Origin of the sequence: Phocicoccus schoeneichii, from assembly GCF_014635565.1 — a bacterium.
Classification (GTDB): Bacteria; Bacillota; Bacilli; order Staphylococcales; family Salinicoccaceae; genus Phocicoccus; species Phocicoccus schoeneichii.
Map to the genome: position 1 here is coordinate 1 of NZ_BMDB01000002.1, position 57,671 is coordinate 57,671.

Here is a 57,671-nt window from a genome sequence, read left to right on the forward strand (position 1 = left end):
CCGCTTTAATAATAAGTGCGATTGGTGAGAAGAGTTCGGATTGCGCGATTTCACTATCGTTTTTGATATCTGTGAAAATGTAAGGCGTAATTACATTTTTAATTTGTTCTCCTTCTAGTACCATTTTTCCTTCTCTTTTTGCCATCTCAATGAAATTCTTCGTTTTATCTAGTTGAGTCTTGTTGATAATTGGACCGACTAATGTACGTTTCTTCTCTGGGTCTCCGGATTTTATTTTCTTCGTTGCTTTCACAAATTGCTTCACGAAAGTATCATGAATGTCTTGATGCACAATAATCCTATTTACGCTCATACAAATTTGTCCTTGATGAAGGAATGATCCCATCACGGCTGCACGTACCGCTGTTTTAATGTCTGCATCTTTAAGAACCACAAAGGGACTATTTCCACCGAGTTCTAATGCTACTTGCTTCAAATGACTACCAGCAAGTCCTCCAATATGTCTTCCTACTTCTGTTGAACCTGTGAAACTCACTAAATTTACTGCATCATGTTCCACAAGCATATCACCAATCTCACTTGGCTCTGTCAAAATAGATTGAAATACACCCGTTGGCATTCCTGCATCATGAAACACTTTTGCAAATACAGAACCACTCGTAATCCCTGTTTGAATATCTGGCTTATGCACAACTGTATTTCCCAGTGCAAGGGCTGGTGCGATTGTTCTCATTGATAGATGGAATGGGAAGTTAAATGGAGAAATTGAGCTAATCACTCCTTTGGGTTTTCTATATATCTTATTCGTCTTTGTTGGAATGAGACCTGATTTTTCTTCAACAAACCCGATTTCATCAACGAGCTTAATCGACTCTTTTAATATCATCATCGACATTCTGAATTCTACTTCAGCCTTAATAAACGTACTTCCTGTTTCTTTTATTAAACAGTCGATGATGTCACTTTTATTCTTATTAAATAATTTATACGCCTGCTTCAAAACCTTTTTTCTCGTACGTGGCAGTCTGCCCCACTCTTTTTGTGCAACCCGTGCACCACTAAGCGCACGTTCTGTTTGATTTTTAGACACAAGTCGAATTGTCGTCAGTATTTCATCATTATATGGATTTAAATTCTCGAAATTACTCATACCATAACCTGAAACAAATTTTCCATCTATATAACTCTTATTCAATGTTAAAAATGGATTCACAAAAATCACCTCTATATTAATAGTACACAATACCTTTTTAAAATTCTTTTAAACCCATTTTCTAAAAATTGAATTAATATTCTTTATTATGAATTTTTATTATGTTATAGTTATAAACATAGATTTTTAACAACTTAGGAGAGTGAATTAAAATGAAGAAAAAAGTTGTACTTGCATACTCTGGTGGTTTAGATACAAGTGTTACCATTCAATGGCTTATTGACGAAGGATTTGACGTTATTGCTGTGTGTTTAGATGTTGGAGAAGGAAATGATCTTGAAGGCACATATAAAAAAGCATTAGACATGGGTGCCATCGATTGTTATATTATCGACGCAACTCTAGAATACGCGAATGAGTTTGTGAGTTATACCATCTATGGTAACTCTATGTATGAAGATAAATACCCACTTGTCAGTGCATTATCACGACCATTAATTTCTAAGAAGCTCGTAGAAATCGCACATGAAACTAATGCAGATTACGTGGCACATGGGTGTACGGGTAAAGGAAATGACCAAGTGCGTTTTGAAGTTGCAATTAAAGCACTGGACCCATCTATTAAAGTTATTGCACCAGTCCGTGAATGGACATGGAGCCGTGAAGAAGAAATCGACTATGCTATAAAACATAACATTCCAGTCCCTATTGACCATGACTCTCCTTATTCTATTGACCAAAACCTTTGGGGCAGAAGTTGTGAATGTGGGATTTTAGAAAACCCATGGGAAACACCACCAGAAGACGCATTCGAACTAACTAAAAACCCAATTGATGCAGAAGATACACCAGAAGAACTGACACTCAGTTTTAATTCCGGATTACCTGTTGCTATTAATGGTACAGAATATCCACTGGAGCAACTGATTTTATCATTAAACGACATCGCAGGAAAACATGGGATCGGGAGAATCGACCATGTGGAAAACCGCTTGATTGGAATTAAATCACGTGAAGTGTATGAAACACCAGCAGCGAAAGTAATTCTTACAGCAAAGCGTGACTTAGAAACGATCACACTCACAAAAGACATCATGCATTTTAAACCAATCATTGAACAAAAATATACAGAGCAGATTTATAATGGACTGTGGTATTCTCCATTGTCTGACGTACTACGTAACACTTTAAAAGACCTCCAACAACCCGTAACTGGAGAAGTGAAAGTTCAATTATATAAGGGAAACGTGACTGTCCTTGGGCGTAAGTCAGAAAACAGTCTATATAATGAAGCACTCGCAACTTACACAAGTGAAGATGCTTTCGATCAAGCAGCAAGTGTTGGTTTCATTGAAATCTTTGGACTCCCTACAAAAGTTAAATCAATGCTTGATAATAAAATAACAGTCGAAAAGTTAAAATAGAGGTAAAAAAGCAGGTATATGCCTGCTTTTTTTATTTTTAAATTTTTAAAACATAGTACTTTACTAGGAATTAAGATTGTCGTATAATATGAAACAGTGATTTATAAATTGAAAAGGAGCAAATCATGAATATATTTTTAGTAATCATTAACCTTCTTGTATTCTTAGGACTACTTGGTTTGGTATTTTTCATGGCAAAAAAACACATCAAGTTTTCATACAGAGTTTTAATTGCACTCGGAATTGGGATTATATTTGGTGCAGTATTACAACTCATCTATGGCACTGAGAGTACTACATTAAGCAATACTATTGATTGGATGTCCGTTGTTGGATCTGGTTTTGTTAGACTCTTACAAATGATCGTCATCCCTCTTGTATTTATCTCTATCTTAGGTGCATTTGCAAAAATGGACGTCAAAGAAAAGTTTGTTAAATCAGGAGTTAAGATTATTTCTATCTTACTTGGTACAACTGCAATCGCAGCAGTTATTGGTATTACAACAGCCGTATTATTTAACTTAGACGCATCAAATATCAACCTTGGTGATGCTGAGAACGACCGTGGTATCACAATTGAAACTACCGCAGAAGGTGTTGTAGATCAGACATTACCACAACAACTTATTTCATTATTACCAGCAAATCCTTTCCTAGATTTCACTGGTGGAAGACCAACTTCTACAATTGCAGTTGTAATATTTGCCGCATTCTTAGGATTTGCATTAATTAAATTAACGAAACACAAGCCTGAAATTGGTGAAAAAGTAAGTAACGGAATTATTGCTATTAACGAATGGGTTATGGAACTCGTAAAAATTATCTTACGACTCACTCCATACGGTATCTTAGCAATCATGTCTGTAACTGTCGCAACAAGTGACTTTAGAGCTGCCGTTGATCTCGGTATGTTCGTCCTTGCATCTTATGTTGCGCTAATCGCAATGTTCGTTGTTCAATTGATTATTATTGCACTTACTGGTCTAAATCCAGTTACGTATATTAAAAAGGCATCTGAAGCATTGCTTTTTGCATTTACATCACGTTCAAGCGCAGGGTCTTTACCATTAAACATTCAAACTCAAACTGCAAGACTAGGTGTGCCCTCATCAATCGCTAACTTTGCAGGAAGTTTTGGATTATCAATCGGACAAAATGGTTGTGCGGGAGTTTATCCGTCAATGCTTGCAATCATGGTAGCCCCACTTGCAGGGGTTGAAGTAGATGCACAGTTCATTATCACTTTAATTGCTGTAACAGTAATCGCTAGCCTTGGTATTGCTGGTGTCGGTGGTGGTGCAACATTCGCGGCTATCATTGTTTTATCTACTTTAAACTTACCAGTTGTACTTGCAGCAGTATTAATTTCTGTAGAACCTTTAATTGATATGGGACGTACCGCTTTAAACGTTAGTGGTTCTATGGTTGCTGGTACAGTTACAGCGCGTACTGATGGTACACTAGACAAAGAAATCTACGACGACCAAGATTACGATGAATTAACAGCAAGTAGTATTTAAATCGACTAAACGGATAGACTATGGCTATCCGTTTTTTTATGTTTTAAATTCTATAAATAGGGAAATAATAACTATATACGAAAGAGAGATGGAGTGATTTTAATGGTTGAAGAAAGAAAAGACGGCAAACTAGACCAAGTAAAAGGAAACGTTAAAGAGACAGTTGGTAACTTAACTGATGATAAATCCCTTGAGCACGAAGGTAAAAAAGACAAAGCTTCTGGTAAGGTAAAAGAAGCGACTGAAAAAGCTTCAGATAAAATTCATGAAACTGTAGACAAATTTAAGAAATAAGTTAGGTTTTGAGATAACTGTAATGAGGAATCATTACAGTTTTTTTATTTTGTTGCTATACTGTTATAGAAGAAAAAAGGATAGGTGATACATGCATTGAAACATATTATTTTAGATTGTGATCCAGGTCACGATGATGCAATTAATATTATTATAGCAACAGCAAAATCCGATATTTTTAATGTATTAGGAATTACAACTGTTGGTGGTAACGTTGAGGTAGAAAAAAATACACTTAATGCTCTAAAAGTTTTAGAATTGTTAAATAGCGACATACCTGTTTACAAAGGACAGTCTCGTCCACTTGTAAAGGAAATCGAAATTGCTACAGAAATCCATGGAGATTCAGGAATGGATGGACCAATTTTACCTGACCCGAATCGGAAAGAAGAAGTGTTGCACGCTGTCGATTTTATAATTGAAACAGTTAAGAATTCAAAAGAAAAAGTAACCCTGGTACCAACTGGTCCATTAACCAATATAGCTATGGCATTAATTAAAGATCCTTCTATTAAAAATAATATCGAAGAAATTGTGTTAATGGGTGGCGGGACGTTTGGTAACTGGACTCCAGCTGCTGAGTTTAATATCTTTGTCGATGCTGAAGCGGCAGAAGTCGTATTTACAAGTGGTATACCTCTAGCCGTATTCGGTCTAGACGTTACACACCAAGTTATTGCAACAGATGATATAGTTGATCGGGTAGGAGAAATTGATAACGAAGTTGCAGAATTTGTAAAAGAGCTTCTTATTTTCTTCGGACAAACGTATAAAGATTTCTTCGGAATCAATGGTGGCCCAATACATGATGCATGCACATGTATGTATCTTTTAAATCCAGACATGTTTACAATGGAAGAGGTAAATATCACGATTGAAACTAAAGGTGAAGCCACTTACGGTATGACTGTTGTAGATTTATTAAAGACAACAGGTAAGAAAGAGAATACAAAATTCGCAACTGGCGTAGATCAAGAACGTTTTTGGGATACATTTATGGATACACTCACGTTATTTAACAAATAACGAATCGCCTCGAACATTTTAAAAGTTCGAGTTGTTTTTTTGATTAATCATTTATAATCTGACGTGTAAAACATTGTGAATTTTTTTGCAAAAACATACCGAAATAAATGACATTAAAGACTTTTTATGTTATATTTAAGTTGTAAATAATCAAGTGAGGAGATGTTTATATGAAAGCTGTAGTATATTATGATACAAAAGATGTACGTATCGAAAATGTGGAAGAACCAAATGTTCAACCGGGACTAGTAAAAGTTAAAGTCGCTTGGGCTGGTATTTGTGGTACTGACTTACATGAATATCTTGGCGGACCAATTTTCATTCCTGGTGACGAACCGAACTCAATAACTGGAAAAGAACGTCCAGTTATTATGGGACATGAGTTTTCTGGGGTTGTTGAAGAAATTGGTGAAGGCGTCGAAGGGTTAAGTGTTGGTGACAAAGTATGCGTCAACCCCGCTTTAACAAATAACCTCCACCCTAATTTCTTATATGATTTCTATAAAGATGGTACATTTATTGGCTTAGGAACTGACGGTGCGTTTGCTGACTTCGTTGTGGTACCAAAGAAAAATATCGTGAAACTTAAAGACACAACTTCTTTAAAAATCGGTGCTTTGGTTGAGCCTACTGCTGTAGCTCTACAAGCAATTCGAGAATCTGAAATGGAATTTGCAGAAACAGTAGCAATATACGGTGCAGGTCCAATCGGCCTTGCTATTGTACTCGCGGCACGTGCAGCAGGTGCAAAAGACATTTTTGTATTCGACTTGTCTGATGAAAGACTCGAAAAAGCAAAAGAATTTGGTGCAACACATACACTAAACTCAGGAAAAGAGAATCCAGTTGAGTACATTCACAATTTCTACCCAGACGGAGTGGATAGAACATTCGAAGTTGCAGGAGTACCTGTCACAGTAGAACAATCCGTTCAATCTACACGTCCACGTGGTATGGTTACAATTGTATCTATTTTTGAAAAGCCAATGGACTTTAACCCAATGTCCCTTACTACGAGTGGTGTGAGAATTTCTTCTTCGCTCGGATACGAACCAGATATCTTCGAAGCAACTGTAAAAATGATTGAATCTGGTCAAATTGACCCAAGCTTAATGATTACTGGAGAAATCGAATTAGAAGAAGTAATTGACAAAGGCTTCAACCGCCTGATTGAAGATAAAAGCCAAGCAAAAATCTTAGTAAAACTCAGCGGAGATGAGTAATCTTAACGTTTAAAACCAGTCCAAGTGACTGGTTTTTTTATAAGTTTTTATATCCTTTAAAAATATTTATATAGAGTATATTATTTAAATAAGACAAATTTTAAAGGTGGAAACATACATGAAACGTATTCTTGTAATTAGTGATATACATGGAGAACTTGGACTTTTAAATCAACTTTTAGAAAAAGTGCAATATAACAATGCGAACGATCAACTTATTCTTTTGGGTGATTATATCGATCGTGGACCTCATTCTAAAGGTGTTATTGAACGCGTTATCGAGTTAAAAGAAGGCGGTGCAATAACGCTGATGGGCAATCATGAGGATATGCTCCTAGGCACTATAGATGGAATCGAGCTTGAAAAAGAACGCTACAGTAAGAATGGTGGACTACAAACCGTTCAAAGTTACGACTCCACAATTAAAAAGTTTCGATTGCCTGATACAGAAGAATTTCATGAACACGTTAAATTTATTCGCTCACTCGATCTTTTTTATGAAACCGATGATTACATCTTTGTTCATGCTGGAGTTGTTCCAGGTAAAACGCTCGTTGATTCTTCAAAAAATGATCTTTTATGGATAAGAGATCAGTTTTTTAAGGCATATGATGGACAGAAAACCGTTATATTTGGACACACACCTACTGGAAGAATACATGGAGACAAGAATTATGCACCTTACTTTGGTAAAAATAATATCATAGGTATAGATGGAGGTGCTGTCTTTGGACAGCAATTAAACTGTCTTATATTACCAGAAAAAAGTTACCAGTATGTAAAAAATAAATAAATATGAAAGTGAAATTCGTATAAAATAGACCCTTTTTTATAAAGGGTCTTTTTTTATTATAGTAACTCTTCTGCAAGTTCAACAATATAACGTAATTTATTCCATTGTTCTTCTTCTGTTAAAATATTACCGTGATGCGTAGAGGCAAAGCCACATTGAGGAGATAAACATATTTGTGATTTTGATACAAACTGAGATGCTTCTTCAATTCTTTCTTTAATTAATGCTTTGTCTTCCAATTCTCCATGCTTAGATGTAAAGAGTCCAAGAACGACTTTTGGTCCATCTTTAGGAATATGTTTTAATGGTACAAAATCACCCGATCGATCATCATCATATTCCAAGAAAAATCCATTTACTTTTTCTTTTGCAAACAAGACCGGTGCAACTTTTGCATAACTTCCTTCAAACGCATGTTTAGAACGGTAGTTTCCTCGGCAAAGATGCGTTGTGATGACTAAGTCATCTGGCTTTTCTTCTAAGACAGTGTTCACAACATATAGTGCAAGCTCAATGGCCTCTTCTCTCGTAAGATCAGGGTCTCCCCAAAGATACTCTTCTGCATTTAAACCTGCGATATACACATCGTCAAACTGTAAATAGCGGCACCCTGCATTATAAAAAGCACGTACTGCATCTTGATAAGTTTTTATGATATCATCCGCGTATTCTTTTATGTCTGAATAAATTTCTTTATCACGAATTCCGCCATTAAATAACTGGTTTGGACTTGGTATTGTTTGTTTGGCTACAGCACGGTCTCCCACAATTTCTTTAAATAACTTGAACTCTTCTATTTGTGGGTGATTTTCATTAAAAGATATTTTTCCGTTATTGCGAATACTCCACGCCTCAGTAACCTCTCCTTTGAACTGATAACCGTGTTCAGGCTCGTAACCTTCTATTCCATTTAATTGTTCTAAAAAGTCTGTATGCCAAAATCGTCTTCTAAACTCCCCGTCAGTTACTGCTTTTAAGCCTACTTCAATTTGCTTATCCACAACTCTTTTGATTTCCTCAGTCTCAATTTGGAATAGTGTTTCCTTCGATATATTTCCTTCCTTAAAATCTTTACGTGCGTTATGAATACGCTCTGGTCTAAGTAAACTTCCTACATGATCTGCTTTAAATGGTCCTTTGGTCATTTCAATCATCTCCTAAATTTTTAATATACTTTTATCTTATGCATTAGAACATTTAATTCTTTAATGAATTTCGCATGTCATTTTTGATTTTAATCGCCCCATTTGTAACTATTGACTAAAAAAATAAAACGCCCTTTGAATATAATTATTCAAAGGACGTTCAAGTAACGTGTTACCACCTTTTTTATGCATCCCTCTCGAGAATACATCTCACAGGTACGACGTGAAATACGCGTATACCTTGGCTTTGTAACGGAAGCACCCGACTAACTCTTACCGGTGGTTCGAATTAATACTTCAGAGGCCATTTTCAAAATAATATCCACTGTCTTTTTTCACCAACCAAAGACTCTCTTTACTGTTTCCTTTATTTTTACTTTCCTCGTCAATAGTTTTAGCTTATTTATTGAGAATAAATATAGCATATGGTTTCGCCTTATGTCAACAGACTATTTAAAATTATCTGAAAACACTAACTATATTTAATCTTTAACAACAATTTCAAGATTTCCTTCTAGTTTCGTCCAATGGTTCACTGGTCCATGTCCATGTCCCACGTGAATACCATTTTTTATCGCACAATAGATAAAATCTTTACTTGTAATAATTGCATCCTTTAGTGAATTCCCTTTGGCAAGTTCAGCTAAAAGACAAGAGGAAAAAGTATCTCCTGTTCCATGAGAGCGATTGGTTTGAATACGATTGGTTTTTAACCAAAATGAATCTTTTTCTAAAGAGACAAAATCCATCGCATATGAATCGTCCATATGGCCACCTTTTATGATCTGTATCAGGTTCTATGGGTATAATATCAGCAATATGCACCCCAAATGTTCTTATTTAGCATAATCACTACGTATCTATAGTTGTTCGACTTTTTTCATAAGTTTTGAATAAATGCGTGTAACAAACCAGGGTTCACTCGATTTTTTAGCAATATCCGTCACTTTAATCCATTCAACAGCACTATTTTCTTCTTGATTTACTAATAACCGCTGATTCATATCCGCTTCAAACAAATAAGACACGTTTAGATGAAGGTGTGATGGGATATATTTTTCTCTTTTTGTATGTCCATCAACAGTTAATATTTCCAAAGAAAAAATATCTTTTGATAAAGGATATACCGCTTCAATTCCACTTTCTTCTTTTGCTTCTTTTAATGCCACCTCTAAAAGGTCGGGATTTCCATCCGCATGTCCACCAAGCCAAGACCATGAGTCATAAATGTTATGATAAGCCATTAATACATAATTTCTATCTGGACTTATGACCCATGCTGAAGCAGTAATATGTGCGACAGTGTTAGTTCTCGTTAATATATCTTGTTCAGTATTTAGCCAGTTCAAAAATATTTCTCTATCTGCTGATTCCTGCTCATTAAACGGTCGTTTTATGAACTTTAAAATGTCGCATAATTTAGTTGTTACTTCATTGTAAATTTTAAAATTCAAACTTATGTTTATCATTTTTATATAAAAATTCCCTTTAAATTGAGTGGTAAAATCAACATTAAAGGGAGAATATAAACATTTCTTTTTGTGTTTTAATACTATTTATTATCTTCATCGAATAATATATATTTGTGTAAATTTTCTATTCTAGATCGATAAGGTTTGAACCCCAACTCTTTGATCCGTTTAATATCTGCTACAGAATGTTTGACATCTCCTCTCCGGGGTGATACGTAATTAAGAGGAATATCATAACCAAATTTATTTTTAAATATAAGATACATTTCATTAAGAGACATAGAAGTCCCTGTACCTAAATTATATATTTTTCCTGTTGTTTCTTCATTATATAATACAATTAAGATTCCTCGTATTAAATCGTCAATATAAATAAAATCTCTAGTTTGATGACCATCTCCAAATATTTTAAATTCAGTTTTATTAATAAAACTTCTCTTTAAAATTGACAATACTCCTGAATAATCAGAATAAGGATTTTGTAACGGTCCATACACATTAAAAAAGCGTAATGATACAGTAGGAAGATTATATAAATCATGATATAATTTCATGTACTGCTCTGAAGTGAATTTTTGAATCGCATATGGAGAACGAATATCTATTTTAGATTCAAGAGATTTTGGCAATTGATCGTTTCTTCCATATACAGCTGCTGACGAAGCAAAAATTATTTTTTTATATTATTGCTATACAAACGTATAGATTCTAAAAGATTTATAGTCGCATTTACGTTGACTTCATGAGATTTTAAAGGGTTGTCAACAGTCTCTACAACGCTCACTACTGCAGCTAAATGAATGACATAATCAAAATCATATGTTTTTATAAGTTGTTCTACAAATTGTTTATCCTCAAAATTTTCAATAAAAATTTGTTCTTTAGGTAAAAAAGATATATTAGATAATTTTCCAGTTGATAAATTGTCTAACACATATACTTTATTTCCTATTCCTGATAATTTTTTAGTCAAATGAGAACCGATAAATCCGGCTCCTCCAGTAATTAAAACCTTCATTTCTATCTCCTATTATTTGAATTTTTTTAAATCTTTTTTAATACGTGTAGTCGAAATATTAGGTGTTCTTGGAAGATATTTTACGTCGCAAAACTCTTTTAAATAATCATACGCACCCCTCCAATCGTCTCCCATTACAAATGTATGTACATTATATTTTTTAATATCATTTAACTTTTGCTCTTTATCTGATACTTCTGGAATGACTTCGTCAACAAAACGCAACGCTTCTAATAATTGCTTTCTTTGAGAATAGTTATAATAAGCTTTTTTATTTTTTACTTTATTAAATTCATCTGTGGATAAACCTACAATTAAATAATCTCCTAACTCTTTTGCTCTTCTTAACAGATTTAAATGTCCTTTGTGAAGTAGATCATACGTACCATATGTGATGATAATTTTCATTATTGTTTCCTTTCTATTTCTAATAACACTGTAATTTGATATATTGTTATTAGGAGTGATTATTATGTTTTTTCAACTTAAAAAAAATGTAAGCGATGCGAATAAATTGCTAGAAACGAACCAATTAGTTACTTTAACTTGGGGAAATGTGAGTGAGATAGATAAAGATTTAAATGTCATTGGCATTAAACCTAGCGGTATCCCCTATTCACAATTAAAACCTGAACATATTGTAATCGTAAATTTAGATGGACAAATTATCGATGGCGATTTAAATCCATCTTCCGATTTGGAGACTCATCTTTATTTGTATAATAAATTTCCTACCATTAAGGGCATTACACATACACATTCATCGTATGCAACTTCTTTCGCACAATCTGGAATAAGTATTCCTCCACTCGGAACAACTCATGCAGATCATTTTTATGGCAGTATTCCAATCACAAGAAAATTATCAGATAATGAAATTCTTTATAACTATGAAAGAAACACAGGAAGAGTTATTTACGAAATATTTTCAGATTTGAATATAATGCCTCAAGATATACCGGGTGTCCTTGTTAATCAACACGGTCCATTTACTTGGGGAAAATCTGCCTTAGATTCACTTGAAAATGCTATTGCTTTGGAAGAAGTAGCAAAAATGACATTTAATGCAAAATTACTCTCTAATAATTTTGAGGCCATTAATCAAACTTTGTTAGATAAACATTTTCTCAGAAAAAATGGAGCACGTGCAACTTATGGACAAAATAATAATTCTAATATTTGATGTAACCAATAATTATTCTTATAGTTTTAGCTTTAAAAATAATTAAAAAGAGACTATAAAATATTATTGTAATGAATACACTACTTAAAAGTTTTAACAGCAACGCAAACATAAAATATTTATAAATAATATAAGCAATAGTACTAGAAATTAAAGAAGCAACGATTATTTTAATTAATTCACTTGTGATTTCTCTCGCATGTATATTTACATATTTTTTTATTTTAAAAAAAGAATATATAAATCCAATCATCGAAGCTAAAGAAGTCGCCAAAGATAACCCAAAAACACCAAGTATGTTTATGAGAATTAAATTTAATATTATATTAGATAAAACAGTAACTATACTGATTTTCATTACCATTTTTGTATCACCATTCGAGTAAAAAACGACATCTATTATTTCTTTATAACTATAAAAACATAACCCTAGGATATATCCAGTAAAGGCTAAAGAAGTTAAAGTAACAGATTTTTGTTCAAACGCACCGCGTTCAAAAATGGTACTCACTATATCTGCACTGTAGAAAACAGAAATAAAAGTTACTGGAATCATCACAGCAGATATTAAATATATAATTTTTATTAAGTGATTTTTAAGTTCTCTTTTTTCATTTTTTGCTACTAACTCAGTTGCGGTTGGATACCATACCGTAGCAATAGCTGTAGATACTATTCCATTGAAGACATTTACTAATCTTTGTCCATAGCTTAAACTAGATACTGCTCCAATTTCTAAAGTTGAAGATAATATTCGGTCAACTAAAGTATTCAGTTGTATCACTGCAGCATTAGTAATCGCTGCTGGAAAATTTTTAAAAATTTCAATAACATTTTTATTTTTTAAATCTAAATCTATTCTAAATTTATATCCCCAATTTAAGAATGGCAATACGATCAAAAATCTTAAAATACTGCCAAATACTAATGCATAGGCAAAAACCTTTACTCCATATTCATCGTAATAAAAAAATCCAAGTATAAATAGTGGAAGATATGATACAATTTCTCTGATTTTACTCGCGAAAAATTTTTTATGAGCTTCTAACATTGCTGAATAAATAGAAGCAATAATAATAAAAACATATTGAATAGACACGATTTGTAGCAAATCTGTAGTTAATAATTTAGTTTCATGATTAAATCCAGGAGCTACCATACCCACAATAATATCTGCGAAAAAAAATAGAACTACGGAAAATACTAATGATATTAAAATAAATAAATTGAGGATTTTATTGGCTAGAATATCTGCTTCTTTCACATTAATAGTAACACTTATTTTTTTGTATACGGGCAAAAAAACTGCCCATATTCCTAGGCTAAGCATGGGATATAAAATTAAGTGAACTCCATTCAAAGTGTTGAATGCATCTGCTTTATAAGAAGTCCCTAAGTAATAACTTATAACTAACTCAGATAGAAAAGCCATAAGTTTTGCTAGTATTGTCAGTGTAAATACCACCAAGAAACTAATTGTGATTTTTTTAAATTTCATTAAAGATCCTTAACCTAACGTTTTATAATTAATTTCATTTAAAATTATATTGGTATTGTAATTTATAGAATTTAATCCATTTAGTTTAACTTTTAAAATATTCTTATTTTTATTAATAGCATTTTGCATTTTTTCTAGTTGTTTCTCATTTGACGTTAAAGCATTTAACATATCATTCGAAGATAGATGATCGAAAATACTAGTTTTGTTCAAACGCTTTTGCATCCTTTCTATTGATATTCTTTTACCCACTTTTACTTCAATATTTATAATTGTCAAATGCATAGATATTTCATTCACTAGACTATCGAAATAAGCCCTATCTATCAACTCACCGTATTTAGTAGAAGACCATAATTTATGTAATATACCTGAATCGTAGATTATATAATCGACTTTCTCATATTCATTTTTAATTAATAAACCTATATAAAAATGTTCCATAGCATTTATTAAAAAACGAAAATTATGCCATGAATATTTTTTTTGCGCAATAAAAATATGAATAAAGGGTTTTGCATGATTAGGTTCTTTAAAGATATAAATTATTAACATCAAATATTTTATTATTTTAACCTTTCTTTTAAACCCTAAAATTTTAGTGATATCATCTGAATCTACGCAAAAGTTATTTTTTTTCATTGATGTATATAATGCTTTATATAACGCTGTTTTTCCAGAACCTGGATTCCCAGTAAATTCAATTACTTTCATTTCTATTCCCTTAACCATTATTTTTTAAGTCATTAGTAATCATTTGTATAATTTGCTGTTCGCCTAATTGATCTGTATTTATTTTTTTTATATTTTTATTTTTTAAATATTTATAATCAAAAATCTTTTTCTTTCTTTTAAGTTCTATTATTGAGTATTCACTTTCAAACTCTGAAGGTTTTCTTTGGATAGAAGTATTAACATCACAATAAAAATAATAAATTAAGTGTGGCATAGGCATTAAAGAATATATAACCTTATCTAAAATCCTTTTAAATTTTCTAGCGTCTGTAGGATTATATAATGGATGTCTATCATAAATAATTACTCCTTTTTTCCTCTCATTTTTTATAACACGGTACCATCGATCATAATAGAGTGACACTCCACTTAAAATTTTGAAAAATACGTTGTCCTTTTTTTTCTGCACAATATATTTTCTAAATTTTGTTTCAGCAGACTTATTTGCGCCCATATGCTGTATTTCAATTTTTTCATCCAACTTATTTTTTAATATATTTGCGATCGTTGACTTTCCAGTGCCATCTACACCGATAAAAGCTATTTTAATTTCTTTCAAAATAAATACCTCTCTTATTTATTTATAAAATTTCTTAAAGGAATCATCATCTGGTTTTTAATCCATAAAAAATGTTCACCATAAAATTTCTCTGAGTTAAATAAATATAGCAATAATAGAAATATTATATATATACCAAATGTGAACAAAATCTCTATCATAAATAACAAATTTAAAAAACTAGTAATTTTTTCCATAATAATTATTGATAAAAAAGCCATTAATATGGCATAAAATACTGGTTTATGTGCCAGTATTAATTTTTTAATTGAAATTTTTAAATTTTTTATAGTTAATATAGTCATTAACAAATAATTAATTAAGATTCCCAATAATACGCCAATACTAACACCTTCTATTCCCCAATTTTTCCCATACCAAGCTCCTACTAATATTAAAAAAGCGTAAATTATTTTTATCACAGAATATTGGTAAACTAAACCCAGTGCTTGTATATAAGAATCACTAATTCTATAACTCGTTCTAAACATTAACCCTATAATTAATATTTTAAAAATAGGTACGATAGATATCCAATTACTCCCATATATAGCATACACAATTTCTTCTGCTAAATAATACATAAGTATGCTGCTAGGAATAGTCAAAAAGGATATTAATGATAAGTTCATTTCATATATGTATGCTATTTTTTCTTTCTGAGTTTGCATTTTAGAAATAGCTGGAAATAATACTGCATCTATAATCTTAGTAAACAAATTGGCAGGAGCGACTAACAATTGATATGCTCTATCATATTGACCTAAAGTATATGCTCCAAATGATCGACTTACAACAAGTTTATCTAATTCCTTAGCTAATTGGTTAGCAGTCTTGCTAATTGTAAATCCACCCCCAAAAAAAATAAATTCTTTAAATTCTTTTTTATTAATTTGAAATTTTAAAGGATATGGTTTATATATATATAATAATATAGCTTTTAAAACATTTTGAATTATTAATGCCAACACCAATGCCCAATAATTAAAATGTAATAGAGCAAGTAAAATAGCTGAACTTGAATATAAAATAAATGTGATAATATCGATTTTTATAATAATTTTGAAATTCATATCTCTTTGAATCAAAGATTCTGAAATTGTAGAGAAACCCTTAGCTATAAAAATGATAGTAATTAATTTTAGTACTAAACTCGTTTCTTTTATATTCAATAAATCTGCTATAAAATCAGACATGAAAAATATAATAGAAGCACATGCCACACTAAAAATCAGAGTAATAGTAAACCCTGTTTTTATATGAGATTTAGTTATATGAGGACGTTGTATTAGTACAGGGCCAACTCCTATTAAAGAAAAAAGTTTTGCTAATGATATTACAACTCCTGCTGCTGAGACAATTCCGAAATCTTCCGGTTTCAATAAACGGACCAAAAGAAATAAAGATATAAATTGTAGAATAAATTGTGCGAATTTTCCAATAGTCATCCACATGATTCCTAGAAACGTTTTTTCGGCCAAAGTATTATTCAATTATCTCACTAACTTTCGTAATAAATTTTTGCGTAAAAATCAACTTTTTTTCTTATTTCTCTATCTGCGCCACTCCAATTTTTATTTGGGTATATATAATCCAATCCATATAATTCAATTAAATGTTCGTGATAGTTTGCTGGAATTGGTAATTTTTTCTCGTACATCAAATGTTTATCTAATTCGAAATTATTTACTACATTTTCATAAACAATCAAACCACCATATTTTTTAATGCATTCGTTGGGACTCAAGTCTTTTGTAGTCATGTAGTCATAAAATATTATTTTATCGTTTTTCTTATATGCAAGAAATATATCTACCTGAGCAGTTTTATATTTAAAAGTTACTTCTATTAAAGTATTATCTAATAAGCGTGCTTCTTTTATTTTTTTAAATCCTGCATTAATTATCTTGTTTTCAATGTAATCGTCATATACCTCTCTAGGCATGGCTAAATCAATATCTGCATCATGTGATAAAATTTTATTTTCTCTAATAGCACCCAATAAAGTACCAAATTCTAACCAATATGTATAATTATTTTCTGTTAAAGTGGTTGTCATTTTTTCTAAAGCAGGCTTTGCATTACGTTTAAAAGCAGTCGATTGCATTAACAGATATGGCTTTAATAATAGTTTTTTTGCATATCTATAAACCCCTAATCGATAAAAAACATCTTTTATAAAATTTTCCACGTACTTACTCTCCTATTTTTTATTTAAAACATGTGTATAAAAATTAATTGTTTTTTTATACATCTTATCAAAAGTAAAATGTTCTAAGTATTTTTCATAAGATGAATCACCATATTTTTTTAATAATTTGTTATCATTAAGTAACATTTTAAGCGCATTTGAAATTTCTTCTACATTATTGTTTACAAGTAACCCTTGTTTTTTATTTTCTATCAACTCTTTGATTCCTCCCACATCTGAAGCGATTATTGGAAGTTTTGCTCTCATACCTTCTATAATACTAATCGGCAATCCTTCAGATTTACTAATTAATAACAAAACATCAGATTTTTCTAAATATGGAATCACATTATTTTTTTCTCCTGTAAATATGATTTTTTTATCTAAATCCAACTGTTTGGCATAGTCTTTAATAACATTCAAATTTGGTCCGTCTCCTACTAACGTTAATTCCCAATTATCAATCTCTATGTTCTTTAAAGCTGTTAGTAATAGGTGATGATCTTTAGGGTGAGCAAATCGTGAAACCATAATCAAATGTAATGTATCTCTTACGTCGTCGTTCCTGCAAAATCTCACATCTTCTATACCATTGTGGATGACTCGTGTCGCTTTTTTATTTATTATATTATGTTTTAATCCAATTAGATAATCATTGTATGAGACAGTGATAATCCCATTAGTTATTTTAGCAATATATTTCTCAAGGAATAAAAACAATTTTCTTTTAAAAAAATTGTTAAATGGAGAGAATGACCAACTATGTGCAGTGAATACCGTTGGAATATTTAAAGAATAAGCAGCTATTCTTCCTAAAATACCTGCTTTTGAAGAATGTATTGCAACCAAATCAGGAGCTAACACTCTAATTTTTTTTCTTATTTTATACAAAGAAGAAATGTCTTTAATTATATTAATGGGGGTTATTAAAGAAGAAATCGGTACATACTGAATCCCTTCTTTTTCAAGTTGAGTAACAATTTCAGAATTACCAGAACTCATAACAATCACTTCATGGCCCTCTTGATGCATTGCCTTAGATAGTTCTAACACATGATTTTGCGCACCACCACGTTCATTCATATGGGTAATGAATTGAATAATTTTCATATGATTTCATCCTTTATTTTTAATATTCATCCATGGAATCGCTAAGAGAAACCATAAATGCCTCCAATGCAGAGTGTCTACAAAAAAACTATTAAAAATTATCCCAATAATACATATCGTTACTAATTTATAAAATTCTCTATATTTTTCTGGTGCTTGTCTACTTATTACAAGACTCCGTAGGAGCGTGGTAATTAAAAATAATATAATGATAAGACCACCAATAAACCCATTTTCAGTAAATACTCTGATATATAAACTGTGTGTGGATTGTTTTAAAAACTCTTCTGACTGCCCAGGACCAAAGCCTAGAGGATATAATTCTAAGTAATCTATTGCTTTTTGTTGTTCGCTAAAACGATCTTCGTCGTATGTTTGAAGAGAAGTTCTACGATTAAATAGTTCTCCAGCTTCTGTATTATTTATTAAATAATTCAGAAAAGGGACTAAAATAGCAATCAAGATTATAATTAATTTTAATTTGTTTATGTATTTACTATTAACAAATAAAATAAAAAAAGTCATTACAATAACATAATTTCCCCATGCAGCTCTTGAAAAGCTGAGCAATACGCCAGTCGTTAATATAATATAAGTTAATATTAATATTATAGTTTTAAATATGGTTATATTTTTTTTCGAACTGCGCCAGAGGACATATCCTGCAGGGGGAATTAAAAAAGGACCAAAAACATTTGGATCCTTAAAAAAACTTTTTATACGTGCAGACCCATATAATAAAAAATCTAATGATTCAATTTTAGAAAAATAAGCAACAATTCCTATAACAGAAACAACTACTGCTGTAAGTGTGTATGCGTTAAATATTGTAAGTAAACTCCTGATATCTAAATACGATAAAATTCCTACATACCCTAACCACATAACTATGCAGTACATTGTAATCGAAAAAAACAGAAAGGCAGTAGAAATGTCTTTTATAAAAAATAAAGAAATTAAATTCGTGATTATATAAGAAACCATCAAAAAAATAGGTAAAAAATGAGAATCATAATATCGATATGTTCTAAAAATTAAAGAAATTAGTAATAATAAAATAATTAATAAGTCATAAGGTGAAGGTTCTATAAAAACTATTGAACTAGCCAAAGTAATTAAAAACAAAAATGTGTTCATATATTTTTGTTTTGTATTATTTGTTTTCAACAAGACCTTCACCTCTTATAATTTTTTTATAAATTTTTATAGATTAATGATATTCTAACAAGAACAACTAAAACTAACCCAATTAGATAAGCTACGGCCGTGTTAAATAAGATATTCGGTGAGATTGGTTTAGCGTTTTTAGACACTCGTGCTTCTGTCATTATTTTTATATTATCTATCCCCATTACTTTAGGAATTTCTTCTTTTACAGTTTCTGCATATAAGTTGACCATTTCAACAGCTTTTTTATGAGAATCAGATTCCATAACCAATCCAATGATTTGACTATTAGAATGGGTGATTACTTTTAACCCTTTTCTTAATTGACTTTCCTTGTACTCATTTTCACTATTTTCACTAGCCGTTTCTAGAACTTTTGAGCTTTTAATAATCCCCTCATATGTTGGAATTAATCTTAAATTTGTATCTACATCTAATGGATTTTCACTATCTTGTTGAACAGTGTTTACTAATAATTCGGCTTTAGATGAATATATTGGGGTAATATAATACTTACTGAAAAGAAAACCAATCGCTCCAAATAGTAGTGGAATAAAAATTAAGTATAGCCATCCTTTTTTAAGAGATCTCAGAATATCTTTTAGTTGAATTTCTTTTTCCATTTTAGTCACTCTCCTTAATAACTATCTTTACTCATTACCACTTTCCAAAATGTTTTAAATAAAATTTTAAAATCTAATGTAAAAGATACATTCTCTACATATGTATTATCCCACTTTATTTTCTCGCCATGTGTAATAGATGATCGTCCGTTAATTTGAGCAAGCCCTGATAAACCTGGTTTTACCTTTAGTCTGTTGTTTTGATTTTGGTTATAATACCGAGTAAATTCTGGCACTTCTGGTCTTGGTCCAATAAAACTCATATCTCCTTTTATAACATTAATTAATTGTGGAAGTTCATCTAAACTCGTTTTTCTTAAAAAATAACTTAATTTTGTTATTCCTTTAGGACTACTTGTTTCATATATAAAATCATCTGGTATTCCATTAGTCCACTCTCTATTTACATTGGGGTGATTATTGTGAGTTAAGGGCATACTCCTAAATTTCCACATATTAAATATTTTTCCATTTTTACCCACCCTTTTTTGTTTAAAAAAAATAGGCCAACCACTATCTAGAAAAATAAATATCCCGATAATTAAAAAAACAGGAGTCATTAGTACAATAAGTATTACACTAAAAATAATATCTAGTGCCGATTTAATTTGTAAATATTTCAATTTCATTGCCTTCCCTACATATTTTTTACCTTTACTTAATATGCCATCTTCGGTGTTAACTGTCAACTTTTAAATTCTTTCAACTAATAAAATGCTTATTAGACAAAAATTTAAATAAAGCAGAAAATGATTATTATCAACTGCCTTTATTTAATGAGGAATTTAAAATTTTTGATAAGAAAAAATTAAAAAAACTTTAAAGTTATATAAAGCATACTTTAATAGAGCCTAATATTAATTTATTAAGTTTACAGCTGTTTGATATTTTTGAGAATACTCTCTCTGTATCCTAGTTAATTATTTTTAATTTTTAAAAATGTTCACTTACAAGAAAAGATACTACTCGTTATTTAAAATAAACTTTTGCTTGTGAAGATTTTTTTGCGATAATTACTGTTGTCATGATATCATCCTCTTTCCATTCAAATAAAAAAGAGGATAAAATAATGACTTCTATCCTCGTCGTTTCTTATTGTTTGTCTTCTTTATTCATATTCCATGTCACGGTGGCGTCGTAACTGACTTTTTCTTTATATTTGGTAACAAGTGTCCCCACTTGTGTTGTGTTTAATAACGTTTGGTCTTCTTTTAAAAAGGGGTTATGGTAGTATTATGCTTCAAATGCGTCTCGCGTTTTAATCGAGTACGTTCCTGCGTTGTGATGAATGAATACATAATCATTCACATTTTCTTCACTATACTTCTCGCTAAACGTTTATAATGTACTAGAAAACTTACTGACTTCTTCTTTGATTCCTAACATAGTAACATATTTTTGTGTGGGATTTTCTATTTATTCTTGAACCTCTTGATTTAAATAAGTATTCTCATGAACGTGTTTGGAATTAAATGCTTCAATGCGTGCACTCTGTAACTCATTTTTACTAATATATTCTATTTGAACATCAACACCGTGAATTAATTGTTCACTCGTTTTTTTTTATGTTTCCAAATGCTTTTTATAACTTTTCGGGGTTCGCTTCTAGTAAATGATTGATCCACTGATTTACATAATCGAGCGAATAGTAAGACGATACGACATGCGCTATCATTTCTGCTTCCATCTCCTTAATATGAATGGAAGAATAGGTATCTACGCCATGAAGATGGTAATGTGCTAACTCATGAAAAGTCACTCTTATTTTTTCCGTTTCTGTAGCATTATCTATTGACACATATTATCTATACGTATATTTTCCGTAAAATTTTTAATAAGTTAATATAACGGTCGTTTTTTGTAGTATTATATAAATAACAAGTTAAATTTTTTAAAGGAGTTTTATATGAATCAAAATGTTAGTGATAAAGTTAAATTTAAAGCGAGTGATATAATATATATTGTTAGTATATTTATGTTTCTATATCCTTTTGTTTTAGCTACTCCTCATCTTATATCCTTAATGATTACAGCAGTAAAACCGGACATTGGAACTATTTACCTCACTTTCTGGTATATATTTAGTTATTCATGGATTATAGGATTATTTATTTTTGTTATTGGATTGTTAGTTTCTTCAAAAATAAAAATTAATAAAAATATTATTTGTCTACTAATTGAAGGGGTCTTAGTATTAATTGCTCCATTCATAGGTAAATGGATATTGATTCATATCTCATCATATTTATTATATGGTTTGTTAATATTCATTATTTTTCCTGGGCTTTTTAGCGGACATTTAAGTTACTATATAATTTTGAATAAAAAATTTGTTATTGAAAATAGGAAAGAGATTTTTGTGAGCCTTATTACCTTCATTTTAGGAAATTTTACATTAGCAAAATCTATAGCTTCAATTTTACAGATAAAATAATTTTAAAAGCTAAATGACCTATGTCAAAAAATTATAGTTATTTAACTTAATACTTCGATGGTAGCACTCCTAACGGAGTGCTTTTATTATGCTCCATCATCTGACATCAATGACTACAAAGCAGTATTGAATAAAATCAGGTTCAGTCGTGTGAAATGCAAAGCATTTCGTTTTCTCACACTCCATTTCGCTAAGTAGTTATTTGTTTTGATGCTGACACTAATCTATTTTGCGCTAGCAACGCAAGGGTAAACATGCAGTTGATCCTAACTCGCACACTCATAAGGATAACTAGCCCTTGCATCACACTTAAAATAGCTTAAATACGTGTCACAAAACAAAATACCTACTGCTTCACTACGGTGAGTGTAGTAGAAAAAAAGAAAGAAGGAATTCAAATGGAACATGTAGATGAAGTTTTATTTAGTATAACAGCAGGAGATGTAGATTTCGTATTTGAAACAGAATTTCCAGAAGTATCAGAAGAACAAAGAGAATCAATCAAAAAAAGATTATCTCAAGGGTTATATAGTGAATGGATAGAAGATGTTAAAGAATTTATAGACTATGAACTGAATTAATAACCATATAGAAGGTACAATATGTACCTTCTATATTAAAAAGTGGGGGAGATATTATGATTAGAATTTATGAAAATTATGGAAAAACAGATATATTTGTAGTAAATCAGGAACAGGTTAAAGAGCTTATTAGTAAGTTGGAAACGAGGTTCAATAAAAATGATTTAAATAGATTTATATGTAAAGAAGATGATATGTGGATAGCAATTGATAATAGTACAGCAGATGCTTTTGTAGAAGAATATGATTCACTAGAAGAAGCTTTTCAATATTTACTTTTTGATGATGAGTATAGTCTTACTGAAATTGAAGAAAAAGAAATCAGTAATTGGATTTGTAATTATGAAACAAAATCTAAGATTTGTTCTTTAATCGGTTATAATGTATAAGGTATAACTTATACATTATAACCTTCTATTATGAGTGGAAGTGTCCTAACGACACTTCCATAATCATCAGTATCTTCAAAAAAATATATTGATGATTATTATATTAATTAAACGTAAGCACTCCTAACGGAGTACTTTTTATTATGCTCCTTCATCTGACATCAATGACTACAAAGCAGCATTGAACAAGATCAGATTCAGTCGAGTGAAACGCAAAGCGTTTCGTTTCCTCACACTCCATTTCGCTAAGTAGTTATTTGTTTTGATTCTGACACTAATCTATTTTGCGTTAGCAACGCAAGGGTAAACATGCAGTTGATCCTAACTCGTATACTCATAAGGATAACTAGCCCTTGCATCACACTTAAAATAGATTAAATACGTGTCACAAAACAAAATTCCTACTGCTTCATTTCAGTGAGTGTAGTAGAAAAAAGGACTGGTAGACATGAGAAAAATATTTGTAGAAGAATTATCACAGAAAAGTAAAGATTTATTTACACACTTAGCTAAGCAGTTTTCAAAAGAAAATAACGTAAATTTAGATGAGTTGCTTGATGGATTAGAAAGTAGAATAAGTGATTTACAGCATGATTCAGAAAATGCTTTAGGATTTAGAATCTGTGAAAACCCAGAATGTAGAGAACTTTTTAATGATGGATATATGATGGAAGATAACTGTGAGAACTATTGTTCAAGAGAATGTGCTGAAAAAATATATCCAGAAATTGTAGAAGAAGATTATGGTACAGACACAATTTTTTGGACAGAATGGCAACCAGAATAATATGCAATAAGGTATATAATGTATAACAAATAATATTAATCATATCGCAAAAGGAGAAATTAACATGAACATTAGTAAATCAGAAATCAAAGCAGTAGTAACTAACTTATTCGACAACGCATTAGAAGGAACAAACACACACCAAATCATTGGTAACGTAGATATTGAAGTACTTCCAAAAAGTTCTAAAGACCGTGTAGACGTCTTTATTGCTAAAGCAGATGAAGGCACAACTAACTTTTACGACAGACCACAAGATGCATTGTTAGCAAGAATGGAATACTTAGGAAGCGAAAAACGCTACAATGAAGCAGTAGAGAGAGCGACAGAAGTTATTTAGGGTATTCGGATTATCGTGTGGAACTCCCCAAATAAATAGATAATGTTTATCTTATCGTAAATCGGATAATAGTGTGGAATTATTACAAACCCTCCTAATTGCTCACAAAAAAAACTCTCCATTTAATAATAAGTATTTCAATACAAAATCTCTTTTCATAAAGTATCTTCTTTCTATTGACTCTAACGTAACGTAATACTTTATAGTGGTAATTGTAATTGAAGGAGGTGCAAAGTGATGGATATGAAGATAAAAGAAGTGGCAGAATTGGTTGGTGTTAGTATTCGTACACTTCATCATTATGATCAGATTGGATTGCTGACCCCAAAAGAAACCACTGATTCTGGTTATCGACTCTATTCAGAAGAAAACCTTGAAACATTACAACAAATTTTATTTTTCAAGGAACTTGGATTCACCTTAAAGGAAATTAAAAAGATTATTAACAGCCCTTCATTTAACCGACAAGAAGCATTGATTTTACAACGAAAAATGTTGATTGAGAAACGAAATAAAGTCGATAAAATGATTAAAACCATTGATAAGACGATTAAACATATGGCGGGAGAAATACAAATGACAAATGAAGAGAGGTTTGAGGGAATTAAATTTGGATTCAACCAATTTGAAGAAGAGGCTCGTCGCCGTTGGGGAAATCAATCTATCGATGAGATAAACACAAAACTAAAGGGAATGTCCAAAGATGAACAAAATGATTTATCTGATAGATGGAATATGATCTTCAATAAACTTGCATGCCTTCGTGATCAATCCCCCGAATCCCAAGAGGTACAAGCAACAATTAAAGAATGGTATGACTTTTTAAATAAAAACTTTAGTAAGTACTCTCTTGATGCCTTTTATGGATTAGGTCAACTCTATATTAATGATGAACGTTTCACAAAAAATATAGATCAGTATGGTGAGGGTTTAGCAAAACTCATGAGTGAGGCGATGAAGGTCTTTACGAATAATCAAATAAGAGGTGGTAGAAATGAAAATAATAATTGAGGATACAATTGAACAATACGAAAAATTGTTTTCAATGGAAGAAGATAAAGAAAATTTTTATCGGTACTCAATGATGAAGCCCTTTGAAAAGATGTGGAATATGATTAATGTTCCATTAAAGGCTAAGCAACCTAATGGGTATGATGTAATAATGGCTACAAATATGCTTGGCTATCTTAATGTATCAGATACTCAAACTGGAAGACAAGCATTAGAAAGTTTAAAAGAAATTCAGGCTCTTCAAACAGCTCATAGCACCTTGAATCATTGTATTGATTTTATTGAAAAAAATAATATAAATATTAACGCTGATGAATTGAGATTTGGTATGTATATAGCTGACCCGAAGAAGCTCGAATTACAAAAAGGTTATTGTGGTTTTGGAGGAATTCCAGGGTTTATTCAAGTATCTATTTACCCAAACTCCTATAATATTCCAAGGATTCCTGCTGTAATTGCACATGAATTCCATCATAATATCCGTTTTTCATATTTTGATTGGGATCATGGAGACGTTACTGTTGGTGATTACTTAATTATAGAGGGTTTAGCTGAGTCATTTGCAAAAGAAATTTATGGAGAAAATCTTTTAGGACCTTGGGTTACTTCTTTTGATAAAGAGGACTTAGAATATTCAAAAGAAGTTATAAAGGATGCTTTAGATATTAAAGGATTTGCTGAGGTCAGCAGTTATATGTTTGGTGATACCATTGCAAAGGAACAAGGCTATCAACCTGTTGGCTTATCACCATTTGCAGGTTATGCAGTAGGCTACCAAGCAGTGCAGTCTTTCATGGAAACCAATAATGTGGGAATAGAAGAAGCTACCTTACTTGACACAGATGAAATACTAAGCAATTGTGGACTGTTTTCTAAATAACCTGTTTGTACTAATGAAGGCATTACTGTGATAGCTAAGTAATGCCTTTCTTATTTAATTGCAATTCATATGATTTTCTTATTAAATGCTCAATAAAACAAAGGAAAATGAAATAATGACAACTAATATGCTCAATCTACCAAGTTTTAAGATTCTTGATATGAAGGAGAGTGAATATGATTATAGGTTCTTAGTTGAGACTATATTGCCACCTCCTTCTTATTGCCCAAAATGTGGTACGGTTGCTAATCTATATAAGCATGGTAAAAAGTAACAATTATTCTTTGATTTGCCGATGCACGCTAAACGAGTTGGGATCTTTGTTAAGAGACAACGTTACAAATGTAATGAGTGTGGGGCTACATTCTTTGAAAGTCTTCCAGATATAGATGAAGGGCGTTCTGTTACTAATAGGCTAATTAATTGGATTCAAGAAACAAGCCTTGAAATGACGTTTACCAGTGTTGCAGAAGAGATTGGCGTTGATGAAAAGACTGTACGAAACATCTTTAATGACTACGTTGATGAGCTTGAAGCTCAAACTGATTTTAGAACTCCTAAATGGCTTGGTATTGATGAAGTCCATTTACTTAAAAACTATCGTTGTGTCATCACAGATGTTGAAAACAAGTCAGTAATTGACATCTTACGAAAACGTAATAAAGATAATGTTATCAGTTATCTTTCAAAGCTCCAAGACATTGATAAAATTGAACTTGTAGCAATGGATATGTGGAATCCTTATAAGAGTGCTGTTAACACAGTGATACCACATGCCAAAATCGTAATTGACAAATTCCATGTCGTTAAATTAGCTAATGAAGCCTTAGAGAAAATCCGAAAAGCTAACCGTCAAAATGTTACAGCCAAAGAACGTAGACAACTGATGAGAGATCGTTATGTGCTTCTTACAAGGAGTAAAGACTTAACAGACTTTGATGAACAGATAAAGCTACAAGTATGGACTCAAAACTTTCCATTACTTGGACAGGCTTATGAACTCAAAGAGCAATTCTTTGACATCTATGAAGCTGAATCAATCAACGATGCCTATAAACTCTATCAAGATTGGGTGTCAAATGTACCTAAAGAATTAATGACTTATTTTGAAGATCTGATTAAAGCTGTGAGTAATTGGGAAGAAGAAATATTCAACTATTTCAATTCTCCTATTACAAACGCTTATACGGAATCCCACAATCGTTTAATTAAGACAATGAACCATGTTGGTCGTGGTTACTCTTTTGAAGCCCTTAGAGCAAAGATTTTGTTTACTCAAGGCTATCGTAAAGTTAAAAAGAAAAAGAAATTCAAAGAAGTTGAAGTTACTTTTGGAAAAATGTTACCTGATCAATTCCCAAGTTGGTCACAAACTGGTTATGAATGGGTGTATGAAGAAATTTATGGTGCTGATTTTTCCACACTATTTTCCGATTACCCAATATTTTAAAATAATCTATATATAATCTTATGAACAGTTGTTCAATTAAGTCTAAATGGTCCATTACCCATTACCAATTCATTCTGTTTAAGAAAATAGTCTTAATTTATACGGTTGTTTACCAATAATAAATCTAAAAATATAAAACTCTCTTAATAACATTCCTACTCCAACACAAGTACCAATTATAAATAACAAAGAGAGTATAATAAATGGAATAGTATACTCTATGAAAAGAGAAGTAAAATTATAAATTTCTCTTAAAAAAATAGGGTGAAGTAAATAGATAAATAACGAGAAATTACTAATTAAATGTATAGAATCAAACATGAGAGTATTAAAATTTAAACATATACCCAACATTAGTAAAAACATAAAGGTATGGTAAAAAATGAGTCTACCGTCAAAACTTGTTACCATCCAATAATCATGAGTAAAGAAAAATGAAAAACTTATGAAAGAAACAATTGCTAAAAAAATAATAATCATTAAATACTCACTTAAAAAACGAGTTATTTTGTCGTAATTTTTTCCAATATACCCACCTAAAAAAAAGAAAAAGATCCACCCTAAAATAAAAGTGCTTTCATTAAGTGGATAAACAGAATAGAAAAAATCCGCAAATGAATCATTGTTATGTAACAAACTTAAAAACGTTATTTGTATAATAAATGCTACTCCCAATATAATTTTACTATTAAAAATATTGTAATTAACTTTATAAATTATATAACTCATGACATAAAATTTTAAAATAACTATAATGAAATATCCATACCAATATCCTAAAATGATGTTTTCATAAAACTGTTCTGTAAAACTACCATATCCTTTCATAGTTTCACCAAAACTATAAAATATTCCCATAATTAAATAAGGGACTAAAATATATTTAAAACGTGTTATTAAATAGTTAAAATTAATTTCTTTATAATTTAATGTAGTTAATAATTGAGAAAGTATAATAAAACTCGGTGTTGCAAAGATGAGTAAATTTTGGATAAAGAAAGTAAGTTTTAATTGATCGACATCACTATCTTGTAAATCATTTGTATACGTAGTGATTAAATGAATCAAAACGATAGCTATACAAATGAATGTCCGTAAATAAATTAATTCTGGTTTTTTCTGTTTACTCATTTTTAAATCCTTCCCATTTTTTAATTAAAGTATTAAACGCCTCTTCACTCACAAGTATTCGTGGGAGATAATAATCGTTATGGTCTGGAGTAATTGCTCTTTCCTCTAACGTATAACCATATTTTATATCAGCATTTTTTAAACCAACAATTTTCGATTCTCTCATTTGACCATAAGGATACGCTAATGTTTGATTTTTTATTCCTAATTTTTCTTTTAAATATTGATTACTCTTTTTAAGATCTGCCGTTAGTGCATTAGTGGAACTACTAATTAATTTCGAATCTCCATTTTTATGCAAAGTGTGTAAATCATGAGTATGAGAACTAAATGACCATATTCCTGACTCTTTCATTTCAATTAGTTCTTCCTCTGTAGCTATATTTAAGTTATGAAAATCTTTTGATCCAACTTCCCCAGTTATAACAAAACCAGTAGCTGGAACATCATATTTTTTTAAAATAGGATGAGCATTTCTATAAATCGAATTATCCATATCATCAAAATTAATCCATACACTTCTTTTTGGAAATTCTCCCTGACGTTTATATTTTAAAAGTTCTTCTTCTGTTAAAAAATGGGCATTTTGTTTTTTCAACCATTTTATTTGTGCTTCAAATTGATTGCGTGTAACACTATATGCGTATAACTCTTTACTATTAGAGAAAACTGATAAAAATTTATCTAAAAAGCTGTCATCTCTAATGCGATGATAATTAAGGGCCAACACACTGTTTTCTTCGTATTTTAATTTCTCTTCTTTAGCGATAATAAAATTATCTTTTTGAAAAATTAAACATAATAGAATGAAGATAGGAACAAAAATAAATATTCTTTTAAATTTCTTCATAATTTGACCCCTTTCTTTTTTGAAAAAATAAACTAAGTGTTAAAAAAATAAAAATAACACCAAATGATATTCCCATCATTAGAAAAACATTGTTCATTCCTTCTCGTTCCATATTGAGTACAGATCGAATTAGCAAAACAGTATTAGTATTGAGTTTTAACAACGAACCTCCAATAGCAATCATAGCTATATAACAATAAATCCAAAAAATTAAAGAAAAGACTAGAATAATAATTTCTCTAACAATATTTAACGTAGAATCTACCGTCGGATATTTCCTCGGTCTGGACTTATCCATGTAGCGAACTCTCCTTTTTTTCTTTTAATAGCTTTCGGCAAAGCGAATATAGCGACTAGCGCATTGACAAACCAATAAATAGTAGGATACCAACTTAAAAATATTAAAGTAATAATATTGATTTTTTCATACTTACTATCTAAAATTAGAGCAATAGTAAATTGAATAATATTAATAAATGTTAAAATAAAAGCTGAAATCACAATAATAGAAAATTGATATTTTAAATATGAAATATCTAAAAAATTTGCTTTAATTAAAGTAAAAATTAAAAGTCCTATAACTATATGAATCCATATCAAAGAAAAAATTTGTTCAAATAATAACATATAGAAGGCTGGGTTAAAAGATTTTAGAGCTTTTTTAAAATCTCTAATGAGTACTTCTTGCCCCCCTTGAGCCCATCTAATTCGTTGCTTCCATAAACCTCCAACAGTTTCAGGTACTAGCATCCAACATAACGCACGAGGTTCATATTTTATTTCTAAATTATTGAGATGAAATTTCCAAGAAATTGCGATATCTTCTGTTATCATATCAGTATCCCATTTACCCACTTTTTCTATCGCAGATTTTCTAAATAAAGTAAATACTCCAGATATTGTATTAATTTTTCCGCTAATTGTTTGACTCCGCTTGATAGCTCCTATAATACTTGCATACTCAACGGTTTGAATTTTTCCAAGAATAGATTTTTTATTTCTTATTCTAGGATTCCCAGTAACTGCAGCAAGGTTTGGATTATGTTCAAATGCTTCTAACATATAATAAGGCGCATCATTATCTATGATAGTGTCAGCATCTACCCCCATCACATAATCGTAATCTGCATATTCAAAGCCATGATTTAAAGCGTTTGCTTTACCTTTGTTTTCTTTCAAGTTTATAAAAACAAAATTTAATTTCGTTTTTAGCTTTTCGATTTCTTCTACAGAATTATCTGAACTTCCATCGTTGATTACAATTATTTGTTTATTAGGAAAGTCTAGTTCATAGATATTAGTAATCGTTTCAGCAATCGTGTCAGCTTCGTTATAACATGGAACTAAAAATGAGATTCCTTTAGAGCCCACATTTTTAAAGGCTTTCTTTTCTAACTTCAGTTCATAAAATAAAGCATAATAAATAGTTCCAACTATCCAAAAAATAGACATAAAAATTGGATAGGATAATAAAAGATTGAAAATATTAATTACCTACTCTCTAAATTAAACAACTATAATAACATATTTATTTTTAAATATGAATTAAACTGCTTAAATTTAATTAAACGAATCAATTTCATAATTCTCAGCCCTTGTCCCGCAAGGGCTACAAAACATAAAAAAGGGGGCACCTCCCCAAATCCTGTATAATGGTAATTGTCAAAAGAACCATAAAAAGACTGAAGGAGTACGCCTTATGACCATTATACGACAAGAAAGCTTTTTTAGCATTCAAGAATTATATGACATGGCACCCACCCAAAAGTATGCCGCCATCATTGCCGGCATTGATTTGGATATGATTTATCATGCCGTGATGAAGCAATCCCGGCGTGGTGCGCCGGAATCCGTGAACCATCCGGCCACGATTACGGCCTTTTCATCCTTTTTGTTGAACGCATCCCAACCATCAAAGACCTCGTAGGCCGGTTAAAACATGATGTGGCGTTTAGAATGGATTGTGGATTCCGTGTCGATGACCCGGTCCCCTCCCAAGCCACATTTTCTCGTTTGACAACAAAACTGAGTGATACGAATATTTTGGAACAGGCGCAGGCGGCCGTCATCCGTCAAGCGACTGACGAAGGATTCATCTCAGATGATACGGTGGCGCTTGACGCGACACATGTGGAAGCGCGAGATCAGGCACCGATTGAGAAAGCGACCCGGTCGAAGCCGGCACCCAAGAAACGCGGCCGTAAATCAAAAGATGAACGTGATCAATGGCTGAAAGCGGAAGCTGAAAAAGCAGCCGCGCTGCCGTTGTATGAAAAACCCATCGCTGCCCAACTCGATGCCACTTTGGCAGACTTACGCCAAGCTGTGCCGCAAGACCCGAAATGGGGCATTAAGAAAAATTCAGAAGGCAAAAATATATTCTGGTATGGTTATAAAGTGCATTTGGCCGTCGGTGCCACCAGTCAGTACATTTTACAATCGCTCTTTTCCGGCGGGCAGCTAAACGATGGGAAGGCCGCCATTCCGTTACTCAAAGGCTTGGATGAATGCGTATCATTGCCGCATCTACGCTATCAGACCATGGATGCGGGCTACGACTATGCACCGATTTACACCCAGGTCCATCAGATGGGTCAGCAGTCTGTCATCGCCTACAATCGACGGAATGAACCGGCACCCGATGGTTTCAATCAGTATTTTGCACCACCTGTGTGCGTGAACATGCCTACCGTTACGACAGTTTTGACGCAAAGTATGAGACCTTGAAATATACACAGCCAAAAGAATGTAAAGATTGTCCATTATTGAATGCAGGCGTCTGTCAAAAGGTCTGGAAGATTAAAATCACCAAAGATCTCAGACGATACACCGCACCGGCCAGGGGTTCCAAAGCATGGAAAACAATTTTCAAACGCCGCACAGCCGTTGAACGGGTCAATGCGTATCTTAAAGCATACTTCCAGCTCAACAACGTCAGATACCGGGCCGGCCAACGCGCCAAAGTCCATTTTGATACAGTCGCCTTGGTCTACAATGCGTCCAAACTCGCTGCAGACCGTATCAATGCTCAACTGAGTACTCAAAATGTCGCATGATTTCTGCTTTTAAAAATTCAATATCGAAATTCTGTTCGTCTTTGGATTTTTAAAAGGAGCAATTATGAAATTGATTCAATAAAATAATCAAAACCATAAAGTGTCATTTTTAAAGATAAATTGCATATATTTTAAGTTTTATTCTGCATAACTAACTTTAAAACGAGCTGTCTTCTTGAAAAGATAAGCTCTGGACTTTTTAACTATAGTGCAAGTTATCGCCTAAATCAGTGCAAAATAACATCGAAAGTCACAGGTGATATACAAATAATAATTTTTGTTAATAAAACGGTCGATAATTTTGAACTTGTCTTTTAATCTTATTCATATGATCCTCCTATGTTAAAGCATCGCGCTTTAAAGAGAGTACTTTTGAGTGCGTGCCATACTTACGTCTAATCATTTTTCGAGCATCTGGATTACTGCGCGCTGCAACTTTAATTTCTTTTATTTGATTATTCACTTCAATTGTAGCTGTATAACACTCAGTACCACATCTCATTTATTTCACCTTCTTTTAAATTACAAGTACTCATAATGATTCCTAAGATTATTTTGTGTGTTCCTAGGGTAAGTATATAAAAGGAATTGTCAGATAATGAAAAAATTAGCCATAATTCACTGTACGTTAGTCAACTATCTCTCAATTATTTATGGTCTCTATTATACTTTAAATATAAACGAAGAGGGACCGCTTTAGTCGAAAGCTTTATCTTATTAAGTACTGCAATTTTAACTACCCGAAGTTTCTACAAGACTTATCCACCTGCAAGCGTAATACTTATACCTTATGTAGTGTCGTTATCTTACGCGAGTTATCTAACAGTGGAAGTTATGCATTAAACTATAATACCAAAAATTATTAAAAATAGAGGTGCAATATGAATATCGTAATTACTGGAGGTACTGGTCTTGTTGGAAAAGAAGTCGTAAGCTCTCTTAAAGATAAGTATGATATCTATGTATTAACAAGAAGCGATCGACAAAATACTGAGAATATTACTTATATTAACTGGGATAGGAATGATTGGGAAAAAGAAATGCCAAAAGATGTGTATGCTGTCATCAATTTAGCTGGAGCTTCTTTACAAAAGCGTTGGACAAAAGAGCATAAAAAAAATATTATTTCTAGTCGAGTAGATACAACGAAACGCCTATACAATTATTTTAAACAAAATAGGGCGCCCCAAGTATTATTTAACGCAAGTGCTGTAGGGTATTATACACCTTCTAAATTTAAAACTTATGATGAAACTGACATTTGTATTCCAGATGATTTTTTATCTGACGTGGTATCATTATGGGAGGGGTACGCACGTGCCTTCAAAAAACTGGGTACACGAGTCATTATTGGACGATTTGGTATCATTTTTTCCAATAAAGGCGGTGCACTTCCACTGATGGTGAAACCTTACCACTTTTTTGTAGGTGGACCAATTGGTGACGGACAACAATGGTTTAGTTGGGTTCATATTGATGATGCAATACGTGTAATTAATCAATCGATTTATATGAACGAGTATGATGGTGTATTCAATATTACAAGTCCAAATCCACTTACACAAAACGATTTAGGAAAAGCAATTGGGACAAAACTAGGTAAACCTCACTGGATTCCTGTCCCTGCGTTAGTATTAAAAGTGATACTTGGTGAACAATCAAATATGATCTTAAACACGCAAAAAGTATTGCCAGTAAGACTTGAATCCAAAGGCTTTGAATTTAAGTTTTCTAACATTAATGATGCTTTAATTGATTTAATATAAGAGTATACAAAAAATGCCCTCTATGCACAAATGATTATGTTTTGCATAGGGGGCATTTTAACAAATTTCACACTCCGAATCTTCGTCTTTCTTCTGTTCCGGCTCTGCTACTTCAAACTCTGTCTGTTCATATTCCGATGACTTAGCAAATTCATCTGAAAAATACTCTAAAATTGTTTTCCTCATGTTTCTCACTCCCATTTTCTGAAAAATACTTACAATTTAATTATACAAGTTAATAGCCATTTCATGTTACAATTCAACTTGGAAAATTTCTAAAATAAGGGATTATTTAAAGACTTCTTCTAATTCTGTTTCGTCAGAACAATCTATACATGCGTTCATGGAATTTTCCAGCAAATATAATGCATTATTATTACTTTCAATCGTTTCTGATGCGATGCAATTACTTGGTACCCATAGATTATATTCAAGCATGTAAGCATCAAATGCAGTAAAAGTTACGCAAAAATCTCCAGCTATTCCCGTTAAAATAAGATTTCTCGCACAATATCATTTAATAATGTCTGTAGTTGAGTACCGTAAAAACCCGAATGCTTTGGTTTAATAAGAAAAATATCACCCTCACTTGGTTCTATTTCTTCAATGATTTCTTTAGCAATGCCTTTCTTTGCTTCTTTTATTAATGCTGTCTTATCTTCTGTCCACATTCCGTAATTATCATTTACATAGACTATTGGAATACCTTGTTCTTTCGCATGTTTTTTTAAATTTAAAAGTGGTTCAATGATATGTTTTGTGTGTTTCAGAAGATTTTCACTACCAATAAAATCCATATTATTAATCATATCAATGATAAGTAATACAGTTTTTTCTTTCATTTCTTGCACGCCCCTTTATCTATAACTCTATTAATTTCGGATAAATTAAAAATAGCTCATCAATAAGATGAGCTATTTTATATTAGTGAATATGGTTAGAATCGATCATTTTTATCGAGACGATCTTTATCCACTAAAGTATCTTCTTCAACATAACGATCTTTGTTTACTAATGAATCCTCTTCAACATAACCATCTTCTCTATTTCTAGAATTGTTAACATTAACATCACCAGTGTTTTCAATGTCTAATTCTTCTCTTCTTACAGTTTCTTCAACATGTTTATCTTCCGTGACTCTTTCTTTACCAATAGATACTTCCTCAGTAACTACTGATTTTTTGTCAACATTGATTTGTTCTTCGCTTACTGGAATAGAAAACTCTTCATTTTTAAAATCATGATGGCTTGATTCTCTTTCGCCATCAACCGCATGACGTTCGATAACTACTTCTTCATGTTCTACAGGTACGTCAACTGATTCTCTTTCTTCAACAACGTTTTTAGATACATTCACTTCACCCGTTTGAACTTCATTAGTGTTAACATCTAATTTTTCCTCTGATAGTTCAATTGTACGGTTATCTTCATAATTCTCATCTCTATTATAAGCTGATTCATCCACTACACCATCTCTAGTGTAAGTCGCGTCTTGAACATTATCTCGATCATCTTCCACAACTAAAAGTACTTTACCCGCATCAATATCAGATCTGTAGTCTACTAAAGGATCTTCATGTCCTCCACGTGGGTAACGATCATATTCATCCTCTACTGTAAATGCGTTAACGATTTTATCCCAAAGAGACTCATCTTTGAGACCCTTATCTTCGTCATAGTTTTCAGGAGTTTTCACATTAATACCTGAATTATTTAAATAAGAATCTCTTGTAGTGACATTAGAGATTAACGTAATATCTTTTGAACTATATCCTTCACTCTGTAAACGTTTAGCGGCTTCTAATGCTTCATCAACAGTATTGTAACTACCTTTAACAAAACTCATTATAAATTGCCTCCTATAAAATCAATGATTTATATTCTGCTTACATGTGATTTATTCCCGATATAACCAATGATAAACATTTTTGAAAAATTAATTTTAAAAAAATTATACTTAAGAATCTAAAACTGTCTTTTATAAAGAGTATCTAGGATGCAAACTATATCTCTATTAGGTGTAGAGAATAATGTTCTAAAAAGTACTGTTAAATCATGTTAGACCTTTAATCTATTACATATTTCTTTCTGTGATGTTTTAGGTACTCGTTCATGAGTTCGGATAATTCAATACCATTGTATCCCACCGCGATACTTGTATTCACGTTAATACCAGGTAGTCCTAAGACAACATTGGCTTTTGTCGTTTTTTTGGCAAATGCAGATTGGTAACGTAGCGTCTGCTCTAGTTTTTTTAATTGAATATTCACAAATTGTTGTCCAGACATTTCAGCATATTGTATCTGACTCACTGCGCTCCATTCAATTAACTGTTCTTCCGTCGCAATCATCGATGATTAGTCGTAGAAGCCATTATCAGTAAGAATTAATAACTTATCTCCAGTGCGATACATTTTAAACCATGCAATCAGGCAAACAATAAAAAAACAAATCCCATTCCACCAATCACAGCATGTAGTATACTCCTGTAAGCCAGACTAGCGTAAAGTATAACTCCATTTAAAAGTATAAGCAGAACACACAGTAACATGAGCATCATTGTTTTCTTATTGCTCTTCTTGATTATAATTTCTTCCATATGATTTAATCCTCTTTAATTATATAGAAGGTATTAATTAGGTATTAAAATTTATGCTGGTCGGTAGTAACAAATAATTGATTTTTGTCTATAAATTCATCTTTCTAAGTAAATATCGATAAATAAACATTATACTTCTAAAGAGAAACAATCATCTCATCAATTGCTTTATTGAATTGAACTAGTGTATGTTCCTTATTGAAAAGAGGTAGACCCATGACTCTATAATTATTGTTGAATGTATATTTTTACTATAGCCAGAAATGTGACGACACATTTCTGGACGGACGTTTTAAATAGCCCATATCATATGTATCTTAAACTAAAGTGATATAAGGCATAAGTTATATATTATAACCTATACCTTATAGCATATTATTGTGGTTGCCATTCTGTTCAAAAAATTGTGTCTGTGTCATAATTTTCTTCTACAATGTCTGGATATATTTTTCTGCACATTCTCTTGAACAATAGTTCTCACAGTTATCTTCCATCATATATCCTTCATTGAATAACTCTCTGCATTCTGGATTCTCACAAATTCTAAATCCTAAAGCACTTTCTGAATCATGCTGTAAATCACTTATTTTACTTTCTAATCCATCAAGTAACTCATCTAAATTTACGTTATTTTCTTTTGAAAACTGTTTAGCTAAGGCTGTAAATAAATCCTTACTTTTCTGTGATAATTCTTCTACAAATATTTTTCTCATGTCTACCAGTCCCTTTTTCTACTACACTCACTGTAATGAAGCAGTAGATATTTTGTTTTGTGACACATATTTAATCTATTCATAGTGAAATGCAAGGGCTAGTTATCCTTATGAGTATGCGAGTTAGGATCAACTGTATGCTTACCCTTGCGTTGCGAACGCAGAATAGATTAGTGTCAGTTTCAAAACAAATAACTACTTAGCGAAATGGAGTGTGAGAAAACGAAACACTTTGCGTTTCATACGACTGAATCTGATCATACAATATGCTGTTTTACAGATATTGATGGCAGATGAAGATGCATAATAAAAAGCACTCCGTAAGGAGTGCTTGCATCGATGTATTAAGTTAAATAACTATAATTTTTTGACATAGGTCATTTAGCTTTTAAAATTATTATTTTCAATAAATTTATCAATGATTCATCCAGTTACAACGTTTTATAAATTTCATCTGCAATGAATTTTAATTCTTTTCTCGTAAAATATTGTAAATCGTTACTAAATATAAGATACTCTGATTCATCAACTGATTTTATAACTTTTGGTGATAATAAACTATCTCTATTTTCCTCAATAAATTTTATTAAGTCACTTACTACATAAGTTGGATATTGTTCTAAGTCTTGTTTAGTTTCACAAGTTTTGCAAGTTAAAATATAACTTCTTTCATCTTCACTTCTTTTTATTCATCTCCTTTTTTATGTTTATGTTCTATTAAACCAACTATAGTAACGATAATAATTGCAGTAATAATACCCCAAAATTTATTAAAATCCATTATTAGAGTGATTATAGACATTAATAATAATAATAAAGCATAAACTCTTAGTTTTTTCATAATATTCCTCCGAGTAAAATACTTATACCGTTTAAATATACAGAAATTTAAATATTATATTAACGATATTGTAATCGCTAACAATAAAAAAGTAAAGAAAATTTAATTTTTTATTATCTAGTGAGTGGTGATTGTTATGTAGTAATAAGTTTATTTTTTTATTTAAATAAAGAGTTTATTAAACGACTTTTATTACCTAGAAAAAGATTATACAATTAGAGCTTTAGAATTACAGTTATCAAGATGAGTATGATGGGAAAAATAGAGATTAGAAATGTAGTATTAAAACAGGCTTTTAATACTACATTATAAATTTCAGTATAGTTACTTAATTTAAACATTAACAAATCTTAATATTTGAATTATAAAAATCTTCAATAGTTGTTTTCCAAGAATGATTCATAGTATTCCTCAAAAAGAATTTATGATTACTACAATCATAAATTCTTTTTGAGGCAACATTTTATGAATCATAATTTTTAAAAAATGTTGTCTATTAAATAATCTTGTAGCGTCTGATTATTTCTTTCTATCGCTAATTAAAATATAGGTTGAATAGCCGCTTCAATTTCATATTTTGCAAATAAATCCTTCAAATAATGACAAACTTCTATTTCGTTATCATTAACACTTTGAATTGCCACTAAATCTTTTAAGATATTTATCTTTTCCTGTTGTGTCAGCATAGTTGCCACTCCTTATCCATTATTCTTTATACTCAGTATAATTTCAGTAGTATGAGCATTACCAAACATTATCCTAGTCTGGAGCAGAATCAACTTGATTAACTAAATATTTATTTATAATAAGGAGTTTAATAACTTGATTTTATTACTAACTAGTATTATATTTCAGATATTACTGCTAATTAGTACAATTATTAGGAGATGGATAATTATGTTTAAAAATATAACAATTGCTGGCGGCGGTGTGCTAGGTAGTCAAATCGCCTTTCAAACAGCTTATTTCGGTTATGAAGTGAAACTATACGATATTAACGAAGATGCAGTAAAAGCGGCTGATGAAAAACTTGATAAACTCGTTGCTCGATACACTGAATTTTTCGGAGATCAATCAAAGGCAGAAAACGCAAGAAAGCGTATCAGTACCACAGCTAACTTAGAAGATGCCTTACAAGATTCTGATTTATTAATAGAAGCGATACCAGAGAAAAAAGAAATTAAAGCAGATTTCTATACAAATGTTGCAAAAGTGGCACCTGAAAAAACAATATTTGCTTCAAACTCATCAACGATGGTACCAAGTGACTTTGCTGAATACACAGGAAGACCTGAGAAATTCTTAGCTTTACACTTTGCGAATGAAGTATGGAAAAATAATACCGGAGAAGTGATGGGCCATGCAGGTACTGATAAGAAATATGAAGAAGAAGTATTAAAATTTGCTGAATCAATCGGTCTTATCCCACTTCATGTGTTAAAAGAAACACCTGGATACATCCTTAATTCTATATTAGTACCTTTCTTAGAAGCAGGTAAAAAATTATACGTATCCGGTGTTGCAGATATAGAAACCATCGATAAAACCTGGATGGCTGCAACAGGTATGAGTATGGGACCATTTGGTGCTTTAGACGTCATCGGATTAAATACTGACTACCATATCACATTAGCAAATGCTGAGAAAAATAATGATGAATTATTATTAAAATTTGCCAACTTAATGAAAGAAGAATATATCGATAAAGGAAATCTTGGTGTTTCAACAGGGAAAGGATTCTATACGTACCCTAATCCAAGTTTCAAATCAGAAGACTTTATTGTACGACAAGGACAAGAAAAATAATTTATATTAAAAAAATAACACTTCATTATCATGACATTGCATCATGACGATGAAGTGTTTTTTATCTTTATTAAGAATCGACTTAAAGATCAAACATCTTTATCACTTTATTAGGTGGCATTTGTAAAGGCATGTGATAATGGTCGCATCCCTGCCATTCCAGATATTCTTTAAATTCCTCAAAGGACGCTTCAAAAAATTGTTTAATATCCTTCAATGGATTATCAGATAAGTTCTTTAATGCAATGAGAAACTCAGCCATTTGTGAATCGTAATAACTTCCAGCAGGAAATTTCTCGTTACAACTAAACTCACGATCAGCAAAAGGATAAGGTAATACAAAAAAGCACTCTTTGGAATAATCCAAAGAGTGCTTTAAACATTTCAGTTGAACACAAATTGCTATACAATTTGCGTACCAAATCTGTAAGCGAACAAGTTCGCAACAGCTTTGGCAATTAACGTTTTGAGAATTGTGGTGATTTACGTGCTTTCTTAAGACCTGGTTTTTTACGCTCAAAAATTTTCGATTTTTCATAGTGAATGATATACTTCATTAACATTGATATATCAACGTTTCCTACAATTATTAACATCATACTATTTCATGCAGTTTCTATAAAAGGTATTAATTAGGTATTAAAATTTATGCTGGTCGGCAGTAAAAAATAGTTGATTTTTGTCTATAAATTCATCTTTCTAAGTAAATATCGATAAATAAACATTATACTTCTAAAGAGAAGCAATCATCTCTTCAATTGCTTTATTGAATTGAACTAGTGTATGTTCCTTATTGAAAAGAGGTAGACCCATGACTTTATAATTATTGTTGAATGTATATTTTTACTATAGCCAGAAATGTGGCGACACATTTCTGGAAAATTATTTTATGCTTAAGTTAAAACTACTCAATATAAAATTTATAATTCCAATTGGTATTTAAAGTTTTTCTTATCCATCGTCAAATAGTCTTTAGACTTAAAAATAATGTAACTAGCTATACCATTAGAAAAATTGGTAATGAATAAAGTGATTATGATACCTCTTATATTTTCAGTATTTTCGTTATTAAAACCTCCTAAAACAATCCCAACTATAACAAAAGTATTCATAGCATACCAGCATTATTTTTATATTTTACTTTACTTTTATCTCTTACATAACAGGAATGATTTATAATGAAGTAGAAAATCAAAAATTCAATGCACGCGCAATATTCCACACACTTTTCTTTCTTGTGAGTTTCAGCTTATTCTATATAGCCTTGGGGTTTGGCACGTTCTTTTTAGGCGGAATATTGATTGAACATGCGAATCTGATCAGACAACTGGGTTCTATCCTTATTATTTTCTTCGGGCTTATCATTACCGGCGTGCTTAATTTTAATTTCTTGATGAAAGAGAGGAAATTAAAATTTAAAAACAGACCGTCAGGATTTTTAGGTTCAACTTTAATAGGTATGGCTTTTGGCGCGGGATGGAAGCCATGCAATGGACCGATCATCGGAGCTATTTTCGCAATGAGTGCCAGTGCACCAAACGATGCTTTAATGTTAGTGGTTATTTATTGTCTGCGCTTTGCAATTCCATTCTTTATATTGAGCTTTTTCGTATCTCGTACACGCTGGATGCTGAAATACTCGAATACGATCATGAAAGTTGGTGGGGTTATCATGATATTAATCGGTGTACTTCTGTATTTTGATGGATTGACTCAGATTATCATTTGGCTGCAGCCGTACTTTGGAGATCTTCAAGGCTTCTAATTATGAATACATTAAACGATTTATTTATATAACTTTCATAAAAATGACATATTATTATAAAATTTTTTTAAAAATTTTGTTAAAATTAAATATCAAGGAGGAATCTGGATGAAAAAATATTTAATGCCGGTTTTGATGGGCATAATCTTTATTTTAGCAGGTTGTAGTGATGACTCAGCATCGAACGAATCAAATATTAAAGAAATGGTTTCGGAATTAAGCGCTAGTAATATTGTAGAATCAGCATCTATAAATGATAAAACACTTATTGTTAAAGATAGTGGAGATGAGAATGTCTATACTTTGCCAGACGATGAATTTTTTGTATCTATTGCACCATACATCTCATATACACATCCTTGTGAATTTCATAGCTTAACAGGTTGTCAGGGAGAGCTGATGAATGAAGAGATGGATGTAAAAATTACAGATGAAGATGGAGAAGTTCACGTTGATGAGAAGTTGACTACCCTTGAGAATGGTTTCTTGGATTTTTGGCTGCCAAGAGATAAAAATTACTCTTTAGAAATTAATTATGATGGAAAAAAAGTTGAATCTAATTTTTCAACTTTTGAGAATGACAGCACCTGTCTGACAGATTTACAGCTTAAATAATATTATTAAATGCAGATTACTCAATGCTATTTAGTGTTGTGGAATCTGCATTTTTAATTCAATGTTAAATCTCAGAGTAGCAGTTAATTTATCTTTACTTAGTTTTTAAATACATGTAGTGGATAGTTTCTGCACATATATTTTTTATAATAAACTTAGTAAATTAATAGATTGACAAATAACGATTACAGATGTAAACTTAAATTAATAAATCGATTACAATTGTAGTCTTATTATAATGTAGGAGGGGGAAAGAAATGAATAAAGAAGATAATCATAATCATGCTGAGCACGAAGAAAGTCATCATAACCATGAGGAGAACCATGAATCGCATAATCATAACGGTCACGATCATCATGCACATATGGTGACAGATTTTCGAAATAAATTCTTCATTATCCTGATATTCACAATTCCAATTGTACTTCTATCTCCGATGATTCAAAATTTCATAGGTGTGGATTGGCAATTTACTGGAGATAGTTATATTGTGGCAGCGTTGGCCACGTTCGTTTATTTCTACGGGGGTTGGCCATTCATTAAGGGTGCTTACGATGAATTGAAAAACAAAGAACCAGGCATGATGACATTAATAGCAATGGCGATTTCTGTCGCTTACTTCTATAGTATGGCAGTTGTTTTTGGATTCAATGGGGAAGAAATTTTCTGGGAGTTGGCAACTCTTGTATTAATCATGCTTCTGGGACATTGGATTGAAATGCGATCTATTAACAATGCTTCCAAGGCCCTGGAATCCCTCGCATCATTAATGCCTAATACGGCAAACCGTATCACTGAAAATGGTGAAACAGAAGAAGTTCAGATTGATGATATTAAAGCGGGTGATTTACTATTGGTAAAACCCGGAGAAAAAATGCCGCTGGATGGTAAAATCGTTAAAGGAAAGTCGCAAGTTGATGAATCAATGTTAACGGGTGAATCTGTTCCAGTTGGAAAATCCGTTGATGACGAGGTCATTGGCGGTTCAATAAACAGAGAAGGTTCTCTCACTATTGAAGTAGAGAAACTGATGAATGAATCTTATCTGACACAAGTTATAGATATGGTTAGAGAATCACAACGTACTAAATCGAAAACTCAGGATGTAACTAATAAAGCAGCTAAATGGTTATTCTATATCGCTTTAGCTGCCGGTATTATCACATTTATCGTTTGGATAAGTATCGGAGCAACTATAGATACTGCTATCATGAGATTGGTAACAGTTTTGGTTATTGCTTGTCCTCATGCTTTAGGTCTGGCAGCACCGTTGGTTATTTCAGTATCTACATCCCTTGCTGCAAAGCACGGTTTGTTAATTCGCAAACGTCCACAGTTTGAAAAGGCTCGTAAAATTAACGCTGTGATTTTCGATAAGACGGGTACTTTGACTGAGGGTGAATTTGGTGTTACAGATATACAGACTTTCAATAATATTGAAGAAAATATCCTTTTAAGTTATGCAGCAACAGTAGAAAATGACTCGGAACACCCTATTGCGAGAGGTATACTCAATGAAGCCAAGTTAAAAGAACTTGAATTGCTTGAAATGACAAATTTCAATTCAATTACTGGTGTAGGAATTGAAGGGACGATTGATGATAAACAAGTCAAAGTAGTGAGTCCGGGATATGTACGTAAACAAAAAATAGATTTTGACGATAAGAACTTTAATAAATGGTCAGAACAAGGTAAGACGGTAGTTTTTCTTTTGGTAAACGAAGAATTAGCAGGTGCGATTGCACTGGCAGATAAAATTAAGGAAAGTTCTAAGCAGGCAATTGAACAGCTGCATAAGAGAAATATTAAAGCTATCATGTTGACCGGGGACAATCAGAAAGTAGCAAATTACGTTGCAGAACAAATAGGAATTGATGAGGTTTATGCGGAAGTGATGCCCGATGAGAAAGCCGACAAAGTGACAGAAATCCAAGAACGTGGATTGATCGTTGCAATGACAGGAGATGGCATCAATGATGCACCCGCATTGACTAAAGCAGATGTTGGAATCGCTGTGGGCGCAGGTACTGATATTGCAATAGATAGTGCAGACATCGTTCTAGTTGACAGTAACCCGAAAGATATTCTTGCAATATTCAGCCTATCTAAAAAAACATATAATAAACTGGTACAGAATCTGATTTGGGCAACCGGATATAACGTCATTGCTCTCCCATTGGCAGCAGGAGTACTGGCGCCTTGGGGAATAATACTCAGTCCTGCTGTAGGTGCGATTTTGATGAGTCTCAGTACAATTATCGTAGCAATCAATGCGCAGTTACTGCATAGATTTGAAGTTGAATAACATAAATGCCGACAAATCCTTATTTAAGGATAGTCGGTATTTTAATTCTTTACTGTATGAAATATGAAAGACATCTTAAAAATACTTGAAAAAATTAGAGGTGAAAATATGACCAAAGCAATTGATTCAAATATCACAGATTCCGAATGGGAAGTGATGCGGGTCGTTTGGGCACAAAACAAAACTACGAGTAAAGATATTAGAGATATTATAGAAAATAAAAAGAATTGGAAACCGGCCACGACCAAAACACTTATTGGGAGACTTGTTGATAAAGGCGTATTAAACACAGAAAAGGACGGCAACAAATACATTTATTCAACTAATTTAAAAGAAAGTGACTTTCTCAAAAGTACACTTGAACAAACTTTCGATAATATATGTAATAAAGACATTGGAAAAATTATTGCAGATTTAATTTCAAAATCAACATTAAGCTATATAGATATAGAAGAGTTGGAAAAAGTGTTAGAGATGAAAAAAGAGGATGCAGTTGACGTAGTGCCATGCAATTGTGTTCCAGGTCAATGTAATTGTTAATCAGCAGTAGACAAAATTAATAAATTAAGACAGATAATTGATTTGTTAAATAAAAAATGAAAAAGGGTAAAATACCTACCATGGGTATATTGAAACTTTCGTATAAAATAATATAATAAAATTTTAAGGAGAAATTTATATGTCAAAAGTAACACTTAATGTAGAAGGTATGTCATGTAGGGCTTGCGTTAATAAAGTCGAAGAGAGCGTCGGTCAATTAAATGGCGTTGAATCAGTTAAAGTTCAAATTCCTGAAGGTAAAGTAGATGTAACATTTAATGACAGTACAATTAATTTGGCAGACATCAAAGGTGCTATTCAAAATACCGGCTACGAGATTAAAGAGGATATTGATAAAGAAGATGGTTCTGCGTGTTCATGCTGCAGCTAGTTAATGACAAAAGATTTTAAGAATTTAGAGTATCATCTTTTTATGTCATATTGATTCTATATAATAATTGTAGAAAGAGACCAAGATAAAAAATCCGGCAAATCTTAATTCAAGATTTGCCGGATTTTTTCTTTGTAATCAGGAATCCATGCTTTTATCCTATATTACTATTCACTAATTTATTCCACAGGTGCCAGTTCACTTTCTGTAACCCACTTATGATTCTGCACTTCTTCTTCGGTATCTGTTGTAACAAAATCTACCATATAGACAGTCGTTTCTTCAGCTGAGTCAATCGTGGCTGTTGCACCATCCATGCCTTTCATGTGATCCGCATCCAAGGTCACTTCAGTGCCGGGCTCCAGTGGTGCTTCTCCTGGACCTTCCAATTCTTCATGGATGACCCATTTATGATCTTCGACAGGGTCTCCACCATTCGTAGGTGTGTATGAGACAGTATAGACAGTCGTGTCAAAAGCACCGGAAATTGTTGCTTCAGCACCATCCATACCTTGCATGTGCTCTGCTTCAATAATTGTCCGACTTCCGACTTCATAAGTTGGATTTTCTGCTTCTTTCAAATCTTCAGGCACTTCACCCGAACTGGACATCTCATCGGCTGAATGTTCCATATGACCTCCGGAATCTGATTCCATGTCCATTTCCTCCTCAGATCTAGACTCTGTTTCAGTGCTTTGGCTTTCTTCATTAGGCTGAGTTTCCCCATTACCACAGGCAGCCATTAAAAATACAGCGAATATGGAAAGAAGTCCTAATAATATTTTGTTTTTTACCATGTATATACCCTCCATTTTATTAGTTATACTGAGAACTTTACCAATAATTTTTGCAGTTTACGTGCAGATTCAATGAAAAATAAATGTATTTAATCAAGAATAATATTACCGACTTGACATATTGGATTTCAATTTAAAGGTTTATTAACCGTGGATGATATCTCAGCGCTTCCTTCAAATCTGCACGAAAAATCGATATTTAAATAATAAAATCTATAAAGAGAGTAGCGAATATAATCATGATACCAAGAAAATTAATAATTAATAATATAATATTATCATCTATATTTTTAGCGGGATGTGGTAAAATCACTCATGTAACTTCGAGTTACCCTTTAAATTTTAAAAGTCTTGACGGTCAGGTGTTATACTTAGTCATACATTTTTCAGACTAAAACTTCGTTGCAGCTGCTACCTCTGCTAGATTATTTTATCAAAAGATAGTGGAGATGAAAGATGATGGTATTTTGTATGTTGCAATCAATCCGCAGAATGAAGATGAGTTAGCAATCTAGACTATAAACAGAAATAGTTATGTGTCTAATGACGGATCATAAGAATAGTGGAAGAAAATTTTAGTTATGGGCAAAGTAAAATAAGCTGAATTATTCATAATAAAAATACTACTTTTCTATATAATATGACTTATGAACAAAATGATAAGATGATATATTACGATTTATACTGTTGCAGAAAACTGAGGAGGCTTTTATGTTCAATAAATTAGCTTTAAAAATCGGACTTTTGTTTTTTCTGGTGATTCTTATTATTGAAATCATATTATTCTATATCCTATATACAAATCTGGTCGCTGATCGTGTGGAGGAAGTGATGGGGGATTTATTGGCTCGGGGGAATACACACAGAGACGTATTAGAAGAAAACTATACAACCACGACACTGGAGCATGTTGCTATTATGGAGTCAGAATCAGATTTTATTGCGGTGATAACAGATGAGAATGGAAAAGTAATCATCAGTTCTGATCCAGTTGAACCAGAAATGAAAACTGTCATTGAACATACTGATTATGATGAAATACCACAAGAAGGAGCCATTCTGAAATCAAATTGGTCAGAAGAAAAATATGTCTCTACAGACAGCCCACTTACTTTTAACGAAACACATAGCGGGCATGTTTTCATGTTCGCTGAAAGTGATAGCATCGAACGGATTATTGATCATCTCAGCCATAAGTTTTGGCTTGTCGGCCTATTGACTTTGCTTCTGACTGTTATAACGGTGTTTATTCTTTCCAAAGTTATTACCCAACCGGTATTGAGGATGAAAAAAGCGACAGAACAATTAAGTAGAGGCAATCATAACGTGGAATTGTATACACATCGAAAAGATGAGCTTGGAGATTTGGCGACTTCGATTACTTTGCTGTCGCAAGATCTGGAACGTTTAAAAAACGAGAGAAATGAATTTTTAGGGAGTATATCGCATGAGCTACGAACACCTTTAACCTATATGAAAGGGTATACGGATATTATTAGCAGAAAAGAAATATCCACGACGGACAGGAATAGATACATTAAAATCATTCAGGAAGAAACAGAGCATTTAGCAGACCTGATAAAAAATCTGTTTGAATTAGCCAAAATCGATCATAATAAATTTGCCATCACAAAAGAGAGGGTAGTATTTAGCGCTTTGATTGAGACGATTTTAGCACGAATCCGTCCAGCGCTCAATGAAAAAAAGATAGAGCTTTTCTTTCATTGTCCGGACAACTTGGTTGTTCTGGCAGATCCCGAAAGAATTCAACAAGTTATATTGAATATATTAGATAATGCAATAAAGTATACTCCCGAGAAAGGCCATATCACAATTGAAGTTATTCAAAATAAAAATGAAATTTTAACAACTATTTCAGATACAGGAGAAGGAATCCCAGAAGAAGATATACCCTTTATATTCGATCGACTGTATCGTTCTGAAAAGTCTAGATCCCGGGTAAGCGGAGGGTCTGGTCTCGGGCTGACAATCGCTAAAGAAATTGTGGAGTTGCATGGTGGCGAGATTGAAGTAGACAGTACACTCGGCAAGGGAACTGTTTTCGTCATATCTTTAAAGAAGGAGAATGTAAATGAATAAAGTGCTGTTAATCGACGATGAAGAGAGAATGCTGGAACTGTTGACATTGTACTTGAAACCCTATCCTTATTTTTGTCGAAAAGCAATAGGTGCAAAAGCAGGGCTTAAGTATGTTAAAGAAGAGAAATTTGACATTATTCTACTGGATGTCATGATGCCTGAAATGAATGGATGGGAAGTATGTAAAGAAATACGGCAATACTCAGATGTACCCATTATCATGGTGACTGCACGTGAGCAGAAAGAAGATATTGTAAAAGGCCTCAAACTGGGTGCAGATGACTATATCACAAAACCTTTTAATGAAGAAGAATTGGTTGCAAGAATGGATGCATTACTAAGAAAAACAAGACCTATCAACCGAATTGAAATCGAAGGACTTTTATGGGACGAAGATCAGTTTGAACTATCTTATAAAAAACAACTTGTAAAATTAACACCAAAAGAATTTGCAATCATTGGATTACTCATGAAAAATCCGGGAAGGGTATTTTCTAGAAATCAATTGATCGATCTAGTGTGGGGTATGCATTCTGAAACGGAAGGACGTACTGTGGATTCTCACGTTAGAAATATGCGGAAAAAAATTCGGGAAGTCGGCTTTCCGATGGATGATTACTTGCACACTGTGTGGGGCGTTGGTTACAAATGGATTAAAAATTAAAACACATTTCAATATTAAAACGTGAGACTGATTGCTTTTGTTCGATTAATAAGAAAAGCCATGCCTGGATTATTAGATGGCATGGCATTTTGTCTATAAAGTTTTATTCTAAGCAATTTCCTTACAAGCTTCTGCACATTTGAAGCACGCTTCTGCACATTTCTGGCAGTGTTCGTGGTCGTGTTTCTGACATTCATTTCCGCAAGCTTCGCAAATCTTGGCGCATACCGCTGCTAAATCAGAAGCAAATAGTGTACCTCTCATTAATGCTTGTTCCAGAAATGCACAGATATCTGCACATTCACGGTCCAGACGGATGCAATCCGCCATCATACTTACGTCCTCTTCTCTCAAACACGCATCGTAGCAGTGGTTACAGGCTTCCATACATTCATGTAACGTCTGAATCAGTTGTTGGTGTTGTTCATGAGCCATTGTAAATCCCTCCTATAGAATAAAATCACTTACATTGATTAAATTCCCCTACACTCCGTATTATAAACCGATATTGGTAAAATCCATAGAAAATGCACATAATTTTAGTAATGATTGTCCTTCTCCACTTATTCAATAATGTAATTCGCCTAGAAAAATCAAAAAATAGTTCCTTTTTTATTATTAGATTGAAGATTTGGATCTTATTCTACTTTAACCTGTCCCATCATCCCATTGTCCTCATGTTCAAGTATGTGACAGTGGAACATATATATGCCTTTATTTTTAAACTGAATGGCAATTTTCACAGTTTCATCCGGGGCAACGGAAAAACTATCTTTCCAGCCTCTTTCGTTCTCAGGTGGTGCTTCTCCATTCCTGGAAAGGATTTTAAACTGAGCACCATGGATGTGGAACGGGTGAATCATGCCGCCCATCATGTCTGGTTTATTATAGATTTCCCATACTTCGGTGACACCTTGTTCCTGCGTAAAATCAATTCTTTCAGGGTCAAATTTTTTACCATTTATCGTTACCATATCCATCATGCCAAAAAGTTCAATTTCTTTTGTTACTGGTAAATTCTTTTCTTCTTCCGTAACTGAAAAGTCATTCATTTCATCAGGTATATCTATGGTCTTACCTGTTTGATCTGTGATTTCAAAAGGTAAGAGCGTGGTACCTTCTTCGTTTACTAGAGCAATCTCTTCATTAGTTTTAACTTGTGAGAAGTCAATAACTATTTCGGCCCGTTCTGAAGGCGTGAGTGTGATTTCTTGCATTGAAACCTGTTCATTTAAAAATCCGCCGTCCGTTGCGACTTGTACAAAAGCATCTCCTGTATTTAGTTTAACGGTGTAGTTTCTTGCATTTGAGCCATTTAAAAGTCGAAGCCTTACTTTTTCTTTATCTACAGTTAATTTTGGATTTAATGTTCCATTAATTAATGATGTATCTCCGACAGTGCCATCTTCATTTGCTGTTGCTTTATAATTCAACTGTTTTTCGTCATCAAAGACTCTGTCCTGGAAAATGAGAGGAATATCATTTTCTCCATATTCACTTGGTAACTCGAGATTTTTTGAATTTTGGTCCTCGATATAAATTAACCCAGCAAGTCCGTTGTACACTTGTTCAGAGGTTTTTCCTTCCGGGTGGGGATGGAACCACAATGTGGCAGCTTCCTGTGTCACTTCAAATTCAATAGTACTCTCTTCGCCTGGCTCCAATACATTGTGTGGACCACCATCGTCATTCCCTGGCACTTCCAATCCATGCCAGTGAAAAGTGGTATTTTCATTGAGTTCATTGATTAAGTTTATTTTCACAGTATCTCCTTTTTCAAATTGAAGCATGGGACCTAGAAACGAGCCATTATAACCATATGTTTTTGTTTGAACGCCATCAAATATTTCTGTTTCTCCTTTTTGCGCGCGTATTGTATACTCAGTTCCTTTGTTGCTGTCGCTTTTGAGTACAGGGGGGATATTCAGTTCATTCTCTCCTGTCGAATCAATTAGACTTACCACATCATCATGATCCATATGACCATTACCCATGGAACCATTATTCATTTCTCCTTCACTGGAGGAGTTATTCATATTTTCTTCCATAGAATTTTCATTGTCCTCATTCATATTCATCTCTTCATTTGAATCCTTTCCATTGTTAGTATCTTCTACAGATGCTTCTCCGTCATTGCTTGTACAAGCTGATAAAACAATGACCATCATCAGAGAAAACAAGCTTACCAATAAGTTTTTTTTCATACTTTACAATCCCTTCTTTCTCCTTTTAATAAAGAACTTGTCATTCCTTTATGTATTAGACTAGATTATAATTTTCGAGAATTCGTGCATAAAATGAGTATTTAATATGACAAAAAATACATGCAAGATTAAGTTCAAAAAACGACCGTTTTATGTACTATTTAGACTTAATCATAAATTCATAAGTTAGTAATAAACACTTGTTACAACCACCGAAAACTAAAGCTTCATATAGATGGCTTGACGTAGACAAAAATACAATTAGCATTCTTAAAAAATGGAAAATTGAACAAAAGAACTTATATGAAGAATTTGGTTTTAAAATCAGTAGTGATGATCAACAACCAATATTTACTACTTATCATCAAAAGCTCCATAAAATGAATTACATGAGAGTGTCTACACCAAATGATAAATTAGAAGCTTTTTTTGGCATGCACAAAGAACTTCACAAAATTAAAATTCATGGGTTTAGACACACTCATGCTTCATTTTTATTTGAAGCAGGTGCGACTATTAAAGAAGTACAATCAAGATTAGATCACAGTGACATTAAAACTACAATGGATATTTACACTCATATAACGACTTCATCTAGAAAAAGATTGGCTGAAAAGTTCCAAAATCACATTGATTTTTAAAACAATTTCATAAAAGGGCATTAAAGGGGTATTAATTTTTCCTACAACACACAAAAAAGCACCTCTCGAAATTTCTTCGAGAAGTGCTTGTAGCCCTTGATATATAAGGGATATTAACGTTTAGAGAATTGTGGTGATTTACGTGCTTTCTTAAGACCTGGTTTTTTACGCTCTTTCATACGTGGGTCACGTGTTAAGAGTCCAGCTCTTTTAAGCTCTGCACGGTATTCTGGGTTTGCTTCTAGTAAAGCACGTGCAATTCCGTGACGGATTGCTTGCGCTTGTCCAGTGAATCCACCACCGTGAACGTTTACTAATACATCGTAGTTACCTTCTGTTTCAGTAACTGCGAATGGTTGACTTAAATCTAAGATTAAACTTTCAAATGGAAGGTAATCTCTCATATCGCGATTGTTAATCGTAACTTTACCTTCGCCTGGTACTAAACGTACTCGAGCTACTGAGTGCTTACGACGTCCAGTTCCTCTGTATTCTACTTTAGCCAAATTCATTTACCTCCTATTATCCTTAACCACGTAACTCGTAGTTTTCAGGTTGTTGTGCCGCATGTGGATGCGTATCTTCAGCGTATACGAATAATTTCTTAGCTTGTGCTGTACCTAAAGTTGTTTTAGGTAGCATGCCTCTGATTGATTTTTCAAGAAGACGTGTTGGGTTCTTCTCTCTTAATTCACCAGCAGTGATTTCTTTAATTCCACCTGGATGTCCAGTGTGTTTGTAATATACTTTGTCTGCTGCTTTGTTTCCTGTTAATTCAATTCCACCAGCGTTAACGATGATTACATAGTCACCGCAGTCAGCGTGTGGCGTGTAAGTTGCTTTATGTTTACCACGTAAGATTGTTGCTACTTCTGTAGAAAGACGACCAAGTGTCTGACCAGCAGCATCAATTACGTACCATTTACGCTCAATGTTTGACTCGTTCGCCATAAATGTTTGACGCATACTTAAATCCTCCCAATAATTATCAATTTCATGATTTCTAAATTTGTTAAGTTATATCTATCCATAGATAAGTTTCCGGGGCTTATCAGTGTGTGATATAATTTTATACCGTTGTTTATTGTAACTCAAAAACCGTATGTTTGTCAATGTTTCTCAAGGTTTTCTTCTAAATAATCTTCAAGTTCTTGGATATTTAGAAACGTGCGTTCTAAGTACAACCCATCCGGGGGTGCCGTGATCGGTATTAGCGTTCGATCTTGTGATTCTATTATTTTCAAAGTGTCACTTGGCTTCCGCTTCAATTCTCCAATTTCAAACAAGTACGCCACAATGATACGCACCATGTTATAGAGAAATCCGGATCCGGTGATTACAATATCTAGTCCATCATTAGTCTCTTCGATTTCAAGCTCGTAAATATGTCGAACTTTATAATCGATGACCGCTTTCGCACTAGAAAATGATGTGAAGTCATGTGTACCTAAAAAATACTTCGCCGCTTCTCTCATCGCTTCGATATCCAGGTCTTTATCGATATGTGCTTTAAGTCCGTTATAGAACGGATTCTTCGCGGTCTGGTAAATGCTATAGCGGTACGTCTTTCCTTTAGAGTCGTAGCGTACGTGATAGTCCTCACTGACTTCAAATGTCTCCGTAATCGCAATATCTTTAGGCATTTTACTGTTTAAGATAAAAGCCCACTTCTCCGCGGGTATATTTAATTCTGTGTCAAAGTGCGCATATTGTTCTTTCGCGTGTACTCCTTTGTCGGTGCGTGATGCAGGATGGATTCTTGTGAATGTCTTATGAATATAGGAGAGCGCCGATTCGATTTCTCCTTGAACCGTGCGCCCTTCGTCTTGATGCTGCCATCCGTTAAAGTTTAACCCGTTATACTGGATTTTCATTAAAATTCTCATGTGCGTAACCACCACACAAGTACGCCAAACAGAATAACTACGATAATTCCAATCGTGTCCTTCAGCGTCCACTTTAATACTCTAAAGCTCGTACGTCCTTCGCCACCCGTGTAGCCACGGACTTCCATTGCAATTGCCATATCTTCTGCACGTTGGAATGCGGATACAAATAGCGGTATAATGATGGGCAGTAACGCCTTGATACGATCTTTCACTTTACCTGTCATGAATGTGGATCCTCTAGAGCTCTGCGCCTTAATGATTTTATCCGTCTCATCCATCAATGTTGGAATGAATCTCAGACTAATTGACATCATCATCGCAATCTCATGTACCGGTACTTTGAATTTCTTCAGTGGATGTGCCATCTTTTCAATCGCATCTGTCAGAGAAATTGGACTCGTTGTCAGTGTCATAATCGTCGTGATTACAACGAGCATTACAAGTCTAATACCGATAAATACTCCCTTCACGATACCTTCAGATTCGATTGTGAACCACCCAGCATCGATGAGGACTGTACCACCCTTTGTTAAGAATAGGTGCATCAGGAATGTAAATATTAATAATACAAAAACAATTTTTAATCCTTTAACTACAAATATTGGATTGAGTTTTGCAAGGACAAGTATGAACAGCACAAACAATATTAATGACAGATATGTCACTGTATTGTTCGCCATAAAAACGACCACCATAAATAGAATCGTCATGATGATCTTGGCACGCGGGTCCATTCTGTGAACCACAGAATTTCCAGGTATATATCTCCCAAGTATCATAGAACTAAGCATCACGAAGCCTCCATTCTACGATAAACTCATCAATACTCTTTGGTATCGGATCAATGACATGTCCTTTTTTCTCTAAGTCGTGAGAGAGCCTAACAACGTCTGGAAGATTTAGACTGTATCGTTCTAATACTGCTTGATTTGTTAAAATCTCTTCTGTTAGACCACTTTCAACAATGTGTCCTGCTTCAAGTATTCTAACCTCATCTGTGTACTCAAACACATCATTCATGTCATGTGTGACAAGTATAATTGTGAGATTCAACTCTTTACGCAAGCGTTTGAATAAGTCCATCGTTTCTCTATGACTCGATGGGTCAAGTCCAGCCGTAGGTTCATCGAGTATCAACACTTTCGGCTCCATCGCTAAGATGCCAGCTAATGCCACTTTCCTCATCTGTCCACCCGACAAATCGAAAGGAGACTTTTCATAAAGTGCGGGATCTACATGCAACTCTTTTAGATAGTGTAACGCACGCGTCTTCGCCTTTTCTTCACTCACGCCCATATTCATAGGTCCAAACATTACGTCCTTTAGCACAGTTTCTTCAAAGAGCTGGTGCTCAGGGAATTGGAACACAATTCCAATGTGTTTACGCACTTCGTGAATCATCTTATACTTTGTCTTTCTCTTTAACTCAAAATCATCGATTTTTACAATACCTGTCGTGGGCAATATCAAGCCGTTCAGAAGTTGAACTAAAGTCGATTTACCGCTACCCGTTTGTCCAACGATACCGTAGAACTGACCTGATTTAAACTCTGTCGTAATATTCTTCAGCGCGTTGTACTGAAACGGTGTCTTTGGTTGATACGTTACTGACACATCTTCAATTAAAATATTCATAGACGCTGAACCACCTCTTCATACGACATATATGCACCGTCACAAAGTGCTTTCGACAATTTAATATTGTACGGCAGCTCAAGATTAGAAGACACGAGTATATCTGTATCTTCATAAACCTCTCTTACGGTCCCCTCGTTAACAACATGACCTTTTCTTAAGATAAAGACATAATCACTGTCTTCAATTTCACGTAAATCATGTGTGATGTAAAGAATTGTAGTATCTCTTTCAGCGTGAATCTTCTTAAGTATTGAAAGGACTTCTTTTCTACCATCTGGATCTAGCATAGACGTCGCTTCATCCATGATTAACACATCCGGATTTGTAACAAGCGCACCAGCAATTGCTACACGTTGCTTTTGACCACCGGATAGTCGATGAGGTTCATGGTTTCTAAATTCCCACATACCGACTTCTTTAAGTGCACTCTCAACCTTCTCTACCATTGTTTCATGTGGAACACCTAAGTTCTCTAATCCGAAGGCGACATCGTCTATAACAGTCGCTCCAACAAACTGGTTATCTGGGTTCTGGAAGACGATAGAGAACCTTCTCTGTAATTCGAGAGGATTGTCTTTATCTACTGGCTTACCATCTATGAAGATATCACCACTTGTTGGACGTAAGATACCCATAATGATTTTTACTAGCGTACTCTTACCTGAACCATTATGTCCTAAAATCGAGACGAAACTGCCTCGCTTAAAATCGATGGAAATATGATTCAAGGCATATGCATCATCGTTATGATATTTGTAAGTAATGTCTCTTAAAGAAATCATATTTCCACCTCAAAATTTATATGTATAAAAAAAGCGCGTACCCTGCAAAGAGTCGCGCAATTCATTGTTTTGCAGGATACTTAAGAGCTAGACAGAAAAGGGAATACTCCCCCTCTATCGTAACACTCATACTGCTTTATTAGTCGAAGTATTAAGCACCCTCAACAAATTCGATAATTACAAGTTCTGCACCGTCACCACGACGTTTACCTAACTTCTTAATGCTTGTGTAACCACCTTGACGGTCACTAAAGCGTGGAGCGATATCGTCGAATAATTTTTGAAGTGCAAATGTAGTCGAACCGTCTTCGTTTAAAATTTTAACATCTTGTACTGTTTGCCCAGCACGACGTCTAGCAGCAATGTCGCCACGTTTACCTAAAGTAACTAAACGGTCTACTACTTTACGTAATTCTTTCGCACGATCTTCAGTAGTCGTAATACGTTCATTTACGATTAAAGAAGTAGCTAAGTTTCTTAACATTGCTTTTCTGTGCGCTGAGTCGCGGCCTAGTTTTCTTAATGCCATTCTAGTTTGACCTCCTTTTTAGTCTTCTTGGCGTAATGCCAATCCTAAATCATCAAGTATATTTTTCACTTCATCTAAAGA

66 protein-coding genes, 2 pseudogenes and 1 other annotated feature (1 of these 69 running past the window's edge) are annotated in these 57,671 nt (G+C 32.8%); of the genes and pseudogenes, 27 read left to right on the plus strand and 41 right to left on the minus strand.

Going from position 1 to position 57,671, the window contains the following annotated elements; genetic code table 11:
- Positions 1–1,174 (minus strand): aldehyde dehydrogenase family protein (locus IEU51_RS05015; protein WP_188349276.1); only part of this gene is annotated, 1,174 nt, incomplete at its 3' end.
- 152 nt (positions 1,175–1,326) lie between these two features.
- Between IEU51_RS05015 and IEU51_RS05020 the strand changes: the two genes are divergently transcribed.
- The 6 genes from IEU51_RS05020 to IEU51_RS05045 all read left to right on the plus strand — a co-directional run bounded on the left by IEU51_RS05020 (position 1,327) and on the right by IEU51_RS05045 (position 7,394).
- The gene (locus IEU51_RS05020) at positions 1,327–2,538 is read left to right on the plus strand and encodes an argininosuccinate synthase (RefSeq protein WP_186086609.1); all 1,212 of its coding nucleotides are present in this window, start codon (positions 1,327–1,329) and stop codon (positions 2,536–2,538) included.
- Between the two features lie 125 nt (positions 2,539–2,663).
- Positions 2,664–4,058 carry an L-cystine transporter gene (locus IEU51_RS05025; RefSeq protein WP_186086612.1) on the plus strand — a complete coding sequence of 465 codons (1,395 nt, stop codon included), beginning with the start codon at positions 2,664–2,666 and terminating at the stop codon, positions 4,056–4,058.
- A gap of 102 nt (positions 4,059–4,160) precedes the next feature.
- On the plus strand, positions 4,161–4,352 hold the full coding sequence (locus tag IEU51_RS05030; RefSeq protein WP_186086615.1) for a CsbD family protein: 192 nt from the start codon (positions 4,161–4,163) through the stop codon (positions 4,350–4,352).
- Between the two features lie 96 nt (positions 4,353–4,448).
- Entirely contained in the window at positions 4,449–5,378 is a 930-nt protein-coding gene (locus IEU51_RS05035) for a nucleoside hydrolase (RefSeq protein WP_408634878.1), read from the plus strand.
- A gap of 170 nt (positions 5,379–5,548) precedes the next feature.
- On the plus strand, positions 5,549–6,601 hold the full coding sequence (locus tag IEU51_RS05040; RefSeq protein WP_186086618.1) for a 2,3-butanediol dehydrogenase: 1,053 nt from the start codon (positions 5,549–5,551) through the stop codon (positions 6,599–6,601).
- Positions 6,602–6,719: 118 nt separating this feature from the next.
- Positions 6,720–7,394, plus strand: coding sequence for a metallophosphoesterase family protein (locus tag IEU51_RS05045; protein ID WP_186086621.1), 675 nt, complete (start codon positions 6,720–6,722; stop codon positions 7,392–7,394).
- 56 nt (positions 7,395–7,450) lie between these two features.
- On the opposite strand, the gene IEU51_RS05050 is transcribed toward IEU51_RS05045, so the two are convergent.
- The 5 genes and pseudogenes from IEU51_RS05050 to tagD form a co-directional block, all read right to left on the minus strand.
- Positions 7,451–8,539, minus strand: a complete 1,089-nt coding sequence (locus IEU51_RS05050; protein ID WP_186086624.1) for a 5-methyltetrahydropteroyltriglutamate--homocysteine S-methyltransferase — start codon at positions 8,537–8,539, stop codon at positions 7,451–7,453.
- Positions 8,540–8,688: 149 nt separating this feature from the next.
- Positions 8,689–8,937, minus strand: a binding site (T-box leader).
- An 84-nt stretch (positions 8,938–9,021) separates the two neighbouring features.
- Positions 9,022–9,333, minus strand: coding sequence for a bifunctional hydroxymethylpyrimidine kinase/phosphomethylpyrimidine kinase (locus IEU51_RS05055; protein WP_308808175.1), 312 nt, complete (start codon positions 9,331–9,333; stop codon positions 9,022–9,024).
- 66 nt (positions 9,334–9,399) lie between these two features.
- Positions 9,400–9,888 (minus strand): NUDIX hydrolase, encoded by a 489-nt coding sequence (locus IEU51_RS05060; protein ID WP_208455158.1) that lies wholly within the window; start codon positions 9,886–9,888, stop codon positions 9,400–9,402.
- A 203-nt stretch (positions 9,889–10,091) separates the two neighbouring features.
- Positions 10,092–11,029 (minus strand): annotated as a pseudogene (locus IEU51_RS05065) (NAD-dependent epimerase/dehydratase family protein).
- A gap of 12 nt (positions 11,030–11,041) precedes the next feature.
- Positions 11,042–11,437 (minus strand): glycerol-3-phosphate cytidylyltransferase, encoded by a 396-nt coding sequence (gene tagD, locus IEU51_RS05070; RefSeq protein ID WP_186086633.1) that lies wholly within the window; start codon positions 11,435–11,437, stop codon positions 11,042–11,044.
- A 64-nt stretch (positions 11,438–11,501) separates the two neighbouring features.
- Between tagD and araD the strand changes: the two genes are divergently transcribed.
- Positions 11,502–12,212, plus strand: coding sequence for an L-ribulose-5-phosphate 4-epimerase AraD (gene araD / locus IEU51_RS05075; protein ID WP_188349277.1), 711 nt, complete (start codon positions 11,502–11,504; stop codon positions 12,210–12,212).
- On the opposite strand, the gene murJ is transcribed toward araD, so the two are convergent.
- The 9 genes from murJ to IEU51_RS05120 are packed head-to-tail and all read right to left on the minus strand — an operon-like array spanning position 12,202 to position 20,724.
- On the minus strand, positions 12,202–13,710 hold the full coding sequence (murJ, locus tag IEU51_RS05080; RefSeq protein WP_188349278.1) for a murein biosynthesis integral membrane protein MurJ: 1,509 nt from the start codon (positions 13,708–13,710) through the stop codon (positions 12,202–12,204). The two genes, araD and murJ, sit on opposite strands and share 11 nt — an antisense overlap.
- A gap of 9 nt (positions 13,711–13,719) precedes the next feature.
- On the minus strand, positions 13,720–14,424 hold the full coding sequence (locus IEU51_RS05085) for a P-loop NTPase fold protein (protein ID WP_188349279.1): 705 nt from the start codon (positions 14,422–14,424) through the stop codon (positions 13,720–13,722).
- Positions 14,425–14,434: 10 nt separating this feature from the next.
- Entirely contained in the window at positions 14,435–15,004 is a 570-nt protein-coding gene (locus IEU51_RS05090; protein WP_188349280.1) for a nucleoside/nucleotide kinase family protein, read from the minus strand.
- A gap of 14 nt (positions 15,005–15,018) precedes the next feature.
- Positions 15,019–16,452, minus strand: coding sequence for a lipopolysaccharide biosynthesis protein (locus IEU51_RS05095; RefSeq protein WP_188349281.1), 1,434 nt, complete (start codon positions 16,450–16,452; stop codon positions 15,019–15,021).
- 53 nt (positions 16,453–16,505) lie between these two features.
- Positions 16,506–17,195: a LicD family protein gene (locus IEU51_RS05100; protein ID WP_188349282.1), complete on the minus strand. Its 690-nt coding sequence runs from the start codon at positions 17,193–17,195 to the stop codon at positions 16,506–16,508.
- A gap of 12 nt (positions 17,196–17,207) precedes the next feature.
- Complete coding sequence (locus IEU51_RS05105; protein ID WP_186088628.1) at positions 17,208–18,305, minus strand: glycosyltransferase family 4 protein; 1,098 nt, start codon at positions 18,303–18,305, stop codon at positions 17,208–17,210.
- A gap of 6 nt (positions 18,306–18,311) precedes the next feature.
- Positions 18,312–19,472 carry an O-antigen ligase family protein gene (locus tag IEU51_RS05110; RefSeq protein WP_186088627.1) on the minus strand — a complete coding sequence of 387 codons (1,161 nt, stop codon included), beginning with the start codon at positions 19,470–19,472 and terminating at the stop codon, positions 18,312–18,314.
- Between the two features lie 26 nt (positions 19,473–19,498).
- On the minus strand, positions 19,499–20,095 hold the full coding sequence (locus IEU51_RS05115) for a YveK family protein (protein ID WP_186088626.1): 597 nt from the start codon (positions 20,093–20,095) through the stop codon (positions 19,499–19,501).
- A 14-nt stretch (positions 20,096–20,109) separates the two neighbouring features.
- Complete coding sequence (locus IEU51_RS05120) at positions 20,110–20,724, minus strand: sugar transferase (RefSeq protein ID WP_186088625.1); 615 nt, start codon at positions 20,722–20,724, stop codon at positions 20,110–20,112.
- Positions 20,725–22,001: 1,277 nt separating this feature from the next.
- Here IEU51_RS05120 and IEU51_RS05125 point away from each other — a divergent pair.
- The 8 genes from IEU51_RS05125 to IEU51_RS05160 all read left to right on the plus strand — a co-directional run bounded on the left by IEU51_RS05125 (position 22,002) and on the right by IEU51_RS05160 (position 27,967).
- Complete coding sequence (locus IEU51_RS05125; protein WP_186088624.1) at positions 22,002–22,529, plus strand: hypothetical protein; 528 nt, start codon at positions 22,002–22,004, stop codon at positions 22,527–22,529.
- Between the two features lie 398 nt (positions 22,530–22,927).
- Positions 22,928–23,110 (plus strand): hypothetical protein, encoded by a 183-nt coding sequence (locus tag IEU51_RS05130; protein ID WP_188349283.1) that lies wholly within the window; start codon positions 22,928–22,930, stop codon positions 23,108–23,110.
- A 56-nt stretch (positions 23,111–23,166) separates the two neighbouring features.
- On the plus strand, positions 23,167–23,499 hold the full coding sequence (locus tag IEU51_RS05135; RefSeq protein WP_102167111.1) for a hypothetical protein: 333 nt from the start codon (positions 23,167–23,169) through the stop codon (positions 23,497–23,499).
- Positions 23,500–23,947: 448 nt separating this feature from the next.
- Positions 23,948–24,286 carry a hypothetical protein gene (locus IEU51_RS05140; RefSeq protein WP_162887961.1) on the plus strand — a complete coding sequence of 113 codons (339 nt, stop codon included), beginning with the start codon at positions 23,948–23,950 and terminating at the stop codon, positions 24,284–24,286.
- A gap of 64 nt (positions 24,287–24,350) precedes the next feature.
- Entirely contained in the window at positions 24,351–24,626 is a 276-nt protein-coding gene (locus IEU51_RS05145) for a hypothetical protein (RefSeq protein ID WP_186088613.1), read from the plus strand.
- A gap of 237 nt (positions 24,627–24,863) precedes the next feature.
- On the plus strand, positions 24,864–25,637 hold the full coding sequence (locus IEU51_RS05150; protein ID WP_186088612.1) for a MerR family transcriptional regulator: 774 nt from the start codon (positions 24,864–24,866) through the stop codon (positions 25,635–25,637).
- Positions 25,621–26,517 carry a DUF2268 domain-containing protein gene (locus IEU51_RS05155; protein ID WP_186088611.1) on the plus strand — a complete coding sequence of 299 codons (897 nt, stop codon included), beginning with the start codon at positions 25,621–25,623 and terminating at the stop codon, positions 26,515–26,517. Before IEU51_RS05150 ends, IEU51_RS05155 begins: the two co-directional genes overlap by 17 nt.
- 295 nt (positions 26,518–26,812) lie before the next feature.
- A complete protein-coding gene (locus IEU51_RS05160; protein WP_186088610.1) occupies positions 26,813–27,967 on the plus strand; it encodes an ISL3 family transposase in 1,155 nt (384 codons plus the stop codon).
- 78 nt (positions 27,968–28,045) lie between these two features.
- Here IEU51_RS05160 and icaC read toward each other — a convergent pair whose 3' ends face one another.
- From icaC to icaA, 4 genes are read right to left on the minus strand one after another with little or no spacing between them, the layout of a single operon-like run.
- Positions 28,046–29,098: a polysaccharide intercellular adhesin biosynthesis/export protein IcaC gene (gene icaC / locus IEU51_RS05165; protein WP_188349284.1), complete on the minus strand. Its 1,053-nt coding sequence runs from the start codon at positions 29,096–29,098 to the stop codon at positions 28,046–28,048.
- Positions 29,091–29,948, minus strand: a complete 858-nt coding sequence (gene icaB, locus IEU51_RS05170; RefSeq protein WP_186088616.1) for an intercellular adhesin biosynthesis polysaccharide N-deacetylase — start codon at positions 29,946–29,948, stop codon at positions 29,091–29,093. The genes icaC and icaB overlap by 8 nt, the downstream gene beginning before the upstream one ends.
- Positions 29,935–30,246: an intracellular adhesion protein IcaD gene (gene icaD, locus IEU51_RS05175; protein ID WP_186088617.1), complete on the minus strand. Its 312-nt coding sequence runs from the start codon at positions 30,244–30,246 to the stop codon at positions 29,935–29,937. Before icaD ends, icaB begins: the two co-directional genes overlap by 14 nt.
- Positions 30,210–31,439, minus strand: a complete 1,230-nt coding sequence (icaA, locus tag IEU51_RS05180; RefSeq protein WP_186088630.1) for a poly-beta-1,6 N-acetyl-D-glucosamine synthase IcaA — start codon at positions 31,437–31,439, stop codon at positions 30,210–30,212. The genes icaD and icaA overlap by 37 nt, the downstream gene beginning before the upstream one ends.
- Before the next feature lie 208 nt (positions 31,440–31,647).
- On the opposite strand from icaA, the pseudogene IEU51_RS05185 reads away from it, so the two are divergent.
- A pseudogene (locus IEU51_RS05185) lies at positions 31,648–33,004 on the plus strand (transposase).
- Positions 33,005–33,341: 337 nt separating this feature from the next.
- Here IEU51_RS05185 and IEU51_RS05190 read toward each other — a convergent pair.
- On the minus strand, positions 33,342–33,506 hold the full coding sequence (locus IEU51_RS05190; RefSeq protein WP_186088618.1) for a hypothetical protein: 165 nt from the start codon (positions 33,504–33,506) through the stop codon (positions 33,342–33,344).
- Between the two features lie 86 nt (positions 33,507–33,592).
- Between IEU51_RS05190 and IEU51_RS05195 the strand changes: the two genes are divergently transcribed.
- Together IEU51_RS05195 and IEU51_RS05200 are read left to right on the plus strand one after the other, a co-directional pair.
- Positions 33,593–33,847: a TspO/MBR family protein gene (locus IEU51_RS05195; RefSeq protein ID WP_186088619.1), complete on the plus strand. Its 255-nt coding sequence runs from the start codon at positions 33,593–33,595 to the stop codon at positions 33,845–33,847.
- Positions 33,848–33,885: 38 nt separating this feature from the next.
- A complete protein-coding gene (locus IEU51_RS05200; protein ID WP_186088620.1) occupies positions 33,886–34,770 on the plus strand; it encodes a TIGR01777 family oxidoreductase in 885 nt (294 codons plus the stop codon).
- A 57-nt stretch (positions 34,771–34,827) separates the two neighbouring features.
- On the opposite strand, the gene IEU51_RS09360 is transcribed toward IEU51_RS05200, so the two are convergent.
- The 8 genes from IEU51_RS09360 to IEU51_RS05230 all read right to left on the minus strand — a co-directional run bounded on the left by IEU51_RS09360 (position 34,828) and on the right by IEU51_RS05230 (position 39,609).
- Positions 34,828–34,956 carry a hypothetical protein gene (locus tag IEU51_RS09360; RefSeq protein WP_268234187.1) on the minus strand — a complete coding sequence of 43 codons (129 nt, stop codon included), beginning with the start codon at positions 34,954–34,956 and terminating at the stop codon, positions 34,828–34,830.
- 102 nt (positions 34,957–35,058) lie between these two features.
- Positions 35,059–35,265 (minus strand): isochorismatase family protein, encoded by a 207-nt coding sequence (locus tag IEU51_RS09365; RefSeq protein WP_308808176.1) that lies wholly within the window; start codon positions 35,263–35,265, stop codon positions 35,059–35,061.
- Positions 35,259–35,612: an isochorismatase family protein gene (locus tag IEU51_RS09370; protein ID WP_268234188.1), complete on the minus strand. Its 354-nt coding sequence runs from the start codon at positions 35,610–35,612 to the stop codon at positions 35,259–35,261. Before IEU51_RS09370 ends, IEU51_RS09365 begins: the two co-directional genes overlap by 7 nt.
- Before the next feature lie 95 nt (positions 35,613–35,707).
- Positions 35,708–36,616, minus strand: a complete 909-nt coding sequence (locus IEU51_RS05210; RefSeq protein ID WP_186088621.1) for a YsnF/AvaK domain-containing protein — start codon at positions 36,614–36,616, stop codon at positions 35,708–35,710.
- A gap of 220 nt (positions 36,617–36,836) precedes the next feature.
- Entirely contained in the window at positions 36,837–37,121 is a 285-nt protein-coding gene (locus tag IEU51_RS05215) for an STM3941 family protein (protein WP_186088622.1), read from the minus strand.
- 676 nt (positions 37,122–37,797) lie between these two features.
- Positions 37,798–38,082 (minus strand): hypothetical protein, encoded by a 285-nt coding sequence (locus tag IEU51_RS05220; protein ID WP_186088623.1) that lies wholly within the window; start codon positions 38,080–38,082, stop codon positions 37,798–37,800.
- A 685-nt stretch (positions 38,083–38,767) separates the two neighbouring features.
- Positions 38,768–38,923, minus strand: a complete 156-nt coding sequence (locus IEU51_RS05225) for a hypothetical protein (RefSeq protein WP_188349285.1) — start codon at positions 38,921–38,923, stop codon at positions 38,768–38,770.
- 539 nt (positions 38,924–39,462) lie between these two features.
- Positions 39,463–39,609: a hypothetical protein gene (locus IEU51_RS05230; RefSeq protein ID WP_188349286.1), complete on the minus strand. Its 147-nt coding sequence runs from the start codon at positions 39,607–39,609 to the stop codon at positions 39,463–39,465.
- A 211-nt stretch (positions 39,610–39,820) separates the two neighbouring features.
- Between IEU51_RS05230 and IEU51_RS05235 the strand changes: the two genes are divergently transcribed.
- Positions 39,821–40,729, plus strand: a complete 909-nt coding sequence (locus IEU51_RS05235; RefSeq protein WP_408634879.1) for a 3-hydroxyacyl-CoA dehydrogenase — start codon at positions 39,821–39,823, stop codon at positions 40,727–40,729.
- Between the two features lie 82 nt (positions 40,730–40,811).
- On the opposite strand, the gene IEU51_RS05240 is transcribed toward IEU51_RS05235, so the two are convergent.
- Both IEU51_RS05240 and rpsI (IEU51_RS09275) read right to left on the minus strand, forming a co-directional pair.
- The gene (locus IEU51_RS05240; protein ID WP_186086458.1) at positions 40,812–41,096 is read right to left on the minus strand and encodes a hypothetical protein; all 285 of its coding nucleotides are present in this window, start codon (positions 41,094–41,096) and stop codon (positions 40,812–40,814) included.
- A 91-nt stretch (positions 41,097–41,187) separates the two neighbouring features.
- Positions 41,188–41,328 carry a 30S ribosomal protein S9 gene (gene rpsI / locus IEU51_RS09275; protein WP_208455157.1) on the minus strand — a complete coding sequence of 47 codons (141 nt, stop codon included), beginning with the start codon at positions 41,326–41,328 and terminating at the stop codon, positions 41,188–41,190.
- Between the two features lie 665 nt (positions 41,329–41,993).
- Between rpsI (IEU51_RS09275) and IEU51_RS05250 the strand changes: the two genes are divergently transcribed.
- The 5 genes from IEU51_RS05250 (at position 41,994) to IEU51_RS05270 (ending at position 46,346) form a co-directional block, all read left to right on the plus strand.
- Positions 41,994–42,494 (plus strand): cytochrome c biogenesis protein CcdA, encoded by a 501-nt coding sequence (locus IEU51_RS05250; RefSeq protein WP_456299539.1) that lies wholly within the window; start codon positions 41,994–41,996, stop codon positions 42,492–42,494.
- Positions 42,495–42,602: 108 nt separating this feature from the next.
- On the plus strand, positions 42,603–43,109 hold the full coding sequence (locus IEU51_RS05255) for a CueP family metal-binding protein (RefSeq protein ID WP_186086452.1): 507 nt from the start codon (positions 42,603–42,605) through the stop codon (positions 43,107–43,109).
- A 257-nt stretch (positions 43,110–43,366) separates the two neighbouring features.
- Positions 43,367–45,415, plus strand: coding sequence for a copper-translocating P-type ATPase (locus IEU51_RS05260; RefSeq protein WP_186086449.1), 2,049 nt, complete (start codon positions 43,367–43,369; stop codon positions 45,413–45,415).
- Between the two features lie 63 nt (positions 45,416–45,478).
- Entirely contained in the window at positions 45,479–45,955 is a 477-nt protein-coding gene (locus IEU51_RS05265; protein WP_371807486.1) for a CopY/TcrY family copper transport repressor, read from the plus strand.
- A gap of 139 nt (positions 45,956–46,094) precedes the next feature.
- The gene (locus IEU51_RS05270; protein ID WP_051220549.1) at positions 46,095–46,346 is read left to right on the plus strand and encodes a copper ion binding protein; all 252 of its coding nucleotides are present in this window, start codon (positions 46,095–46,097) and stop codon (positions 46,344–46,346) included.
- A 179-nt stretch (positions 46,347–46,525) separates the two neighbouring features.
- Here the strand turns inward: IEU51_RS05270 and IEU51_RS05275 are convergent, their stop codons facing one another.
- Positions 46,526–47,143 carry a YdhK family protein gene (locus IEU51_RS05275; RefSeq protein ID WP_096077704.1) on the minus strand — a complete coding sequence of 206 codons (618 nt, stop codon included), beginning with the start codon at positions 47,141–47,143 and terminating at the stop codon, positions 46,526–46,528.
- 711 nt (positions 47,144–47,854) lie between these two features.
- Here IEU51_RS05275 and IEU51_RS05280 point away from each other — a divergent pair.
- On the plus strand, positions 47,855–49,243 hold the full coding sequence (locus IEU51_RS05280) for a HAMP domain-containing sensor histidine kinase (protein WP_186086446.1): 1,389 nt from the start codon (positions 47,855–47,857) through the stop codon (positions 49,241–49,243).
- The gene (locus IEU51_RS05285) at positions 49,236–49,907 is read left to right on the plus strand and encodes a response regulator transcription factor (protein ID WP_186086443.1); all 672 of its coding nucleotides are present in this window, start codon (positions 49,236–49,238) and stop codon (positions 49,905–49,907) included. The genes IEU51_RS05280 and IEU51_RS05285 overlap by 8 nt, the downstream gene beginning before the upstream one ends.
- Before the next feature lie 108 nt (positions 49,908–50,015).
- Here IEU51_RS05285 and IEU51_RS05290 read toward each other — a convergent pair whose 3' ends face one another.
- Entirely contained in the window at positions 50,016–50,342 is a 327-nt protein-coding gene (locus IEU51_RS05290) for a four-helix bundle copper-binding protein (protein WP_186086440.1), read from the minus strand.
- Positions 50,343–50,545: 203 nt separating this feature from the next.
- Positions 50,546–52,111, minus strand: coding sequence for a multicopper oxidase family protein (locus IEU51_RS05295; protein ID WP_229713873.1), 1,566 nt, complete (start codon positions 52,109–52,111; stop codon positions 50,546–50,548).
- A gap of 200 nt (positions 52,112–52,311) precedes the next feature.
- On the opposite strand from IEU51_RS05295, the gene IEU51_RS05300 reads away from it, so the two are divergent.
- Positions 52,312–52,752: a tyrosine-type recombinase/integrase gene (locus tag IEU51_RS05300; RefSeq protein ID WP_186086437.1), complete on the plus strand. Its 441-nt coding sequence runs from the start codon at positions 52,312–52,314 to the stop codon at positions 52,750–52,752.
- Between the two features lie 113 nt (positions 52,753–52,865).
- Here the strand turns inward: IEU51_RS05300 and rpsI (IEU51_RS05305) are convergent, their stop codons facing one another.
- From rpsI (IEU51_RS05305) to IEU51_RS05340, 8 genes are all read right to left on the minus strand, one after another.
- Positions 52,866–53,258, minus strand: a complete 393-nt coding sequence (gene rpsI / locus IEU51_RS05305; RefSeq protein ID WP_229713875.1) for a 30S ribosomal protein S9 — start codon at positions 53,256–53,258, stop codon at positions 52,866–52,868.
- Between the two features lie 22 nt (positions 53,259–53,280).
- The gene (rplM, locus tag IEU51_RS05310) at positions 53,281–53,718 is read right to left on the minus strand and encodes a 50S ribosomal protein L13 (RefSeq protein WP_186086431.1); all 438 of its coding nucleotides are present in this window, start codon (positions 53,716–53,718) and stop codon (positions 53,281–53,283) included.
- A gap of 143 nt (positions 53,719–53,861) precedes the next feature.
- Complete coding sequence (truA, locus tag IEU51_RS05315; RefSeq protein ID WP_186086428.1) at positions 53,862–54,638, minus strand: tRNA pseudouridine(38-40) synthase TruA; 777 nt, start codon at positions 54,636–54,638, stop codon at positions 53,862–53,864.
- Positions 54,635–55,432, minus strand: a complete 798-nt coding sequence (locus IEU51_RS05320; RefSeq protein ID WP_186086425.1) for an energy-coupling factor transporter transmembrane component T family protein — start codon at positions 55,430–55,432, stop codon at positions 54,635–54,637. The genes truA and IEU51_RS05320 overlap by 4 nt, the downstream gene beginning before the upstream one ends.
- Entirely contained in the window at positions 55,425–56,276 is an 852-nt protein-coding gene (locus IEU51_RS05325; protein ID WP_186086422.1) for an energy-coupling factor transporter ATPase, read from the minus strand. Before IEU51_RS05325 ends, IEU51_RS05320 begins: the two co-directional genes overlap by 8 nt.
- Positions 56,273–57,061 (minus strand): energy-coupling factor transporter ATPase, encoded by a 789-nt coding sequence (locus IEU51_RS05330; protein ID WP_186086419.1) that lies wholly within the window; start codon positions 57,059–57,061, stop codon positions 56,273–56,275. The genes IEU51_RS05325 and IEU51_RS05330 overlap by 4 nt, the downstream gene beginning before the upstream one ends.
- A gap of 151 nt (positions 57,062–57,212) precedes the next feature.
- Positions 57,213–57,590 carry a 50S ribosomal protein L17 gene (rplQ, locus tag IEU51_RS05335; RefSeq protein ID WP_186076661.1) on the minus strand — a complete coding sequence of 126 codons (378 nt, stop codon included), beginning with the start codon at positions 57,588–57,590 and terminating at the stop codon, positions 57,213–57,215.
- 18 nt (positions 57,591–57,608) lie between these two features.
- Positions 57,609–57,671 carry the end of a DNA-directed RNA polymerase subunit alpha gene (locus IEU51_RS05340; RefSeq protein ID WP_188349287.1) on the minus strand. 777 nt of this gene lie beyond the right edge of the window, so the window shows 63 of its 840 coding nt (coding positions 778–840); its start codon lies beyond the right edge, outside the window; it ends in the stop codon at positions 57,609–57,611.

Coding starts and splice junctions, on each gene's coding strand:
- IEU51_RS09370 (WP_268234188.1), bottom strand. CDS start 35,612: ATGAAAGAAAAAACTGTATTACTTATCATTGATATGATTAATAATATG.
- IEU51_RS05190 (WP_186088618.1), bottom strand. CDS start 33,506: ATGAGATGTGGTACTGAGTGTTATACAGCTACAATTGAAGTGAATAAT.
- icaD (WP_186088617.1), bottom strand. CDS start 30,246: ATGGATAAGTCCAGACCGAGGAAATATCCGACGGTAGATTCTACGTTA.
- rplQ (WP_186076661.1), bottom strand. CDS start 57,590: ATGGCATTAAGAAAACTAGGCCGCGACTCAGCGCACAGAAAAGCAATG.
- IEU51_RS05145 (WP_186088613.1), top strand. CDS start 24,351: ATGAACATTAGTAAATCAGAAATCAAAGCAGTAGTAACTAACTTATTC.
- IEU51_RS05325 (WP_186086422.1), bottom strand. CDS start 56,276: ATGAATATTTTAATTGAAGATGTGTCAGTAACGTATCAACCAAAGACA.
- IEU51_RS05095 (WP_188349281.1), bottom strand. CDS start 16,452: ATGACTATTGGAAAATTCGCACAATTTATTCTACAATTTATATCTTTA.
- IEU51_RS05160 (WP_186088610.1), top strand. CDS start 26,813: ATGCACGCTAAACGAGTTGGGATCTTTGTTAAGAGACAACGTTACAAA.
- IEU51_RS05135 (WP_102167111.1), top strand. CDS start 23,167: ATGATTAGAATTTATGAAAATTATGGAAAAACAGATATATTTGTAGTA.
- IEU51_RS05085 (WP_188349279.1), bottom strand. CDS start 14,424: ATGAAAGTAATTGAATTTACTGGGAATCCAGGTTCTGGAAAAACAGCG.
- truA (WP_186086428.1), bottom strand. CDS start 54,638: ATGAGAATTTTAATGAAAATCCAGTATAACGGGTTAAACTTTAACGGA.
- IEU51_RS05220 (WP_186088623.1), bottom strand. CDS start 38,082: ATGAGAAAAATATTTGTAGAAGAATTATCACAGAAAAGTAAGGATTTA.
- IEU51_RS05045 (WP_186086621.1), top strand. CDS start 6,720: ATGAAACGTATTCTTGTAATTAGTGATATACATGGAGAACTTGGACTT.
- icaB (WP_186088616.1), bottom strand. CDS start 29,948: ATGAAGAAATTTAAAAGAATATTTATTTTTGTTCCTATCTTCATTCTA.
- IEU51_RS05285 (WP_186086443.1), top strand. CDS start 49,236: ATGAATAAAGTGCTGTTAATCGACGATGAAGAGAGAATGCTGGAACTG.
- IEU51_RS05280 (WP_186086446.1), top strand. CDS start 47,855: ATGTTCAATAAATTAGCTTTAAAAATCGGACTTTTGTTTTTTCTGGTG.
- IEU51_RS05050 (WP_186086624.1), bottom strand. CDS start 8,539: ATGACCAAAGGACCATTTAAAGCAGATCATGTAGGAAGTTTACTTAGA.
- IEU51_RS05115 (WP_186088626.1), bottom strand. CDS start 20,095: ATGGAAAAAGAAATTCAACTAAAAGATATTCTGAGATCTCTTAAAAAA.
- IEU51_RS05320 (WP_186086425.1), bottom strand. CDS start 55,432: ATGCTTAGTTCTATGATACTTGGGAGATATATACCTGGAAATTCTGTG.
- IEU51_RS09360 (WP_268234187.1), bottom strand. CDS start 34,956: ATGAGGAAAACAATTTTAGAGTATTTTTCAGATGAATTTGCTAAGTCA.
- araD (WP_188349277.1), top strand. CDS start 11,502: ATGTTTTTTCAACTTAAAAAAAATGTAAGCGATGCGAATAAATTGCTA.
- IEU51_RS05215 (WP_186088622.1), bottom strand. CDS start 37,121: ATGATTGCGACGGAAGAACAGTTAATTGAATGGAGCGCAGTGAGTCAG.
- IEU51_RS05040 (WP_186086618.1), top strand. CDS start 5,549: ATGAAAGCTGTAGTATATTATGATACAAAAGATGTACGTATCGAAAAT.
- rpsI (WP_208455157.1), bottom strand. CDS start 41,328: ATGATGTTAATAATTGTAGGAAACGTTGATATATCAATGTTAATGAAG.
- IEU51_RS05140 (WP_162887961.1), top strand. CDS start 23,948: ATGAGAAAAATATTTGTAGAAGAATTATCACAGAAAAGTAAAGATTTA.
- tagD (WP_186086633.1), bottom strand. CDS start 11,437: ATGAAAATTATCATCACATATGGTACGTATGATCTACTTCACAAAGGA.
- IEU51_RS05260 (WP_186086449.1), top strand. CDS start 43,367: ATGAATAAAGAAGATAATCATAATCATGCTGAGCACGAAGAAAGTCAT.
- IEU51_RS05030 (WP_186086615.1), top strand. CDS start 4,161: ATGGTTGAAGAAAGAAAAGACGGCAAACTAGACCAAGTAAAAGGAAAC.
- IEU51_RS05025 (WP_186086612.1), top strand. CDS start 2,664: ATGAATATATTTTTAGTAATCATTAACCTTCTTGTATTCTTAGGACTA.
- IEU51_RS05155 (WP_186088611.1), top strand. CDS start 25,621: ATGAAAATAATAATTGAGGATACAATTGAACAATACGAAAAATTGTTT.
- IEU51_RS05255 (WP_186086452.1), top strand. CDS start 42,603: ATGAAAAAATATTTAATGCCGGTTTTGATGGGCATAATCTTTATTTTA.
- IEU51_RS05200 (WP_186088620.1), top strand. CDS start 33,886: ATGAATATCGTAATTACTGGAGGTACTGGTCTTGTTGGAAAAGAAGTC.
- IEU51_RS05105 (WP_186088628.1), bottom strand. CDS start 18,305: ATGAAAATTATTCAATTCATTACCCATATGAATGAACGTGGTGGTGCG.
- rplM (WP_186086431.1), bottom strand. CDS start 53,718: ATGCGTCAAACATTTATGGCGAACGAGTCAAACATTGAGCGTAAATGG.
- IEU51_RS05125 (WP_186088624.1), top strand. CDS start 22,002: ATGAATCAAAATGTTAGTGATAAAGTTAAATTTAAAGCGAGTGATATA.
- IEU51_RS05295 (WP_229713873.1), bottom strand. CDS start 52,111: ATGAAAAAAAACTTATTGGTAAGCTTGTTTTCTCTGATGATGGTCATT.
- icaC (WP_188349284.1), bottom strand. CDS start 29,098: ATGAGTAAACAGAAAAAACCAGAATTAATTTATTTACGGACATTCATT.
- IEU51_RS05150 (WP_186088612.1), top strand. CDS start 24,864: ATGGATATGAAGATAAAAGAAGTGGCAGAATTGGTTGGTGTTAGTATT.
- IEU51_RS05275 (WP_096077704.1), bottom strand. CDS start 47,143: ATGGTAAAAAACAAAATATTATTAGGACTTCTTTCCATATTCGCTGTA.
- IEU51_RS05020 (WP_186086609.1), top strand. CDS start 1,327: ATGAAGAAAAAAGTTGTACTTGCATACTCTGGTGGTTTAGATACAAGT.
- IEU51_RS05225 (WP_188349285.1), bottom strand. CDS start 38,923: ATGAAAAAACTAAGAGTTTATGCTTTATTATTATTATTAATGTCTATA.
- IEU51_RS05130 (WP_188349283.1), top strand. CDS start 22,928: ATGGAACATGTAGATGAAGTTTTATTTAGTATAACAGCAGGAGATGTA.
- IEU51_RS05330 (WP_186086419.1), bottom strand. CDS start 57,061: ATGATTTCTTTAAGAGACATTACTTACAAATATCATAACGATGATGCA.
- IEU51_RS05235 (WP_408634879.1), top strand. CDS start 39,821: ATGTTTAAAAATATAACAATTGCTGGCGGCGGTGTGCTAGGTAGTCAA.
- IEU51_RS05210 (WP_186088621.1), bottom strand. CDS start 36,616: ATGAGTTTTGTTAAAGGTAGTTACAATACTGTTGATGAAGCATTAGAA.
- IEU51_RS05270 (WP_051220549.1), top strand. CDS start 46,095: ATGTCAAAAGTAACACTTAATGTAGAAGGTATGTCATGTAGGGCTTGC.
- IEU51_RS05230 (WP_188349286.1), bottom strand. CDS start 39,609: ATGCTGACACAACAGGAAAAGATAAATATCTTAAAAGATTTAGTGGCA.
- IEU51_RS05120 (WP_186088625.1), bottom strand. CDS start 20,724: ATGAAATTGAAATATTTACAAATTAAATCGGCACTAGATATTATTTTT.
- IEU51_RS05265 (WP_371807486.1), top strand. CDS start 45,479: ATGAAAGACATCTTAAAAATACTTGAAAAAATTAGAGGTGAAAATATG.
- murJ (WP_188349278.1), bottom strand. CDS start 13,710: ATGAAATTTAAAAAAATCACAATTAGTTTCTTGGTGGTATTTACACTG.
- IEU51_RS05290 (WP_186086440.1), bottom strand. CDS start 50,342: ATGGCTCATGAACAACACCAACAACTGATTCAGACGTTACATGAATGT.